The following is a 56586-nucleotide window of genomic DNA, read 5'->3' as shown; positions in this document are numbered from 1 at the left end:
TCGCTCTCCACGCCGTGCTGGGCCGCGAGCGCCCGCACGCGGTCCACGACGCCCGTGTCGCTGCCGCTGATCGCGGCGAGGGCGAGGCAGGCCGCGGCCTGCTCGGTCGTGGTGCCCGCCTCCGAGACGAGGAGCGCCGCCACCTTCTCGGTGCCGATCTTGTCGAGCTTGTCGATCTGGCGCAGCACCTCGTCCACGGCGTCGATCCCGAGGCCGCGGTAGAAGCCCTCGGCGACGCGGCGGTTGTTCACCAGGACGCGGACCTCGGGCACGCCGATGTCGCGCAGCGCGCCGAGCGCCTCCGCCATGACGAGCGGCAGCTCGACCTCGTAGTGGTAGGGCAGCTCGCCCGCGCCGACGACGTCGATGTCCGCCTGGGTGAACTCCCGGAAGCGCCCGTCCTGGGGGCGCTCGCCGCGCCACACCTTCTGGATCTGGTAGCGCTTGAAGGGGAAGGCGAGGTGGCCGGCGTTCTCGAGCACGTAGCGCGCGAAGGGGACGGTGAGGTCGAAGTGCAGGCCGAGCTGCTTGTCGCCTCCCGCAGCCTTCCCCGCGGACCCAGCCACGACGTCGCCCTGCTGTTCCTCCTGGAGCCGGCGCAGGACGTACACCTCCTTGGACGTCTCGCCCTTGCGCAGGAGCTGGTCCAGCGGCTCGACCGCGCGCGTCTCGATCCCGCCGAACCCGTGCAGCTCGAACACCCGGCGCAGGGTGTCGAGGACGTGCTGCTCGACGATCCGACCGTCAGGGAGCCATTCGGGGAAACCGGAGAGGGGTGTGGGCCTGGCCATGGGTGAGATCTTCCCAGACGCCGGCACGGAGATCCGCATCGTCCGCCCGACGGACGCGCGCGGCCGGGCCGTGTCAGCCTGCGAGGAACGGGTTGGTCGCGAGCTCGCGCGCGACGGTGGTCGCGGGGCCGTGGCCCGGCAGCACGTCCCACGCGGGGTCGAGGCGCCCGACGACGTCGCGCAGCGTGCGGGCCATCGTCGCGCCGTCCCCGCCCGGCAGGTCGGTGCGACCGACGGACCCCGCGAAGAGGACGTCGCCGCTGAGCACGATCCGCGCGCCCGGCTCGCCCACGAGGTAGAGGGTCGACCCCTCGGTGTGGCCCGGTGCGCCGACCGCGCGCAGGACGAGGTCGCCCCAGCGCAGCTCCCTCTGCTCGCCCGCGGCGAGGTCGAACGTCTCCACGCGCTCGGGCTCCCGGTAGTCCCCTGGACGGGCACCGGCCGCGGCGAGCGCCGCGCCGAGCGGACCGGAGACGAGCGAGCGCTCGCCCCGGCCGCCGGTGGGCGAGCCGTGCTCGAGGCTCCCGAACGGGTCGGCGAGCCGGTACGCGTCGGCGACGTGCAGGACGACGGGCACGTCGAACCGGTCCGCGAGCGCCGCCGCGTCCCACGTGTGGTCCACGTGCCCGTGGGTGGCGAGCACGGCCCGCGGCACGAGGCCCGCCGACGCGACGTGGGCGGCGACGTCGTCGGCGGTCCCCGCGCCCGCGTCGACCACCACGCAGTCGCCGCTCGGCGCGCTCACGACCGTGCAGTTGGTCCCGAAGACGGGCGCGACCACGACGTGCAGCGTCACCGCGGGGGCGCCCGACGCGTCGTCGGGCGGGGGCGGCGGCGTCGTGCCGGAGGGTCGGTCCACGCACCCGAGGCTAGCCCGCGGGGCGTCACCGGGTCGCCGCCCGCGGGCACGGGACCTGCGAGGGACCCGGCCGGTCGATACCGGACCGTGACCTGCGCACGGCAAATCCACCCGCCACCAGGACGCTCGGTGCCTAGACTGTCCCCTACCGACCGCGGCCGCACCGGGGTCGACCGTGCGCGCCACGACGGCGCCGGACGAAGGAGCTGGGGTGTCGACGAAGAGTCGCGAGCGCGAGCAGGCGCGCCGTCGTGAGGAGAAGTGGGACCGCCACGTGGCCCAGCTCCGCGCGAGACGCCAGCGGACCTGGTCGATCGTCGGCGTCGTCGCGGCGCTCGTGGTGATCGGCGTCGCCGTGTGGTGGGCGCTGTCCGCCACCCAGGCGCCGGGCACCGACGCGGGCGGCGACGGCGCAGAGCCCTCAGCCTCCGGCGAGCACACGCTGCCTCCCGCGTCCGCCGCCGAGGGGCGCGACTGGACCTCGACGCTCACCACGAGCGCCGGCGACCTCACGCTCACGCTCGACGGCGCCGCGGCCCCGCAGGCGGTCGCGAGCTTCGTGTCCCTCGCGGAGTCCGGGTACTTCGACGGCACGTCGTGCCACCGCCTCACCACGTCGGGCATCTACGTGCTCCAGTGCGGCGACCCGACCGGCACGGGAACCGGGGACCCGGGCTACTCGTTCGGCCCCATCGAGAACCCTCCGTCGGACGACGTGTACCCCGCGGGGACCGTCGCCATGGCGCGCCAGGGTGGGGACGCCGAGTCGATGGGCTCCCAGTTCTTCCTCGTCTACGAGGACTCGACCATCCCGTCCGACGCGGCGGGTGGTTACACGGTGTTCGGCACCATCACGTCCGGCCTGGACGTCGTCCAGGCAGTCGCTGACGCGGGGACGCAGGACGGATCCGGCGACGGGTCCCCCGCCACCCCGGTCACCATCGAAGGAGTTGAGACCCAGTGAGCGATCCCGCCCAGGACCAGGCGAGCACGCCGGCACCGGAGCCCGCGGAGGCGAGCGAGACCGGACGGGTCGACGCGACAGACGTGGAGCCGACGGACTCCCCCGCCGCCACCGACGCTGCCTCCCAGGCCGACGACGCGACCGAGGTCTCGACGTCCGAGACCCCGTCCCCCGCTGCCGAGGAGCCCGCTGCCGAGGAGCCCGCTGCCGAGGAGCCCGCTGCCGAGGAGCCCGCTGCCGAGCAGCAGCCCGACGCCGCCTCGGACGGAACGGCAGCAGACGAGGCGGCAGCGGACACGCCGGACCCCGCGCAGAGCGCCGAGGAGACGGCTCCGGCTGTCGCCGAACCCGTGAGCGAGCCCGCCGTCGAGCCCGAGCCCACCGACGCGCCCGTCGTGGAGGCCGAGCCCATCGACGCGCAGGACGCCGAGACCTCCGCGGCCGAGGACCCGGCACCCGCCGTCGACGCCGGTGCCGAGGCCGAGACCGCGTCTGGGGCCGCGGCGCCGGCTGCGGCCAAGCCCGCCGCCCCGCGACCGGGCCCCCGCCCCAAGCCGTCTGCCGTGCCCCACCCGCCGCGCAAGCCCGCCCCGGCGGGAGCAGGCGCCCCGACCGCTCCGGCGGCCGTGCCCGAGGTGCCTGCGGTCCCGGCGCTCGCCGACGACTCGGCGGCCGCGAAGGCCGCGGCCGAGTTCGGCCGCGTCGACGAGGACGGCACCGTCTACGTCCGTGAGAGCGCGGGCGAGCGCTCCGTGGGTCAGTTCCCCGGTGTCGACGCCGAGGAGGCGCTCGCGCTGTACGTACGGCGCTACCTCGACCTCCAAGCGAAGGTCGCGCTCTTCGAGGCCCGCCTGACGAGCACCGACCTGTCGGTCAAGGAGATCGACCAGACGATCGCCCGTCTCACCGAGGAGACCGCCGAGCCGTCCGCGGTCGGCGACCTCGACGGCCTGCGCGCGCAGGTCGAGTCGCTGCGCGGTGCCGCGGCCGAGCGCCGCGGCCAGCTCGAGGCGGAGCGCGCCGCCGCCAAGGCGGCCGCCCTCGAGGCCCGGACCGAGATCATCGAGGCGGCCGAGAAGATCGCCGCGACCGACCCGAGCCGCATGCAGTGGCGGCCCGCCGGCGAGGAGCTGCGGGGCCTGCTCGACCGCTGGAAGGAGGCGCAGCGCTCCGGACCGCGCATCGACCGGGCAAGCGAGGAGGCGCTCTGGAAGCGCTTCAGCCACGCGCGGACCGCGTTCGACCGCGAGCGCCGGCACTACTTCGCCGAGCTCGAGCAGCGCAACGCCTCCGCCAAGTCGGCCAAGGAGAAGCTCGTCGCCGAGGCCGAGGCGCTGTCGTCCAGCACCGACTGGGGCCCGACGGCGGGCGCGTACCGCGACCTGATGGCGCGGTGGAAGGCCGCCGGTCGCGCGAGCCGCAAGGACGACGACGCGCTGTGGGCCCGGTTCCGCGCCGCGCAGGACACGTTCTTCCAGGCCCGTGACGCGGTGAACTCGGCGACCGACGCCGAGTACGCCGCGAACCTCGAGGTCAAGGAGGCTCTGCTGGCCGAGGCGGAGAAGCTCGTCCCGGTCAAGGACCTCGGTGCGGCGAAGGCCGCGCTGCGCGACCTCCAGGAGCGCTGGGAGCAGGCCGGCCGCGTGCCGCGCGGCGACCTGCAGCGCGTCGAGGGCCGCCTGCGCGCCGTCGAGAACGCCGTCCGCGACGCCGAGCAGGCGCAGTGGACGCGGACCAACCCCGAGACGCGGGCGCGCGCCGAGGGCGCCGCGGCGCAGCTCGAGTCCGCGATCGAAGGGCTCGAGGCGGACCTCGCGGCCGCACAGGGCCGCGGCGACACGCGCGCGGTCAAGGACCTCGAGACCGCGCTGACCGCGCGTCGTGCCTGGCTCGAGCAGGTCGTGCGGGCGGCGGAGGACTCGCGCGGCTGACGCCGCCGTCCCTCAGCATCTGCTGAGGGCCGGGAGGGCCGGCACTCGTCCACAGGCGAGCGCCGGCCCTTCCGCGCGCCCGGGCCCATGGGGCACGGTGTGCGCATGCTGCCCGCCCCTCGCACCGCGTCGCCCGCACCCGGGCCCGCCGCGGACCTGACACCGCTCCTCGCGCCCCTCGCCACGGACGTGGGACTTCTCGTCGTGCCGGCGGACGTCGGTGGGCACGCCGCCTTCCAGGACCTCGTGCGGTCGGGGGCGCTCCGCCGCCTCTGGGGCGACGTCGCCGCGCCCGCGCTCGTCCCGGACACGCCGACCCTCCGTGCGCTCGCCGTCCGCGACCTCGTCCCGGAGGGAACGGTCCTCGCCGGGAGCGCTGCGGCCTGGGTGCTGTGCGGCTCACCGGCGCCGCGCGCGCTCGACGTCGTGTACCCGCCGGGCCGGCACCGTCCCGCACCGCTCGCGGGCCGGGCGCCGCGCCAGTCGCACGTGCTGCGCGACGACCGCACCCTGGTCGCGGGGGTGCTGGTGACATCGGTCGTGCGGACCTCCCTCGACGTCGCGACGCGGTGCGAGCCCGACGAGGCGCTGAGCATCCTCCGCCGGCTGCGCGACGTGTGCGGGCTCGATCCCCGGCTCGCGGCCCGGTCGCTCGAGCTACGCCACCGGTGGGCCGAGCGGCCGCGGGCGCGGCGCGCCCTCGCCCTCCTGCTCGCCGGGGATGACGACCCGGTCTAGGTTGGTCGGCATGGCCGCAGCCACGACACCTCCCGTGGAGCTCGACGTCCGTGGCCGGACCGTGCGCGTCACGAGCCCGGACCGCGTCGTCTTCCCGGCACGCGGGGTGACCAAGCTCGACGTCGTGCAGTACTTCCTCAGCGTCGGGGACGGGATCCTCGGCGCCCTGCTCGACCGACCGACCACGCTCGAACGCTGGCCCAAGGGCGTGTTCGAGGGGGCGCGGATGAGCACCCGCACCGACAACACCGGCGACGCGTTCTACCAGAAGCGCATCCCCAAGGGCGCGCCCGAGTGGGTGCGCACCGCGCGCATCGCGTTCCCGAGCGGACGCACGGCGGACGAGGTGTGCCCGACCGAGCTCGCCGTCGTCGCATGGGCCGCGAACCTGGGGACCCTGACGTTCCACCCGTGGCCCGTGCGGGGCGAGGACGTCGAGGCCGTGGACCAGCTCCGCATCGACCTCGACCCCCAGCCCGGGACCGACTTCGACGACGCCGTGCGCGTCGCGCCGCACCTGCGCCGGGTGCTCGACGAGCTGGGCCTCCCCGGGTACCCGAAGACGTCGGGCGGGCGCGGCATCCACGTCTTCGTGCCGATCGCGCCCGAGTGGGACTTCGTCGCCGCGCGCCGCGCGACGATCGCGATCGGTCGCGAGCTCGAGCGCCGCCTCCCCGAGCAGGTCACCACCAAGTGGTGGAAGGAGGAGCGCGGCGCCAAGATCTTCGTCGACTACAACCAGATGGCGCGCGACCGCACCATCGCGTCGGCGTACTCGATCCGCTCCAACCAGCGCGCGACGGTGTCCGCTCCCCTGCGCTGGGAGGAGCTCGCCGACGTCCACCCGGACGACTTCGACGTGCTGTCGATGCCCGCGCGCTTCGCCGAGGTCGGCGACCTCTTCGCGCCGCTGCGCGCCGACCGTGACGACCCGGGGGCGTCGCTCGAGCCCGCCCTGGAGCTGTCCCGGCGCGACGAGGCCGAGCACGGGCTCGGCGACCTGCCCTATCCCCCGGAGTACCCGAAGATGCCGGGCGAGCCCAAGCGCGTGCAGCCGAGCAAGGACCGCGACCGGCCCCGCGCCTAGCGGCAGGGCGCGTCCCCCGGCCGACGCCCGGCGGCGGCACGGCCCGCACGTCAGACGACGCCGGGGGCGCCCGGCAGGATGTCGGTGAGGTCGTAGCGCACGGGTTCCTCGAGCTGGTCGTAGGTGCACGACGACGGGTCGCGGTCGTCGCGCCAGCGCCGGAACTGCGCCGTGTGCCGGAACCGCGCGCCCTCCATGTGGTCGTACGCCACCTCGAGCACGCGCTCGACGCGCAGCGGCGTGAACGACAGGTCCTTGCCGGAGCTCCACCGCGACACCGCGCCCGGCATCCGCTCGCCCGCAGGGTTCTCCCAGCCCGACCACGGGTGCGCGTCGGCCTCCGGCGTGCCGGGCTCGACGACCAGCGGGGCGAGCTCGGTCACGAGCGCCGCGCGTCTCGCCGCCGGGAACGACGCGGCGACGCCCACGAACTGGAGCTGTCCGCCGTCGTCGTACAGCCCGAGCAGGAGCGACCCGAGCAGGGGCTTCGCGGGCGTCGACGTCTTGTGCAGGCGGTAGCCCGCGAGCACGACGTCCGCCTCGCGTCCGTGCTTGATCTTGAGCATCGCGCGCTTGTTCGGCTGGTACGTCCCGTCGAGCGGCTTCGCGACGACGCCGTCCAGCCCCGCACCCTCGAAGGTGTCGAACCACTCGCGCGCGACCGCGACGTCGCGGGTGCGGGGGGTGGCGTGCACGGCGGGGCCGTCGAGCCCGAACGAGTCCAGCACCTCGTGGCGGCGCGCCAGCGGCTCGCCCGTGAGGTCGTCGTCGCCGAGCGCGAGCACGTCGAACACGACGAGCGCGGCGGGCGTCTGCTCGGCGAGCAGGCGGACCCGCGAGGCCGCGGGGTGGATGCGCTGCTGCAGCACCTCGAACTCGAGGCGCCCGTCCCGGGCGACGACGATCTCGCCGTCGACCACGCAGCGGGGCGGCAGGGCCGCGCGCACCGCCTCGACGACCTCCGGGAAGTAGCGCTCCATCGGGCGCGCATTGCGGCTGTCGAGGCGCACCTCGTCGCCGTCGCGGTACACGATCGCGCGGAACCCGTCCCACTTGGGCTCGTACACGTACCCGCCGTCCACGGCGTCGGGCTCGGGCACGTCGGGCACGGACTTCGCGAGCATGGGCAGCACGGGAGGCATGACGGGCAGGTCCATGTGCCGATGCTGCCACCGGCCGCAGCGTGCGGCACGACGACACGTCCGGGGGCGGCGGACGCCGGCGCCCACCCGCCCGCACGGCGCGAGCGGTCAGGCCGGGAGCTGCGTCGCCTCGGCGGCCTTCGTCCCCGTGATGCGGTAGACGTCGAACACGCCGTCGACCTTGCGGACCGCGCTGAGCACCTGCGCGAGGTGCGCCGGCTCCGCCATCTCGAAGACGAAGCGGGACATCGCGACGCGGTCGTTGGACGTCGACACGGTGGCCGAGAGGATGTTCACGTGGTTGTCCGACAGGACCCGCGTGACGTCGGAGAGCAGGCGCGCCCGGTCGAGCGCCTCGACCTGGATCTGGACCAGGAACATCGCGTTGCTGCCCGTGGTCCATGAGACGTCGACGATGCGCTCGGGCTGGTTGCGCAGCCCGACGACGTTCGCGCAGTCCGCGCGGTGCACGCTCACGCCCTGGCCGCGCGTGATGAAGCCGATGATCTCGTCGCCGGGGACGGGGGTGCAGCACTTGGCGAGCTTGACCCAGATGTCGTCGACGCCCTTGACCATGACGCCGGGGTCGCCCGTGCGCACGCGGCGCGCGGTGTGCCCGGGGCGCGCGGTCTCCGCGACGTCCTCGACCGTGCCCTCCTCGCCGCCCATCGCCTGGACGAGCTTGGAGACGACGTTCGCCGCCGACACCTGGCCCTCGCCGATCGCCGCGTACAGCGCCGTGACGTCGGCGAAGCGGAGCTCGTTGGCGAGCGCGACGAGCGACTCGTGCGACAGGAGGCGCTGGATCGGCAGGTTCTGCTTGCGCATCGCCTTCGCGATCGCGTCCTTGCCGTGCTCGACGGCCTCCTCGCGGCGCTCCTTGGAGAACCACTGCCGGATCTTGTTGCGCGCACGAGGGCTCTTGACGAACGCCAGCCAGTCCCGGCTCGGTCCCGCGTTCTCGGACTTCGAGGTCAGGACGTCCACCGAGTCGCCGTTCTCCAACGTCGAGTCGAGCGGCACGAGGCGCCCGTTGACGCGCGCGCCCATGGTCCGGTGGCCGACCTCGGTGTGCACGGCGTAGGCGAAGTCGACCGGGGTCGAGCCCGCGGGCAGGGCCATGACGTCGCCCTTGGGCGTGAAGACGTAGACCTCCGCGCCGCCGATCTCGAAACGCAGCGAGTCGAGGAACTCCGCGGGGTCCGCCGTCTCGCGCTGCCAGTCGACGAGCTGGCGCAGCCAGCGCATGTCGTTCGCCGCGGTGTCGTCCTTCGCGGTCTTCCCGCCCGACTTCGCGGTCTCCTTGTACTTCCAGTGCGCCGCGACGCCGTACTCCGCGCGCCGGTGCATCTCGTGCGTGCGGATCTGGATCTCGACGGGCTTGCCGCCGGGCCCGATGACCGTCGTGTGCAGCGACTGGTACATGTTGAACTTCGGCATCGCGATGTAGTCCTTGAACCGCCCGGGCACGGGGTTCCACCGCGCGTGCAGCGCGCCGAGCGCCGCGTAGCAGTCCCGGACGCTGTCCACCAGGACGCGTGCACCGACGAGGTCGTAGATCTCCGCGAAGTCGTGACCGCGCACGATCATCTTCTGGTAGATCGAGTAGTAGTGCTTGGGCCGCCCGGTGACGGTCGCCTTGATCTTCGCGCTGCGCAGGTCGGCCGTGACCTGCTCGCGCACGACCGCCAGGTACTCCTCGCGCGCGGGTGCCCGCTCGGCCACGAGGTGCACGATCTCGTCGTAGACCTTGGGGTACAGAGCCTGGAACGAGAGGTCCTCGAGCTCCCACTTGATCGTGTTCATGCCGAGGCGGTGCGCGAGCGGCGCGTAGATCTCGAGCGTCTCGCGCGCCTTGCGGCCCGCCGACGACGACGACACGTACTTCCAGGTGCGCGCGTTGTGCAGCCGGTCGGCGAGCTTGATGACGAGCACGCGGATGTCGCGCGCCATCGCGACGACCATCTTGCGCACCGTCTCGGCCTGCGCAGCGTCCCCGTACGTCACCTTGTCGAGCTTGGTCACGCCGTCGACGAGCATGGCGATCTCCTCGCCGTACTCCTCGGTGAGCTGCGCGAGGGAGTAGTCGGTGTCCTCCACCGTGTCGTGCAGCAGCGCGGCGGCGAGGGTCGACCCGTCGAAGCCGAGCTCGGCGAGGATCGTCGCGACGGCGACGGGGTGCGTGATGTACGGGTCGCCGCTCTTGCGCAGCTGCCCCCGGTGCGCACGCTCCGCGGTCTCGTAGGCGCGCTCGATGACGGTGAGGTCGGTACGGGGGTGGTTGGTGCGCACGGCCTGGAGCACGGGCTCGAGCGCCGGGCTGCCGGCGTTCGGCCGGGCCCCGAAGCGTACGAGGCGCGACCGCACCCCGCGGCCGCCGGAACCGCCCTGCCCCGGGGTCGGCTGCGCGCCCGCCTTCTCCGGGGCGCGCGACGTCCTGGTGTTCTCGCTCATGCGCGCCTCCTTCCGCAGGCCGGCGATCGCCGACACCGTGTCGACGACCAGCCGAGACGACCGGAGTGGCAATCCTACGACTCGACGTGGACCAGTGTGGTCACGTCGCGGCCCGCGAGCCGCTCGCGGCCGCCCAGGCCCTCGAGCTCCATGAGGAACGCGAGGCCGACGACGACGCCTCCCCCACGCTCGACGAGCTCGGCGCCTGCGGCCGCCGTGCCCCCGGTCGCGAGCACGTCGTCCACCACGAGAACACGCGCACCGGTCGGCAGTGTTCCCGCGCGCAGCTCGATCGTCGCGGTGCCGTACTCGAGGTCGTACGTCACGGCGTCGGTGGGCGGCGGCAGCTTGCCCGCCTTGCGCAGCGGTACGAAGCCGACGCCCAGCTGCGTCGCCAGCGGGGCGCCGATCACGAAGCCCCGCGCCTCCATGCCCGCGACGAGGTCGACGCCGCCCGCCGCGCGCGCCACGTCCCCGAGCGCATCGACGACGTGACCGAAGGCCTCGCCGTCGGCGAGGAGCCCGGTGATGTCGCGGAAGGTGATGCCGGGCCCGGGGTAGTCGTGCACGGCGCGGACGAGCTCGAGCACGCGGGACGCTCGCTGCGCGCCGAGACCGGCGAGGCCGACGGCCCGCAGGCCGTCCACCTCGCCGGTCGTGTGGTGCTGGTCCGTCATCGGGGACGACGGCGGCGCGGCTGCGCCTTGTTGCCGAGGTGCTCGCCCGGCTGGAGCTGGCGGTGACCCGACCCCACACCCGCTGCCGCGAGCGCGGCGTCCTCGTCGTCGCCCGCCGACTCGACACGCTCGGCACGCAGCGCGAGCACCTTCGCCGTGTGGTCCCGGATCGGCTTCTCGCGCTCGCGCAGGGCGACCTCGAGGGGGGTCGCGAGGTAGACCGACGAGTACGCGCCCACGGCCATGCCGACGAACAGCGCGAGCGCGATGTCGCGCAGCGTGCCGGCACCGAGGAGGAACGCACCGATGAAGAGGATGCCCGCGACCGGGAGCAGCGCGACGATCGAGGTGTTGATCGAGCGCACGAGCGTCTGGTTGATCGCGAGGTTCGCCCGCTCGGCGTACGTGCTGCGCGTCTGGTCGAGGACGCCCGCGGTGTTCTCGCGCACCTTGTCGAACACCACGACCGTGTCGTAGATCGAGTACGCGAGGATCGTGAGGAGCCCGATCACCGTCGCCGGGGTGATCTCCCACCCGATGAGTGCGTAGATGCCGACCGTGACGACCAGGTCGTGGAACAGCGCGATGACCGCGGCGAGCGCCATGCGCCAGTTCCGGAAGTAGATCGTCATGACCAGGCTGACGAGGAGCAGGAAGACGACGAGACCGACGACGGCCTTCTGCGAGACGTCCTTGCCCCAGGTCGGGCCGATGTAGGAGCTCGTCACCTCGCCCGTCGCCACGCCGTAGGCGTCAGCGAGCTCGGTGGCGACCTGCTCGACCTGCTCGTTGCTGAGCTGGGCGGTCTGGACCCGGACCGTGCTCGAGCCCACCGATGTGACGCGCGGCACCTCCTCGGGCGCGACCGCTGCGACGGCGTCGAGCGCCGGCTGCTGCGACGTGTCCGACACGCCGGAGACCGTGAACTCGGACCCACCACGGAACTCGATCCCGAGGTTGAGCCCGTCACCCGCCATGCGGATGCCGATGACCCCGAGGGACAGGACGACGAGGACGATCGCCACCAGGAAGTAGCCACGTCGCTTCGCGACGATGGCGTAGGACCGGCGACCCGTGTACAGGTCGTTGCCCCACTGGGCGAAACCGCTGGCCATCAGTGCTTCTCCTCGTTCTCGTCGCCCGCCGCGTCAGCGGTCGGGGACCCGTCGTCGCCGTCCATCGACGCGGCGGCCCGCCGCTCGGCGGCGCGGCGCTCCGCGATGGTCATGCGCGGCCCGTCGCTCCGGCCCACGCCGGCGCCGACCGTCTCCCGGACGGGCGCCGCACGCTCGGGCGCCGGGGCGTCCTGGACCGGGGCATCTGCCACGGCGTCGCCGCCGTCCGTAGCGCCTGCCGAGGTTGCGCCGACGACGCGACCGCGGCCCGCGTAGCGCGCCGTCCGCACGCCGAGGCGCCGGGGGTCGAGGCCCGAGGCCGGGTGCCCGCTCCCGAAGAACTTCGTCCTGGCGAGCAGCTGCATCAACGGGTGCGTGAAGAGGAACACCACGACGAGGTCGACGAGCGTGGTCAGACCGAGCGTGAAGGCGAAGCCTCGCACGCCACCGACCGCCAGGTAGTACAGGACGATCGCGGCGACGAAGTTCACGGCGTCCGAGGCGAGGATCGTGCGGCGCGCACGCTCCCAGCCCTTCTCGACCGCCGAGTTCAGCGTCCGGCCGTCGCGCAGCTCGTCGCGGATGCGTTCGAAGTACACGATGAACGAGTCCGCGGTGATACCGATCGCGACGATGAGCCCCGCGACGCCGGCGAGCGACAGCCGGTACCCGATCGTCCACGACAGGACCGAGATGACGCCGAACGTGATGACGGCGGCGATGCCGAGCGACGCGACGGTCACGAGCCCCAGCGTCCGGTACTGGAAGAGCGAGTAGATGACGACGAGCAGCATGCCGATCGCGCCGGCAAGGAGCCCCTTCTCGAGCTGCTCGGAGCCGAGCGTCGCGGAGATCTGCTCCTGGCTCTGGACCTCGAACGTCAGGGGCAGCGAACCGAAGTTGAGCTGGTTCGCGAGCGTCGCCGCGCTGTCGCGCGTGAAGCTGCCGGAGATCTCGGCCTTGCCGTCCGGGATGGCGACCTGGGACACCGGCGCCGAGATGACGAGGCCGTCGAGCACCATCGCGAACTGGTTCTGCGGAGAGGGGAGCGACGTGAGGCGGGTCGTGACCTCGCGGAACGCCTGCGTGCCCTCGCCGTCGAACTCGATGTTGACGACCCACTCGTTCGTGACGACGCCGTTCTGGCCGACGCGGAGGCCGGAGTTGGCGTTCGAGATGTCCGTACCCTCGATCTCGACCGGGCCGAGGATGTACTTGGCCGAGCCGTCGTCGGCGCACGCGACGAACGCGGAGTCCGTCGGGCCGCTGTCGCCGCCGACCAGGTTCTCCGGGAGCGTGCAGTCGAGCGCGTCGAACTGCTCCTGCAGCTCCGGCGTGATCTGCGCGAGGTCGCTCGGGTTCTCCGGACGGGTCGCCTCCTCGGCCGGGTCGGTCGTGGCGTCGTCCGCCGGAGCGTCCGTCGCCTCGTCGGCGGCAGGGTCACCCGACTCCTCGGAGGTCGCGTCCGCGCTCTCGGTGGCGTCGGCGGACTCGGTCGCGTCGGGCGCGTCCTCGGCCGCTGCGTCGTCGCCCGCGGCCGCGTCGGTCGCCTCGTCGGCCGGGGTCGCGGTCGGCATTCCCACCGCGAGCACCGGCCGGAACCGCATCTGTGCGGAGGTGCTGACGAGGTCGATCGTCTCCTGGGACGGCTGCCCTGGGATCCCGACGACGATGTTGTTCTGTCCCTGGCTCGTGATCTCCGCCTCGGACACGCCCTGCGCGTCGATGCGCTGGCGGATGACGTTGATCGCCTGGTTGATGTCCTCGGCCGTCGGCTGCGAGCCGTCGGTGGTGACGGGCTGCAGGATGATCTGCGTGCCACCCTCGAGATCGAGCGCGAGGCCCGGGGTGAGGCTCGCCCCGCCCGGGTTGTCCTCGGTCTTCGGGTCGAGCTTCGTGCCCGCGAAGAGGGACCCGAAGAGGACGACGATGAGGATTCCCAGGGTGACGAGGGTCCGTACGGGCCTCGCTCGTGTGCTGCTGGTGGCCAACTGTCCGTCTCTTCTCGTGCGTGTGCGGTGGGCCTCGCGGCCCACCGCGTCAGACCGGTCGCGGCAGCGACCGGCATAGGGTCACTTGGTGTCGGTGCCGTCGTCCCGGCGCCCGCGGTCCTTCTCCGACCCGTCGTCGGTCAGACCGGACAGGTCGTCGGGGACGACGAGGTCGTCGACGTCCCCCTTCGACGTGCTGGGGTCGGCGTCCGCGCTGCCGTAGACGGCCGCGGGCTCCGACGACTCGTCGCCCTCCGGCTCCTCGACCGGCGGGTCGACGAGCTTCGCGATGGCCGCCCGCAGCCACCGGGACTGGTTGCCCGGCGTGGACTCGATCGTGATGACGTCGGCCTCCTCGTCGACGTCGACGATCGTGCCGAACATGCCCGAGCCCGTCATCACCTCCTGCCCGGGGGCGAGGGTCGCCCGGAAGTTCTGGGCCTCGCGCTGCTGCTTGCGGGTGCGGCTGGTCATGAGGAACATCGCACCCGCCGCGAGGGCGAGGATGAGGATGAAGCTGATATCCATGACGGAGTCTCGTGTCCTGTTCTGTGCGGGATCTGCGCGCAGTCTAGGCGTGCGCGCACGGTTCACCAACGAGCCGTCTCGCCGCGGAGTTCCGCCCGCTCGGGTCCTGACCATTCTAGGACCACGTTCGCCGCGCCTGTGACCGCCGTCACGGGGCCCGCCACGAGGCCCTCGACGAGGCCCGCGACGGACCGGCCGTCAGGCGTCGAACAGGGTGCCGCCCTCGCGCGGCGGGGTGAGCCCGAGGTGCGCCCACGCGGCCGGCGTCGCGACGCGCCCCCGGGGTGTCCGCCCGATCAGCCCCTCGCGCACCAGGTACGGCTCGGCGACCGTCTCGACCGTCTCGGCCTCCTCGCCGACCGTCACGGCGAGCGTCGTCAGCCCGACCGGCCCGCCGTTGAACCGCGTGCACAGCGCCGTGAGGACCGCCCGGTCGAGGCGGTCGAGGCCGATGGGGTCCACCTCGTAGACCTCGAGCGCCGCCCGCGCGGCCGCGAGGTCCATGCTCCCGTCGCCGCGGACCTGCGCCCAGTCGCGCACGCGCCGCAGCAGGCGGTTGGCGATGCGGGGCGTGCCGCGCGAGCGGCCGGCGATCTCGCGCGCGGCGTCCGGGTCGAGCGCCACGCCGAGCAGCCCCGCGGACCGGGAGAGCACGCGCTCGAGCTCGTCGCTCGAGTAGAAGTCGAGGTGCCCGGTGAAGCCGAAGCGGTCGCGCAGCGGCGCGGGCAGCAGCCCCGCGCGCGTCGTGGCGCCGACCGCCGTGAACGGGGGCAACGAGAGCGGGATCGCGCTCGCGCCCGCACCCTTGCCCACGACGACGTCGACCCGGAAGTCCTCCATCGCCATGTAGAGGAGCTCCTCCGCCGGCCGCGCGAGGCGGTGGATCTCGTCGATGAAGAGGACCTCGCCCTCCTCGAGCGAGGAGAGCACGGCCGCCAGGTCGCCCGCGTGCTGGATCGCCGGGCCGGACGTCACGCGCAGCGACGTCCCGAGCTCGGCGGCGATGATCATGGCGAGCGTCGTCTTGCCGAGCCCGGGCGGCCCGGACAGGAGCACGTGGTCCGGCGAGCTCCCGCGGGCGAGCGCGGCCTGGAGCACGAGCGAGAGCTGGTCGCGCACAACCGCCTGCCCGACGAACTCCTCGAGCCGGCGCGGACGCAGTGCTGCCTCGGCGGCGCGCTCGAGGTCGTCGGCCCCCGCCGCGACGATCCGCTCGGACGAGAACGTCCCGTCCCCGCCGAACCCGTCCACGCCCACCTGGTCGAAGTTCGCCATGGTCAGCCCCTCGGTCCGCCGAGGACGCGCAGCGCGGCGCGCAGCGCGCCGGCCACGTCGGGCGCCTCGACGACGTCGACCCCCGCCTCGGCGAGCACGGTGGAGACGGCGTCGTCCGCGGCCTTGAGGTTCCAGCCGAGGCCCACGAGCGCCTCGACCACCTGGTCGCGTCGGTCGTCGACCTGACGCGGCCCGGTCCCGACGGCGGTCGCGCCGCCCTCGGGGGCGTCGGCACCGGTGGGCGGCCCGAGCTTGTCGCCCAGCTCGAGCGCGATCCGCTGCGCGCCCTTGTTCCCGATGCCGGGGACGCGCACGAGGGCCGCGATGTCGGCGCCGGCCACGGCACGGCGCAGGGCGTCGGGCGTGTGCACGGCGAGCATCGCGAGCGCGAGCCGCGGCCCGACGCCGCTGACGGTCTGGACGGTCTCGAAGACGCTCCGCTCGTCGTCGTCGGCGAACCCGTAGAGGGTGAAGGAGTCCTCGCGGACGACGAGGCTCGTCGCGAGCCGGGCGTCCTCGCCGACCCGCAGGCCGGCGAGCGTGGCCGGCGTGGCGTGCACGAGGTAGCCCACGCCCCCGACCTCGAGCACGGTGCGGTCGAGCTGGACGCTCGCCACGACTCCGCTCAGCGACGCGATCACGCAGGCTCCTCTCCCGGTCGGCAGCGCCGACCTGGTCCGATGGTCCGCCGGCCCGACGAGCTCGACGCGGCGCCGAGGAGTGCGTCGAACACCCGTACGACCGCGGTCACTCTAGCAAGGTGCGCCCACGCCCCGGCCGACCGACACGGGAGCCGTCAGCGCGGTGCCCGCCGGCCCTTCGCCGCGTGCTCCGCCGCGGCCCAGGCGCGCTGCGCCGGGGTCAGCTCGTGCCGCTCGCCGCCCTGGAGCGCACCCGAGGGCCGCCACAGGTGGCAGATGGCGAGCGCGAGCGCGTCGGCGGCGTCGGCAGGCTTCGGCGGCTCCGCGAGCCCCAGGATGCCGGCGACCATGCGCTGGACCTGCTCCTTGCCCGCGCGCCCGCTCCCGGTGACCGCGGCCTTGACCTCGGACGGCGTGTGCAGCGCCACGGGGACACCCCGCTTCGCCGCGCCGACCATCGCGAGACCCGCGGCCTGGGCCGTGCCCATCACGGTCCCGACGTTGTGCTGCGCGAAGACGCGCTCGACCGCGACGACGTCCGGCACGTGCTCGTCGAACCACGCGTCGAGCCGCTCCGCGATCCGCAGGAGCCGCAGGTCCACGCTGAGGTCCGGGTCCGTCCGGATCACGCCGACGGCCACGAGCTCGGCCCGCCGCCCCCGCGCGGAGTCCACCACCCCGACACCGCACCGGGTCAGCCCAGGATCCACACCGAGAACGCGCACGCCTGTACCCTCCCACGACCCGACGACGGAAACCGTCCGCCTCGCGGGCCGCCGACCGAGGCGAGGCGACACCGGCGGGGCGGGTGAGGTGCGCGCGGTCGTGGCGGGCCTGGCGGGAGCGGCGCGAGGAACGAGCGCCGCGGATGGTAGACCGCGCGCACCTCACCCGCCCCGCCACCCAAGGCGACCACGCCGTCGGCCTCGGCGACCGAACCGACGGGATCAGTCGTCGTTCTCGAGCTCCGCCATGACCTCGTCCGACGCGTCGAAGTTCGCGTAGACGTTCTGCACGTCGTCGCTGTCCTCGAGCGCGTCGATGAGGCGCAGGATCTTGCGCGCCCCGTCGGCGTCGACCTCGACCTCCATCGAGGGGTGCCAGATCGAGTCGGCGGAGTCGTACTCGAGGCCCGCCTCCTGGATCGCGGTGCGCACGGCGACGAGGTCGCTCGCCTCGCAGAGCACCTCGATGACCTCGCCGGAGTCGGTGACCTCCTCGGCGCCCGCCTCGAGCGCGGCGAGCATGACGTCGTCCTCGGTCACGCCGTCCGCCTTCGGCACGACGACGAGGCCCTTGCGCGAGAAGAGGTACGACACCGAGCCGGGGTCGGCGAGGTTGCCGCCGTTGCGGCTGAACGCGAGGCGGACCTCGGAGGCCGCCCGGTTCTTGTTGTCGGTGAGGCACTCGACCAGGACGGCGATGCCGTTGGGGCCGTAGCCCTCGTACATGATCGTCTGGTAGTCGACGGCGTCGGCACCCGTGCCGGAGCCGCGCTTGACGGCCCGGTCGATGTTGTCGTTGGGGACCGACGACTTCTTCGCCTTCTGGATGGCGTCGAACAGCGTCGGGTTGCCCGCGGGGTCGCCGCCGCCCGTGCGCGCCGCGACCTCGATGTTCTTGATGAGCTTCGCGAAGAGCTTGCCGCGCTTGGCGTCGATGGCCGCCTTCTTGTGCTTGGTCGTGGCCCACTTGGAATGCCCTGACATGCGTTCCTACCCCTTCGCGATTCTGACGAACAGCTCGTGCACGCGCGCGTCCCCGGAGATCTCCGGGTGGAACGAGGTGGCGAGCAGCGATCCCTGCTGGACTGCGACGATCCTACCGGCGGCGGCCGCGGGGATGCCGGGCGCCTCGTGGTCGGGGATGCGCGCGAGCACCTCGACCCCCGGTCCGACCTCCTCGACCCACGGCGCGCGGATGAACACCGCGTGCACGTCGCCCGCCCCCTCGGCCCCCGTGCGACTGCCGTCCTGCGGGGCCAGGCCGGTGAACGCGAGGTCCGTCTCGAACGAGTCGACCTGCCGGCCGAACGCATTGCGCCGGACCGTCACGTCGAGCCCGCCGAGGGTCCGCTGGTCCGCGGTGCCGCCGAGGATGCGATCGGCGAGCAGGATCATGCCCGCGCACGAGCCGTAGACCGGCAGGCCCTCGGCGATGCGGGCGCGCAGCGGCTCGTCGAGCTCGAAGATGCGCAGGAGCTTGTCGATGGTCGTCGACTCGCCCCCGGGGAGCACCAACCCGTCGACCGCGGCGAGCTCCTCGGGACGCCGTACGCCGACCGTGCGGGCACCCGCAGCCTCGAGCGCGGCGCGGTGCTCTCGCACGTCGCCCTGAAGGGCCAGGACTCCGATCGTGATCGTCACGAACGGGAATGATACGTCGCCGGCACCCTGCCCTGTCGCGGTGCGGTTGCTAGCCTCGCCGTCGTGACCACTCCGCCCGGCCCCGGACCCACACCGCCGTACCCCACGCCGCCACCGTCCGGGTACCCCGACCCCTCGAACCCGTACCCCGGCCTCCCGCCCCGTCCGCCGCGGAGCACGCGCGGCGCGACGGTCCTGATCGTGATCGGCGCGGTCCTGCTCGTGGTCGCGCTCGTCGCGGGCGTCCTCGGTGTCACGACCTTCGTGCGGGCGCTGCCCACGGGCGTGGTCGACGGCACCGGCGCCCCGGGCTCGGCCGCCCTCGCCTCCGGCGACGTCCCCGGCGAGGCGGAGGTCGCGCTGTCGGGCGACCAGCCGTACAGCGTGTGGGCGGTCGTGCCGATCGGCGCCGAGGGCTTCGACACCGACGACGTCACCGTCTCGTGCCCGGAGGGCGACCTCGAGGTGCGCCACCCCTCCGTCTCGGGGAGCTCCGGCTTCGGCTCGCACGAGGCGACGACCGTCGCCGAGGTGACGTCGCCGTCGACCCAGACCTGCACGGTGTCCGTCGCGCAGGGGGGCGCCTCGCCCGGGTCGACGTTCGTCGTCACCGAGGGGTGGAGGTTCGGCGAGTTCTTCGCGACCGTCGGCGGCACGGTCCTGCTGTGGTTCGTCGCGGTCGGCGGGGTGCTGCTGGGGCTCGGGCTCCTCGTCGGCGGCATCGTGTGGCGCGTCGTCGCCCGCCGGCCGTGACGACCGCGCGTCCTTCCACGGAGGGCACGCTGCGCAGGGCTCAGTCCTCGCGCGCGATCCCCAGGTGGTGCGTCACGCCGTCCCACCCGCCCAGCAGCGGCGCGACGAGGTCGGCCAGCCCCTCGGGGAAGACCTCGATCTCGACGCCGCGCAGGTCGTCGAGCGACCACCACCGCATCTCGTCGACGACGTCGAGCTCGACGTCGGTCCACCCCTCCCGGCTCAGCGTCCCCGCGTCCCCACCACCGCCCGAGGCGTCGTCGACGCGCGCGAGGAAGAGCACCTCGTCCTGGCGGCAGTGCTGACGGTAGAAGTCGAAGATCGCGCTCCGCGTGTAGACCGGCCCGACGAGCGCGCCCGGGTCGAGCAGGATCCCCGTCTCCTCGCGCACCTCGCGCCGCGCCGCGTCACGGTCGGACTCGCCCGCGTCGACGCCTCCGCCGATGGTGAACCACCACGAGCGCTCCGGCTGGTCCACGTCGTGCCCGCGGGCCAGGAGGATGCGGTCCGCGTCGTCCAGCAGGAGGACGCGCGCGCCCCGGCGGAAGTAGAGCCCGTCGTCCCCGAGCACCCAGTCGGGCCCCAGGGACGACGGCGCTCCGGCAGCCTCGGCCATGCTCGCGCGTCAGCCGTCCGTCGCCGGCACGACGACGGACGGACGGCCCGTGGAGCGCTCCGTCACCAGCCGCGCTCGGCGAACTGGATCGACCGCGCCGGCTCGTCGACGTTCAGGCCGACCATCGCCTCGCCCAGGCCGCGCGAGACCTTCGCGATCACGTCCGGGTCGTCGTAGAACGTCGTCGCCTTGACGATCGCGGCGGCGCGCTGCTCCGGGTTGCCTGACTTGAAGATGCCCGAGCCGACGAACACGCCCTCGGCGCCGAGCTGCATCATCATCGCGGCGTCGGCCGGCGTCGCGATGCCGCCCGCGGTGAACATGACGACGGGCAGCTTGCCCGTCGCCGCGACCTCCTTGACGAGCTCGTACGGCGCCTGGAGCTCCTTGGCCGCGACGTACAGCTCGTCCTCCGGGAGCGAGGTGAGGCGGCGGATCTCGGCGCGGATGGTGCGCATGTGCGTCGTCGCGTTGGAGACGTCGCCCGTACCGGCCTCGCCCTTCGAACGGATCATCGCCGCGCCCTCGGTGATGCGGCGCAGCGCCTCGCCGAGGTTCGTCGCCCCGCACACGAACGGGACGGTGAACTGCCACTTGTCGATGTGGTGGGCGTAGTCGGCCGGCGTGAGCACCTCGGACTCGTCGACGTAGTCCACGCCGAGCGACTGGAGCACCTGCGCCTCGACGAAGTGGCCGATGCGGGCCTTCGCCATCACGGGGATCGAGACGGCCTCGATGATCCCGTCGATCATGTCGGGGTCGGACATGCGCGAGACGCCGCCCTGGGCGCGGATGTCCGCGGGCACGCGCTCGAGGGCCATGACCGCGACGGCGCCGGCGTCCTCGGCGATCTTCGCCTGCTCGGGCGTGACGACGTCCATGATGACGCCGCCCTTGAGCATCTCCGCCATCCCGCGCTTGACCCTGGCGGTGCCGACGGCGCCGGCACCCTCCGCGGTCGCGGCGCCCGGGGCGCTCTCGGCAGGGACGTTCTGGTCGGCCACGTTGGTCACCGGTACCTCACACCTTCAGGTCAGGGGAACGTCGCGCGCACGCGCACGGGACGCCGTCGAACAGGCTCGACGGCACATGCTCCCACGCGCTCCCATCCTATCGCCGAGGCGTCCACCCGACCCCGGCCCCGAGCCTGCCCCGAGCCCGCGCGCAGAGCGCCGCCGGCGGCCCGCGGAGCGTCAGCCCGCCGTGCCCGCCGACGCCGCGGGGCGGACGAGGACGTCGGGCGCGGCGTCGTCGAGCTCGACCGTCGCGGGCATCGGGGCGTGCCCGGCGAGGTGGAACAGCCGCACCCACCACTTGCGTCGCACGCGCTGCGCCTGGGCGACGGCCTCGTTGTGGAACCGGCGCGCGAGCTGCGCGCGGTACCAGGCGGCGGAGAGCGAGCCGAGGAGCTCGTCTCCGGCAGACCCGGACCGCAGCTCGGCCACGTCGTCGGCGTCCTCGAGGGCCGAGCGGAGCGTGGCCGTGAGGTCGCTCTCGGCGAGGGCGCGCGACTCGGCCATGCCGCCCAGGAGCCGCCGGGGACGCGGCCCCTCGGGCGCCAGGCCCGGCACCTGGTCGGCGAGACGGCTCGTGTCGTCGTCGTCGTCGAGGACGGCGTGCGCCGCCTCGGCGACGAGGATCGAGCTGGCCGGGTCGAGCTCGCCGGACGCAGCCAGGTCGACGGCGGCCGACGCGCGGCGCACGAGCTGCGCGTCGAGCGCCAGGCGCGAGGCCATCACCTTGCGGTGCAGCCGGTCGAGCCGCGACGCGGCGACCCACAGGAGCCACGCCACCAGCGCCGCGACCACGAGGACGAGGACGGTGATCTCGGACCAGGTCACGGGCGGCCTCCCTCGTCGTCACGCGCCCGGCCCAGGAGGCGACCGCCCCGGCGCGAGCGCGGGTCCTCGTGGACCGGGATGACCGCCTCGGACGCCGCGAGCACGGTCTCGTAGACGGCGAGCACCTGGGCGGTCACGGCGGACCAGTCGAAGCGCCGGACGAACTCGCTGGCCCGGGCACGGTAGGCGTCGCGTCGCGGCGGGTCGGCGAGCACGTCCAGCACGGCGGCGGCGAGCGCGTCCGGGTCGCCCACCGGGAACAGCGCCCCGGCCGCGCCGTCGTCGAGCACGCGCCGGAACGCGCCGAGGTCGCTCGCGACCACGCACGCGCCGGCGCTCATCGCCTCGACGAGCACGATGCCGAAGCTCTCGCCCCCGGTCTGGGGCGCGATGTAGAGGTCGACGGACGCGAGCATGCTCGCCTTGTCCTCGTCGCTCACGCCGCCGAGGAACTCGACCGACGCGGCGTGCTCCCCCAGCGCCTCGATCGCGGCCTCGCGGCCGTCGTCGCCGCGGCCCGCGACGAGGAACCGTGCGCCGGGGACCTGCGCGAGGATGGCCGGGATCGCCGCGGCGAGCACGGGGAGGCCCTTGCGCGGCTCGTCCAGGCGGCCGAGGAAGCCGATGGTCGGCGCGTCGGGCGTGCCCTGCCACACGGGGTTCGCGGGCGCGGACTCGAACGTGTCGACGTACACCCCGTTGGGGATGACGACGGCGTCCCCGCCGAGGTGGTCGACGAGCGTGCGTCGCGCGTCCTCCGACACGGCGATGCGGGCGTCGATCTTCTCCAGGCTCTGCCGGACGAGCGGGTACGCGACCTGGAGCGCGCGCGAGCGCACGATCGACGTGTGGAACGTCCCGACGATCGGGCCCTGGGCGATCCACAGCGCGACCATGCTCAGCGACGGGTTCACGGGCTCGTGGATGTGGAGCACGTCGAACCGGCCCGCCTCGAGCCAGCGCCGGACCCGGCCTGCGGTGCGCGGACCGAACGTCACGCGCGCGACCGAGCCGTTGTACCGGACGGGGACCGCGCCACCGGCGGGTGTCAGGTAGTCCGGCACGGGCGTGTCGTCGTCGGCGGGGGCGAGCACGGAGACCTCGTGCCCCTGGGCCATGAGCGCCTCGGCGAGGTCGCGCACGTGGAACTGGACCCCGCCCGGGGCGTCGAAGGAGTAGGGGCACACGATGCCCACGCGCAGGCTCATGCGGCACGCTCCGCGTCCGGCTCGCCCGCGGCGGCCCGGGTCCGGGCGTAGCGCGCGGGGTCGAGGTCGTCGACGAACACCTTCTGGAGCATGTGCCAGTCCTCGGGGTGCTCGCGGATCGCGACGCTCAGCGCGTCCACCCAGCCCTGGGTCGCCCGCGCGACCTGCTCGGAGCGCGGGACGTCCTGCGCGATCTCCACACAGGGGAAGAAGCGGATGACGAGGCCCCACGGCGAGCCCGCCGCCCGGCGTCGCGCGCCCCGGAGCCGCTCGTAGTGGATCCCGGCCGGGACAAGCGGCGTCCCGGTGCTCACGGCGAGCGCGGCCGGCCCCGCCGCGACGCGCGCGCGGTGGCCGAACAGGTCGACCTCCACGCCCCGATGGGTGAGGTCCCGGTCGGCGAGCAGCGGGATGATCCTGCCCGGCCGGCTCGCACCACGGACGAGTTCGCGGAAGACGTCGCCGTCGCCGAGCGCGAGGATCTCCAGCCCGATCGAGTTCCGGAACGCGAGGAACTCCTCGAACAGCTCGTCGGGCTTCAGCCGCTCCGCGACGGTGAGCACGGGCGCGATGTTCGGGGTCGCGTACGCGCCCGCCAGGTCCCAGTTGCCCTGGTGCGACAGCGCGAGCACCGGGCTCCGGTCGCCGGAGAGGTGCGTCGCGAGGTTGTCGAGCCCCTCGACCCGCACCCGGGCCCGGACCCGCTCCGGCGTCCAGGCGGGCAGGGTGAACGCCTCGCGGTAGTACCGCATGTACGAGCGCATGCCCGCGCGCGAGAGCCGGCGCAGCGCGCGCGGCGAGAGCTCCGGGCGCACCCGGGCGAGGTTGCGCTCGAGCTGGCGCACTCCCCCGCCGTGCAGGAGCCAGGTCATGTCCGCGATCGCGCTGAACAGCCCGCGCAGGACCGGTTCGGGGACCTTGCGCGCGTTGCGCCAGGCGAACGTGAACGCCTTGCCGGCGTCGAGGGCCATCAGCGACCGTCCTCCTTCTCCTCGGTGCGCGTGGTCACGAGGGCGAGCGCCTGGCGGCGCACGGTGGCCACGCGCTGCACGACCGTGACCGCGCTCGCGAGGGCGAGCAGCCCCAGGACGACGACGAGCACGACGGGCGGCACCCCCAGCCCCACGATCCCGGCGGCGACGAGCGCGGCGACGAGCCGGTCCGCGCGCTCGGCGATCCCGACCTGCGCGGTCATGCCGACGCTCTCCGCACGGGCGCGCGCGTACGGCACGACCGCGCCGAGCGCGAGGCACGCGAGCGCGACGCCGGTCCCCCAGGCGGCGAGGTCGGGCGTCAGTCGCGGGTCGTCGGCCCGCACGAACCACAGCGTGAGCCCCACGAACACGGCGGCGTCGGCGAGCCGGTCGAGCGTCGAGTCGAGGAACGCGCCCCAGGGCCCCGACCGGCCCGCGCGGCGCGCCATGACGCCGTCGAGCACGTCGGCGAAGGCGCAGACCATGACGACCATGACCCCGGCGAACAGGTGGCCCGTCGGGAAGAGCCACAGGGCGCCGACGACGACGCCGAGGGTACCGGCGACCGTCACCGCGTCCGGGCTCACGCCGAGGCGGAGCAGCAGCGCGGCGAGCGGGGTGAACAGGCGCGTGGTGAGCGCGCGCAGACGGCCGAACATCAGGCGGTTCCCTCCGCGGGGACGTCGGGTCGGGCGGACGGCCACGCCGCGGCGAGCCGCGCCCGCGTGTCCGCGAGCAGCTCGGGCACGGCCTTGGTCTGCGCGACGATCGGCAGGAAGTTCGCGTCGCCCGACCAGCGCGGCACGACGTGCTGGTGCAGGTGGGCGGCGATGCCGGCCCCGGCGACCGCGCCCTGGTTCATGCCGAGGTTGAACCCGTCGGGCGCCGACACGGCGCGCACGACGCGCATCGCGGTCTGCGTGAGGTGCGCGACCTCGACCGTCTCCGCCTCCGTGAGGTCCGTGTAGTCGGACACGTGGCGGAAGGGCACGACCATGAGATGGCCCGGGTTGTACGGGTAGAGGTTGAGCACGACGTACGCGGTCTCGCCGCGCGCGACGATCAGCCCGTCCTCGTCCGACCGGTCCGGGATGCGGCAGAACGGGCACTGACCGCGCGAGTCGTCGGCGGGCTTGTCCTGGCCGCCGATGTACACCATCCGGTGCGGCGTCCAGAGCCGGTCGAGGCCGTCGTCGAACCGCGGATGGGCGTCCGGGAGCTCGACGGCCGGCCTGTGGTCGGGGTCGCCGCCCGGCGCGGCCGCGTCGGCCGCGCCGGGCGACCCCGTGCGCTCGTCGCTCACGCGTCGTCAGACCTGGACGCGGTCGCGGACGGCGGTGACGATGCGCTCGACCGCCTCGGCGACCGGCACGCCGTTGTCCTGGCGGCCGTCGCGGTACCGGAACGACACGGCGCCGGCCTCCGCGTCCTCGCCGCCCGCGATGAGGACGAACGGCACCTTGCGCGTGCTCGCGTTGCGGATCTTCTTGCCGAACCGGTCGTCGGAGTAGTCGACCTCGGCGCGGATCCCCTGGGCCTTGAGCTGCTCGACGACGTCGGCCACGTAGTCGTTGAACGGCTCCGCGACCGGGACCGCGACGACCTGGACGGGCGCGAGCCACGCCGGGAACGCGCCCGCGTAGTGCTCGACGAGGATCCCGAAGAACCGCTCGATCGAGCCGAACAGCGCGCGGTGGATCATCACCGGGCGCTGACGCGTGCCGTCGGACGCCGTGTACTCGAGCTCGAACAGCTCCGGCTCGAAGAAGTCGAGCTGGATCGTCGAGAGCTGCCACGTGCGGCCGATCGCGTCCTTCGCCTGGACCGAGATCTTCGGGCCGTAGAACGCCGCACCGCCCGGGTCGGCGACGAGCTCGAGGCCCGACTCCGTCGCGACCTGGCGCAGGATCTCGGTCGCCTCCTCCCACGTGGCGTCGTCCCCGACCGACTTCTCCGGGTCGCGTGTCGACAGCTCGAGGTAGAAGTCCTCGAGGCCGTAGTCGCGCAGGAGGTCGAGGACGAACGTGAGCGTCGTGGACAGCTCGTCCTTCATCTGCTCGCGCGTGCAGTAGATGTGCGCGTCGTCCTGCGTGAAACCGCGCGCGCGGGTCAGGCCGTGCACGACGCCCGACTTCTCGTACCGGTACACCGTGCCGAACTCGAACAGCCGCAGTGGCAGCTCCCGGTACGAGCGGCCCCGGGAGTTGAACACCAGGTTGTGCATCGGGCAGTTCATCGGCTTGAGGTAGTAGTCCTGGCCGGCGCGCTTGACGTTGCCCTCGTCGTCGAGCTCCTCGTCCAGGTGCATGGGCGGGTACATGCCGTCCGCGTACCAGTCGAGGTGGCGCGACGTCTGGAAGAGGTTCGCCTTGGTGATGTGCGGCGTGCTGACGAACGAGTAGCCCGCCTCCACGTGCCGCTTGCGCGAGTACTCCTCCATCTCCATGCGGATCGTCGCGCCGTTGGGGTGGAAGACCGGCAGGCCCGAGCCGATCTCCTCCGGGAAGGAGAAGAGGTCGAGCTCGTTGCCGAGGCGGCGGTGGTCGCGGCGCTCGGCCTCCGCGAGACGGTCGAGGTACGCCTTGAGCTCGTCCTTCGTCGGCCACGCCGTGCCGTAGATGCGCTGGAGCTGGGGGTTCTTCTCGCTGCCGCGCCAGTAGGCGGCCGCCGAGCGCATGAGCTGGTAGCCGTTGCCGATCAGGCGCGTGCTCGGCAGGTGCGGGCCACGGCACAGGTCCTTCCAGACCACCGTCTCGCTCTCCCGCCCGGCGCCGCGCACGTTGTCGTAGATCGTCAGCTCGCCGCCGCCGACCTCGACGCTCGCACCCTCGGTGTCGTCGGCCGCGCCGCCCTTGAGCCCGATGAGCTCGAGCTTGTACGGCTCGTGGGCGAGCTCGGCGCGCGCCTCGTCCTCCGTCACGACCCGGCGACGGAAGGTCTGGCCCTCCCGGATGATCCGGGACATCGCCTTGTCGAGGGCCTTGAGGTCCTCGGGGGTGAACGGCGTCTCGACGTCGAAGTCGTAGTAGAAGCCGTCCGTGATGGGCGGGCCGATGCCGAGCTTCGCGTCGGGGTTGACCTGCTGGACGGCCTGGGCGAGCACGTGCGCGGCCGAGTGCCGCAGCACCGCGAGGCCGTCGGGCGAGTCGATGGTCACGCCCTCGACCACGTCGCCGTCGGCGACCGGGGTGTCGAGGTCCCTGAGGACGCCGTTGACCCGGATCACGACGACGTCGCGACGGGCGGCGAACAGGTCCGTGCCCGTCGTGCCCGTCGTCACCGTGGTCTCCTCGGCGTCGAGGGTGATGGTGAGGGGTGACGAGACGACGTCAGACACGTCCGTGCTCCGATCTGCTGGCGGGAGGCGCGCGGCGCGCGCCCGGTCGAGGTCCTGCGGCCGGCGGGCCCTGCCCGACAGCACGAAGGGCGCCGTCGTGGACGGCGCCCCTCGATCGTACCGACCCGCAGCTCAGTCGTTGGCCTCCTTGGCCTTCTCGGCCAGGGTGTCGACGTGCTGGTCGACCGAGTCCGGTGCGACGGACTTGATCTTCTCCGCGACGTCGTCGATGCGGTCGTCGGTGAGGAACTCCTTGGCCTTGCCGAGAAGGTCGCCGAGGCCCCCCTCGTCCTTCGGTGTCTGCTCGCTCATGTCGGGCTCCCTCGAGGATGGTCTGCGCGCGTCCCGCGCCGGGCGCCGGGCCGTTCCCGCGCCCGTCCGGAACGCTACCCGCGCCCGCGGCGCCGCGCGACGCGACGTGGTGCTCCCGTGCCGGCCCGGGCCGCAGCCTGTCACAATCGTCGCCATGGACGACGACGTGGCACCCGGCGAGCGGACGGCGCGGGTCTTCCGCCGCCGGCTCAACGAGCTCTTCGCACGCGGGCGCGGCGGGCGGCCCGTGACGAACCGCGAGGCCGCCCAGTGGATGACGGAACGCGGGTACTCGATCAACGAGGCCTACCTCAGCGCGCTGCGCGGCGGGCACCGCTCCTCGCCCAGCCTGCGCGTCGTCGAGGGCATCGCCGCGTTCTTCCACGTCAGCACGGGCAGCCTCGTCGACCCCGAGGAGGACCCCGACGACCGGCTCCGGGCCGCGCTCGCCGACGAGGGCGTCGAGCAGTTCGCGCTGCGCGCCCAGGGCCTGTCGCCCGAGAACGTCCGGGCGATCATCGAGATCGTCGACCGCGTGCGCCGCCTGGAGCACCTCCCGCCCGTGACCCCGCACGTCCCGGACGGCGACCGTGGATGACCTGCTGCGCACCGCGGGCCTGGACCGCGCCCGCAGCATCGAGGAGGCGTGCCGCCTGGTCGCGGCGGTGCGCGGCCGGCCCCTCGAGGTCGTCGAGGGAGACCTCGGCCCGGGCGTGACCGGGCTCTGGCTCGCCTTCCCCGAGCGCGACCTCGTGCTCGTCGACGCCCGCCAGACCCTCGCCGGCCAGCACCGCGACCACGTCGTCGCGCACGAGCTCGTCCACGTGCTCGACGCGGCGGCGACGGCGGGTGCGCCGCGCGTCGGAGCGTGCCGGGACGGGTACGCGGACCCGGACGAGCTGCGCGTCGAGCGCCTCGCGAGCGAGCTCATGATCTCGATCGCCTCGCACGGGAGCTCGGCGCGCCGTCTCACGTCCCTGGAGCTGTACCGGTGAGCCACGCGCTCGAGCTCCTCGCCGTGGCGCTCTTCGCCACCGCCGCGGCCTGGACCGGCCTGCGTGCTCGCACGCGCGCCGACGCGGCCCTCCCGATCGGCCTGGGCTTCGTCGCGGTCGCCTGCGCGCTGCGGGTCCCCGCGGTCGCCGACCTGCTCAAGGAGCACGCACCCGCCGGCACGCACGAGGTCGCCAAGCACGTCGCGCTCGTCACCGGCTGCCTCTTCGTCGGGGTGTGGGCGTACAGCGCCACCACCGGCCGGGCACCGCGCACCCGGCACGTGGCGCTCGCGGCCACGGGCGTCGGGGCCGCCATGGTGGTGCTCGCCGCGACGAGCGGCCCCTGGACGACCCACGACCTCGACGCGCAGGTCCACGACCGCCCTCTCATGTGGGGCTACTGGGCGCTCTACTACGGGACGTTCGTGACGGCGACCGCGACCTTCGCCGTCTCGTGCCTGCGCACGCGCTCGCAGCGACCGCTGCGCCTGCGCTGGGGCATGGACGTGGCGGGGGCGGGCGCCGTCGTCGCCGTGGCCTGGGCCGTCGTGAGCTTCGTGGCGATGGTGCAGCACGAGCCGGGCAGCACGGAGCCGTACCTCGTCCTGGGCCTGCGCACGCGGTACCTCGTGCTCGCGGCGACCGTCCTGCTCACCGTCGGCATCGTGGGCCAGCTCGCGTCGTCCGCCGCCTTCGCGCGCGAGCGCCGCCGCGACCTCGGCCACCTCCACACGTTCCTCCGGGCGGTCGTGGGCGACGGCGGTCTGCGCGGGTCGAGCGCCGCCGTGGACGAGTACCACCGGACCATCGAGATCTTCGACGGCCTCACCACGCTCGCCCTCCACTCGCGCCGCGACGACGTGGACCACGTGCGGATCGCCGTCCCGGGGAGCCCGCGCGAGGTGATCCTCGCCTACCAGCTCCAGGTCGCAGCGATCCGCAAGACCCGGGGCGACGCGCCGAGCCTCGATCCTGACGACTGGTCCGCCCTCCTCGCGGACGACGACGCGCTGCGTCGGCTGGGGCGCGCGCTGCGCGACCGGACGAACCGGGAGGGGACGACCCGCGTCCTCGCGGGCGTCTGAGACGGGCCGCCGTGGCTCGACGCCAAGCTCCCCCTGCGCGCTTGGCCCCGCGCCGAGCCTCGGCCGGCGGGGCTCAACCTACAGACAGACGACCTATGGCGCAACATACCTCGCAGTTGAATTCTCAACGTTTCCGCCGGTGCGCGAGTCCTCGGTCACGGCTCCCGGGAGCGGACCGGTGAGGTAGCCCTGGATCGTCGGACCGACCGCCCCGACCACCGTCTCCGCCGGAGCCCCCGCGAGCGGCTCGACCCGGAGCACGTACCGCGCGACGACCAGCCCGGCGAGCTGGCTCGCCATGAGCGCGCTCCGCCACGCGGCCCGGTGCGGGTCCGGCTCGCTCCGCGCCACCGTGGGTCGCACGACCCACGCCAGCACGAGCTCGCGCAGCATGCGCGCCGCCCGCTCGGAGCTCGTCGCCGAGCGCAGGAGCGCGAGCGCGACCCGCCCGCGCGGCGAGTCCCAGGCACGCAGGAGCGTGCGGACGACGTGCTCGCCCAGGCGTGCCTCGCCGTCGGGCGCGCCGTCGAGGAGGAGCTCGCGCGGGTCGAAGGGCACGTCGACCGCGGCCTGGAAGAGCCTCTCCTTCGTGCCGAACCAGTGGTGGACCATCGCGGCGTCGACGCCCGCCCGCGTGGCGATGGCGCGGACGGTCGCGCGGTCGTAGCCGTGCTCCGCGAACGCGTCCCGCGCGGCCGACAGGATGTCGGCGCGCGTGTCCGAGCGACCCGGGCGTCGCCCTCGCCGCCCGCTCACGCCGCACCCGCCGGGGTCGCGGACGCGCGGTCCACGAGCACCATGGTCTCCTCGAGCGTCGCGGGCACGACGTCGCACGTCGCGGCGACGCCCGTCGCGGCGAGCGCGTCCCGGACCGCCGCGGGGGGCGTCCCCGCCACGCGCGTCGCGCGGCCGTCGAGCATCACGGGCAGGCCCGCGGCGTCGAGCGCCGCGAACGTCGCCTGCCAGTCCCGGGACCGCACGACGACCGCCTCGCGGCCGCCCACGACGTCGGCGACCGTGCCCTCGGCCACGACGCGCCCGCGCGACAGGACGTGCAGGCGGTCGCACTGCTCGGCCTCCTGGAGGTGGTGCGTCGTCACGAGGACGCCGACGCCCGCGTCGGCCTGCTCGTGGATCGCGTCCCAGGCGCGGGCCCGCGCGAGCGGGTCGACGCCGGACGTCGGCTCGTCGAGGACGAGAAGACGCGGCGCGTGCAGCAGGGCGCAGTGGAACGCGAGCTGGCGCCGACGCCCCAGCCCGATCTCCGCGACGGGCCGACGGCGGACGGCCGCGAGCGCCGGCGGGAGCGCGGGGACGTCCCGCACCCCGTACACCGCCGCCACGAACCGGACGTTCTCCTCGACGCTCAGGTCGCCGGAGAGCCCGAGGCTCTGCGGGACGTAGCCGACCGACCGGCGGCCCGCACGGTCCGGCGGTGCGCCGAGGACCTCGACCCGGCCTCCGTCGAGCCGGTCGAGGCCGAGGACCATGCGCAGGAGCGTCGTCTTGCCCGCGCCGTTCGCGCCGAGCAGGCCCACCACCTCGCCGGGGCGCACGACGAGGGAGACGTCGTCGACGGCCACGACGTCCCCGAACCGCCGCCGGGCACCCTCGACCCGCACGAGGGACGCGTCCGGCGCGGCCGCGGCTCCCGCCGGCTGGTCCGTGCGGGGTCTCGCCGGGCTCGCCCCGTCGTCGGCGTCGGCGGTGCCGGGCGTGCCGCGACCGAGCGTGAGGGCCACGACGGCGTCCTCCAGGTCGGCGTGCACGGTGCCCCCCGACGGGGCGGGCGCGCCGTCGGGCCACCAGGTGTGGAACATCGGGCCGCGGCGCCACGTCCGCCCGTCGCGGCCCGCCGGGGGGACGGACGCGACCGTGATCCGCCCGGGCGCGGCGACGCGCACCTCGTCGGGCGTCCCCGCGGCGAGCACCGTGCCCGCGTCGAGCACGACGACGTCGGCGGCCCGCTCGGCCTCGTCGAGGTACGTCGTCGTGACGAGGACCGCCGTGCCGGACGCCGCCGACTCCGCGACGAGCCGCCACAGCTCGACGCGGCTCACGGGGTCCACCCCGGTGCTCGGCTCGTCGAGGAGCAGGACGTCGGGCTCGTGCAGCATCGCGAGGCACACGCCGAGCTTCTGGCGCATCCCCCCGGAGAGCTGCGACCCGAGCCGGCCGCGCGCCTCGGCGAGCCCCGCCCGCTCGAGCAGCTCGTCCGCGCGCCGTTCCCGGCGCGCGGTCGGCACGCGGTACGCGTCGCCGACGAGCTCGACGTTCTCCGCGACGGTCAGCGCCGGCCAGACGCCGCTGGAGGACGGCTGGTAGCCGACGCGGTCGCGGGGCGGGACGTCCACGGCGCCGGCGGCGACCGGTGCCTGCCCGAGCAGCGCGCGCACGAGCGTGGTCTTGCCCGCCCCGTCGCCCCCCACGGCCGAGGTGACCTGCCCGCGCGGGAGGTCGAGGTCCACGCCGGCGAGGGCGTGCACCACGTGCCCGTGCCCGGTGCGGAAGATGACGTCGAGACCGCGCGCGCCCCAGGTCATCGGACCGCTCCGCGCGCCGCGGGCGTCGCGGTCGCAGGCGCGGCCGAGCGGCGTCGGCGGTGCTCCCGCGCGGGCGAGAGCTCGCGCGAGAGGCGCAGGACGGCCAGGCCGAACACGACCACGGCCATCACCGCGAGCACGACGAGCGGCAGCCACAGCGCGGACCACGACGCCCCACGGACCATGACGCCCTGGGAGACCTCGGTGAACCACGTGAGGGGCAGGAGGTACCCGATCCAGCGCACCCCGGCCGCCATGGCGTCGAGCGGGAAGATCATGCCCGAGAGGAGGACCTGCGGGAGCATCGTCATGAGCGCGACCTGCACCGCCTGCCCGGTGGTCTGCGACACGGTCGAGATGAGCGCGCCGATGCCGAGGACGACGAAGAGGAACAGGGCCGCGCCCACGACGAACGGTCCGACGGGGCCCGCGAACGGCACGTCGAAGATCCACATGCCGAGCAGCGTCACGGCGACCATGTCCAGGCACGCCAGCAGGAAGTAGGGCGTGATCTTCCCGAGGATCACGGCGGCGGGGCCGAGCGGCATCACCGCGAGCTGCTCGAACGTCCCTGCCTCGCGCTCCTTGACGAGCCCGATCGACGTGATGATCGTCCCGATGAACGTGAGGATGAGGCCGATCAGCGCCGGCACCATCACCCACGAGGTGTCGAGGTCGGGGTTGAAGAGGATCTCCGAGTCCACCGCGTCCCCGAGGGAGGCGACGAGCACCTTCGCCGACTGCGCGGCGAACAGGTTGGAACCGTCGATGTAGACCGTCGGCCGGCCGTCGCCCGGGGCCGGCGCGACGACCGCGACGTCGCTGCGGTCGTCGCGCAGCGCGGCGCGGGCGTCGGAGTCCGTGCCTGCGGGGTCCACGCTCACGACGTCGAGCGCGTCCGCAGCGGCAGGGTTCGCCTCGATCGCGTCCACCGCGCGCTCGGCGCCCGGCCCGACGGCCGTGACGGACAGCGTCTCGACCGTGAAGTTCGCCGCGAACCCGAACACCACGAGCAGCAGCAGCGGCATCCCGACGAGCATCGCGACGGTGCGCCGGTCGCGGCGCAGCTCGCGGAACTCCTTGACGACCATCGCGCGCACGATGCCTCCCGGTCCTGCCCGCGCCTCACCGTGCGGACAGATTCATCACCCGTTGAAAAGGACGCTAGGACGCGGCGGCCGAGGGGTCAAGGGCGTGCGGAGCGGGGGTCGGGTCGCGGTCAGCCGAGGAACACCTGTGCGCAGACGAGGCCGCCGGCGCCCTCGGTGGCGTCCTCGACGCACGCGACGCCGACGGATGTCAGCGTCGGGTCCAGGAGGTTCGCCCGGTGCCCGTGGGACCCCATCCACGCGTCGACGACCGCGGCCGGCTCGGCGGAGGACCGGCTGAGGTTCTCCGCCGCGGTGCCCCGCGGAGGAGCGCAGGCGGTCACGACCTCGTCGAGGGGTGCGTGCTCGAGCGGGACGCCGACGAGCGCCGTGGCACGGGACAGCGCCTCCTCGGCCGCGCAGCCGTTCTCCTGCAACCGGGGCACCCCCGCCTCGACGCGTTCCTCCTGCGTCTCCGCCAGCAGCCGGGAGGCGTACTCCGTCGGCTCCCAGGGCTGCGCCGCCGAGGGGTCGGCGGCTCTCGGAGCCCCGCGCCCACCGTCGTCGCCCGGCGCGCAGGCCCCGAGGGACAGGCTCACGAGCGTCGTCACCAGCACCGCGAACCTGCGCGCACCGGCGCGGGTCCCGGAGCCGACGCGCGCCGCCGGGACGCCGTTCACCGCCGGCCGAGCGCGCGGTACGTCCACCCCGCCTCGCGCCACAGGGTCGCGTCGAGCGCGTTGCGGCCGTCGACGACGCGGGGGGCCGCCACGAGGCCGTACAGCTTGCCCGGGTCCAGCTCCCGGTACTCCTGCCACTCCGTGAGGACCAGCACGGCGTCCACGCCGTCCACCGCCTCCTCGACGGTCTCGGCGAAGCCCAACGAGGGGGCCTTGGCGCGCGCGTTGGCCAGCGCGCGCGGGTCGGTCACCACGACGCGCGCGCTCCGACGGTGCAGCCGCTCCGCGACGTCGAGCGCCGGAGAGTCGCGGACGTCGTCGCTGTCCGGCTTGAACGCCGCGCCCAGGACGGCGACGCGCGCGCCGGCCAGCGGGCGTCCGTCGAGCACGCCGACCGTGAGGTCGACCATGCGCTCGCGTCGGCGCAGGTTGATCGAGTCGACCTCGCGCAGGAAGCTCACCGCGGGGTCGGCGTGCAGCTCCTCGGCCCGCGCCATGAACGCGCGGATGTCCTTCGGCAGGCAGCCGCCGCCGAACCCGAGGCCGGCGTTGAGAAAGCGCCGCCCGATCCGCTCGTCGAGGCCGATCGCGTCGGCGAGGAGCGTCACGTCTCCCCCGGCGACCTCGCACAGCTCCGCCATCGCGTTGATGAAGGAGATCTTCGTGGCGAGGAAGGAGTTCGCCGCGACCTTGACGAGCTCGGCCGTCGCCCGGTCGACCACGAGCCGCGGCGTGCCGTCTCCGAGCGCCGCGGCGTAGACGGCGTCGAGCGCCTCGACGGCACGAGCGCCCGCGGCGTCGTCGGGGACGCCGTAGACGAGCCGGTCGGGTCGCAGCGTGTCCTGGACGGCGAACCCCTCGCGCAGGAACTCGGGGTTCCAGACGAGCGTTGAGGTGGGACGGACGGCGGCGAGCTCGTCCGCGAGCCGCGCGGCCGTGCCCACGGGGACCGTCGACTTGCCCACCACGACCGCGTCCGCGGCGAGGTGCGGCACGAGCGACCGGAAGGCCGCGTCGACGGACGACAGGTCGGCGGCGTACGAGTCGGCGCGCTGGGGCGTCCCCACGCACAGGAAGTGGACCTCGGCGTCGGCCGCCGCGGCGATGTCGGTCGTGAACGCGAGCCGCCCGGAGGCGATCGCCTCCGCGAGCAGCCCGTCGAGCCCCGGCTCGTAGAACGGCGCCCGCCCGTCGTGCAGCGCGGCGACCTTCCTCGCGTCGACGTCCACCCCGACCACGTCGTGGCCCAGCGTCGCCATGCACGCCGCGTGCACCGCTCCCAGGTAGCCGCAACCGATCACCGAGATCCTCATGTGCTCCCCCTGCTCGCACGTCGGTCGTCACCTGTCGGCGCGGTCGTGGCCGACCGCTGCGGCCGCCGGTCGACCGCCGTCCTACTTCTTCCGCGGCACCACCACGTCGTCGAACGACCGGACGGGCCCGGACGGCACCGCGGCCGGGAACCCGCGGTCCGCGACCGGAGGCGGCGGAGGCGGCGGGCCCTCGCCGCCGGGCGGCTCGGCACCTCCCGGTGCGGCCGCGGCCGCACCACGCCGTGCGCGCTGGTGCGCTCGCCCCTTGCGGTCGGCGAGACGTCCCGACCGGGTGGGCGGACCGGTCTCCGCCACGTACTCGTAGTACCCGTACTCGTGCGCGCCCGGGCCCTTGACGGGCACACGGTTGACGACCACCCCGAGCAGCCGCACGCCCACCGTGCCGAGCGCCGAGAGGGCGGTCTCCAGCTGGTTGCGGTGCACCGTCCCCGCCCCGACGACGAGGATGGCGCCCCCGACCGCTCTCGCGAGGATCGCCGCGTCGGTCACCGGGAGCAGCGGAGGGGTGTCGATCACGATCGCGTCGTACTCCGCCCGGAGGCGGTCGAGCAGGTCGGCCATCGGGGCGGCGCCGAGCAGCTCGCTCGGGTTCGGGGGCACCTGTCCCGCGGCGATCACGTCGAGGTTGCCGTTGCCCCACGGCTGCACCGCGTCCTCGACCCCGACCTTGCCGATGAGGACCGTGGTGAGCCCGACCGAGCCCTCGATCGCCATGTACCGGGCGACGGAGGGCCGGCGGAGGTCGGCGTCGACGAGGACCACACGCTGGCCCGCGTCCGCGAGGGTGATCGCCAGGTTGATGCTCGTCGTCGTCTTGCCCTCGCCCGGCAGGGCCGACGTCATGACGTACGTGCGGGCGGCCGGCCCGAGCTCGAGGAACTGCAGGTTCGTGCGCAGCCGGCGGAACGACTCGGCCCGGATCGCCTTCGGCGACTCCTGCACGATGAGCGGGTGCTGCGGCGCGTCCTCCTCGTACCCGATGACGCCCAGCACGGGTGTGTCCGTCACGTCCTCGACGTCGGCGGTCGACCGGACGCGCGTGTCCAGGAGCTCGCGCACCACCGCGACCGCGACGCCGAGCGCGAGACCGATCACGAGACCGAGCGTCAGATTGAGCCGGACGTCGGGTGACGAGGGCGCGGCGGGCACGGCGGCCGTCCGGACGGTGCTGATCCGCACCGGTGAGTCCCCGCCGGCGGCCGGGGTCTCGAGCTCGGCGACGACGTCGGCGAGCGAACCCGCCACGGCGTTCGCGACGTCGGCCGCCAGCTGGGGCGACTCGTCGGTCGCGGTGACGTTGATGAGCGACGTGTCCATCGGGGACTCGGCACGGATCCGGCCGGCGAGCGTCCCCGTGTCGTCGGCGAGGCCGAGCTCCTCGATGACGGGCTCGAGCACGCGCGGCGTCGACACGAGCTCCGTGTAGGACTTCACCTGCCGCACCGTGAAGTTGGACCCCTGCAGCAGGTCCGTGGTGCTGTCGGAGCCCTGCACCGAGACGTACACCTGCGACCGCGCGGAGTAGGTGGGGGTCGCCGCGAGGGAGAGCACCGCCGCGACGCCGAGGCACGCCACCACGAGCACCGCCACGGTCACCCACCGCTTGCGCAGCAGCGTGATGTACTCCCTCAGCCCCATCGTCGCCCCCTCACGCGCGCCGCTCCCCCTGAGCGGCGACCACGATCGCCTCAATGTCGCACACCCCGTGAGGCCACGCGAGCCTCGGCCACGTCATCGACGGACGTCCGCGGCGTGCTCGCGGTACCACGCGACCACCTGTTCGAGGCCGTCGCGCAGACCGATCCTCGACCGCCACCCGGTGGCGGCGAGCCGTGACACGTCCAGCAGCTTCTGCGGCGTGCCGTCCGGCTTGCTCGTGTCCCAGACGGTCTCCCCCTGGTACCCGACGACGTCGGAGATCGTGCGGGCGATCTCCTCGATCGTCGCGTCCGTCCCGGTCCCCACGTTGACGTGCGTCGGTCCGTCGTAGTGCTCGAGCAGGTGCAGGCACGCGTCGGCCATGTCGTCGCTGTGCAGGAGCTCGCGGCGCGGTGAGCCGGTTCCCCAGTTGGTCACCCGGTCCGCGCCCGTGCGCACCGCCTCGTCGTAGCGCCGGACGAGCGCGGGCAGGACGTGGGAACCGCGGGGCGAGAAGTTGTCCCCCGGCCCGTAGAGGTTCGTCGGCATCACAGAGATCCACGGCAGCCCGTACTGACGACGGACGGCCTGGACGTGGAGGATCCCGGCGATCTTCGCGATGGCGTAGGCGTCGTTCGTCGGCTCGAGCGGACCGGTGAGGAGGGCGTCCTCGCGCAGGGGCTGCGCGGCGAGCCGCGGGTAGATGCACGACGACCCGAGGAACAGGAGCCGCTCGACGTCGTGGGCCCGCGCGGCGTCGAGGACGTTGACCTGGATGCGGACGTTCTCCGAGAGGAAGTCCACCGGGTACGTCGAGTTCGCGAGGATGCCGCCCACCTTCGCGGCGGCGAGCGCCACGTAGCGCGGCCGCTCCCGGCGGAAGTGCTCGAAGACGGCGTCGCGGTCCGTCAGGTCCAGCTCCTTGGACGTCCTGCCGACGAGCCGGGAGAAGCCCGCCGCCTCGAGCCGTCGCCAGATCGCCGACCCGACCAGGCCGCGATGACCCGCGACGTAGAAGACCGCGTCGCGGTCGAGCGGGCCCGGCTCGAAGGTGATCGTGTCCTGCGCGCTCACGCGGCGTCCCAGGCGGCGAGCGCGACGTGGTCGATCCACGGCGAACCCGCGTGCTCGAGGGCTTCGACGTCCGCGTCGACCATGATCCGCGCGAGGTCCCGCCCGTCGACCGTCGGCTTCCAGCCGAGGTCGGCGTGCGCCTTGCTGGGGTCGCCGACGAGCGCGTCCACCTCCGTCGGGCGCAGGTACCTCTCGTCGAACCGCACGTGCCGTTCCCAGTCCAGGCCGACGTGCGAGAACGCCTCCTCGAGGAAGTCGCGCACCGTCAGGCCGATGCCCGTGGCGAGGACGTAGTCGTCCGGCGTGTCGGCCTGGAGCATGCGCCACATGCCCTCGACGTACTCGGCCGCGTACCCCCAGTCGCGGACAGCGTCGAGGTTCCCGAGGTACAGGTGTTCCTGCCGTCCCGCACGGATCGCGGCGACCGCCCGGGTGATCTTGCGCGTGACGAAGGTCTCGCCGCGGCGCGGTGACTCGTGGTTGAAGAGGATGCCGTTGACCGCGAACATGCCGTAGGCCTCGCGGTAGTTCTTGGTGATCCAGTAGGCGTAGAGCTTGGCCGCCGCGTAGGGCGAGCGCGGGTAGAACGGGGTGGTCTCGCTCTGCGGGGGCGGCGTGGCCCCGTAGAGCTCGGACGACGACGCTTGGTAGTAGCGCGTGTCGACGCCCGCGAGCCGGACCGCCTCGAGCAGACGGATCGCACCGGTACCGGTCGTGTCCGCCGTGTGCTCCGGCTCGTCGAAGGAGACCCGGACGTGGGACTGCGCGGCGAGGTTGTACACCTCGTCCGGGCGGATCTGCGAGATCAGCGTGACCAGGCGCGCGCCGTCCGAGAGGTCCGCGTAGTGGAGGAACAGCCGCGCGTCCTCCTCGTGCGGGTCCTGGTAGAGGTGGTCGATGCGTGCCGTGTTGAACGTCGACGCTCGACGGATCAGCCCGTGCACCTCGTACCCCTTGCGGAGCAGGAGCTCCGCGAGGTACGAGCCGTCCTGCCCGGTGATCCCCGAGATCAGTGCCTTCTTCATGTGTGTGCCCCCTGTGGTCGGCAGCGGCGCTGCCCGATCGTGGTCAGAACTACGTGGTCGCGGCGGCCGCTGCCCCGCGCAGCCCCTCCGGCGCGCCCTCCCGGCCGCCGTGGCGGGCCAACCACTCCTCGAAGCGGTCGACGGCGGCCTCCTCGGAGAGGACGTCGACCCGGTACCGGCGGCCCGCGGCGCCCAGCTCGCGCCGACGACCAGGGTCGGCACCGAGCTCGAGCGCTGCCGCGAGGAGAGCCTCAGGGTCCTGCGCGTCGACGCGCGTCCCCGCTCCGGAGTCCCGGAGCTCGTGCGCCGTCGTGGAGCCCTCCGAGGTCGCGGCGAGGACCGGCCGCCCGGCGTCGAAGTAGGACGTGAGCTTGCTGGGCACGGACATCTCCGCGAGACCCGCGAGCTCGTTCACGAGCAGGACGTCGGCTGCCCTGAGCGCCTGGGTGAACCTGTCGTCCGGCAGCGGGTCGACGAACTGGATCGAGCGGACCCCGGCCGCGGCCGCCATCAGCTCGCGGCGGCGGCTGCCGTCGCCGAGCAGCACGAACCGGACCGGCGCCTCCCGCCCGTCCGCGAGCCGTGCCGCCTCGACGACGTTCTCCAGACCCTGCTTGGCGCCCTGGTTCCCGGCGTGCAGCACGACCAGCTCCTCGCCCCAGCCGAGCTGCTCGCGGACGGCCCGCACGTCGGTCTCGCCGGTGGGCGCCAGGTGGGTCCAGTTGCGCACGGTGCGCACCGAGCCCGCCGCGGCACCCAGGTCGTCGAGGAGGTGGCGCGCGAACCGTTCGTGGATCGCGACCACGCCGTCCGCGCGGCGCACGACCCAGCGCTCGACCTGCCGGACGACCCGCGCCAGGGCGCCGCTCAGGGTGCCGGTCTCCCTCACGCCGAGGGAGTAGAGGTCCTGCGTCCACAGGACGACGCCGGGCGAGGCGCGTCGGCCACGGCGCCCGACCGCGAGCCGTGCCGACGCGACGGCGGCGGAGAACAGGGACGGCGAGACGAGGAGCACGACGTCGGCGTCGGGCCAGCGCGCCGCGGCCGACCGCACGCCGAAGCTCAGCTCCGCGAGGAGGCGCCGCAGCGGGGTCGGGGTGCCGGGGACGTAGTGGCGCACGCGCAGGACGGCGACCCCGTCGATGGTCTCGCTCCTCGACCAGCCCGAGTATCCGTCCTGGACCTTCCACCCGGGATAGTGCGGAAAGGTCGTGATGACACGCACATCGGCGCCCCGTGCGACGAGCGCACGACTCAGCGCCGACGTGTAGGGCGCATTTCCGGTAGGTTCCGGAGAGTAGTTCGCGCCGAGCACGAGCACACGCAGACCTGGGGCTTTCACTCGATTACCATAACTGCGGCGCGACGAGGACGCTGGGGGGCAGATGAAATCCGCTGTTACGGGCAGGAAAATTCCTGTGGTCCCGCTAGCGGACGCGCCGGGAGAACGCGCGTCGTGGGACCGTCCGACGGCCGTCGTCTATCTCTGGGGAGTCGCCGAGCTCCTCCTCGTGTCGAATCCCTGGCAGATCAGCTCGAGGATCCGGGTGCGCGTGCTGCGCGCGTTCGGCGCGGAGATCGGGGACGGGGTCGTGTTCCGCCCCAGGACCCGGGTCCGATTCCCATGGAAGCTTCATGTGGGGGACAACTGCTGGATCGGCGAGGGGGTCTGGATCCACAACCAGGATCACGTCCGGATCGAGCACGACGCCGTGCTCTCCCAGGAGACCCTCGTCACGACCGGCAGCCACCGGCACCGCTCCGACATGGGGCTCGTCACGTCGCCCGTCCACGTCGGGCCGGGCGCCTGGGTCACCGCCCGCTGCATCGTGCTCGGCGGGACCCGGCTGGGGCGGTCGTCGCTCGTCACGCCCGGTTCGGTGGTGCGGGGCGAGGTGCCGGACGGGGCGATCTGGGACGGGCGCGAGCTGTCGTCCCGGTCGAGGTTCTGAGGGCGGCGGGATGCGCATCCTGCACGTCACGACGCTCATCACCCCCGACGGCGCGTTCGGCGGACCCGTCCGGGTGGCGACCAACCAGGTCCGCGCGCTGCGCGAGCGGGGCCACGACGCCGTGCTCGTCGCGGCGGCGTCGGGCTTCGACACGCTCCCGACGGTGTGGGACGGCGTCCCGGTCAGGACGTTCCGGGCCGTGCGGGCGGCCCCGGGTACCGGGTTCGCCGGGATCGCCGCCCCGGGGATGGTCCGGTGGTTGCGATCGAACGCCACCCGTCTCGACGTCGCCCACGTGCACCTGGCGCGCGATCTCGTGACGCTGCCCGCCGCCCGGGTGCTGGTCTCGGCGGGCAGACCTCTCGTCACGCAGACCCACGGCATGGTCATGCCGAGCCGGCACGTGCTCTCCCGACCCCTGGACCACCTGCTCACGCGCCGGGTCGTCACGGAGGCGTCGACGAACCTCGTCCTGACGGACACCGAGGAGGCTGGGCTGAAGGAGCTGTTCGCCGACGCAGCGACGATCGACCACCTCGCCAACGGCGTGCCCGCGGCGCCGCCCGCCGCGGCAGAACTGCCGCAGGCACCCCCGCGCGAGGTCCTGTTCCTGGCACGCCTGCACCGGCGCAAGCGGCCGCTCGCGTTCGTCCGGATGGCCGCAGACCTCGCACCCCGCTTCCCCGGGGTGCGGTTCTCGCTCGTCGGTCCGGACGAGGGCGAGGGTCCGCAGGTGACCGCCGCCATCGCCGGGCTGCCCCCCGCGATCCGCCACCAGGTCGTCTGGGAGGGCGCCCTGCCGCCGGGCGAGACTCTGGCACGGCTCGCGGCCGCCGACCTCTACGTCCTCCCCTCCGTCGACGAACCGTTCCCCATGAGCGTCCTCGAGGCGATGTCGGCGGGGACCCCCGTCGTCGTGACCTCCTCGTGCGGGCTGGCACCGGCGATCGCCCGGGCCCGCGCGGGTGTGGTTCTCAGCGAGGACGAGCAGGAGCTCCCGGTCGCGGTGGCACGCCTCCTCTCCGACGCCCCACTGCGGGCGACGCTCGGCCGCGAGGCCCGGACGCTCGTCGGGAGCAGCTACTCCGTCGACGCGGTCGCGGCACTCCTGGAGCAGCACTACACGCGCGCTGTCGCGTCCCGCTCCGCGCGACGCCCGGCACGGACGAGCCGTCCCGGAGGTCGCGACGTCCCGCTCTCGTCTCGCCCCTGAGCCGCCACCGCGGCCAGGAGCAGGACGGCGGGGAACCAGACGAAGCGGTCGTAAAGCGACGGCCCAGTCTGCGCAAAGAACAGTGCTGCAACGGTCGCCGCGAGCAGCGCCGTGCCGAGCAGGCCCCGCGCCCTCCATCCGACGACGAGCGCGGTCACGCACATCACGACGACCGCGAGCAGGAGCAGGACTCCGCCCTGGTACCAGGAGAGCACCAGCATGTTGTGCGCCTGCGTGACCCCGTTGTACGTCCCGCCACCCTGACCGAACCCGATTCCGGAGAACGGGTCGGAGCGGATACTCTCCCAGGCGAACCGAATGGTCTGCATTCGTTGTCCGACCGTGCTCGTCCCGCCGACGCCGATCGCCGACTCATAACGGTCGAAAGGCGTCACCACGGCCGGGAATGCGCGGCGAAGAATCACGAGCGCCAATGCCGCGGCACCGATCCCGAGAATTCCGCCGAAGGCGGCGCGCGGGCTGCGGGCACGCCACAGGAGGACGAGAAGCCCGACCGCCGCGGTGAGGAGACCGGTGATGCTCGCGGTGAGCAGCAGGCCGACCGCGACGAACGCCGTCGCGACGAGCGCGCCGATCCGCCGATGACGCGCGAGGACGGCGGCGAGGCAGAGCACGAGGGCCACCGCGAGGCACCCACCCTGGCCGTTGGCATGGCCTCCCAGGCCGACGAATCGCGCCGTCGTCCCCTCGTCCGGTGTCGCGAGGAACAGGGGGCGCAGGTCGACGCCGGCCAGCTGGCCGAGCGCGACCACAGAGGACAGGCACGCCCCGAGGACGAACGCCGTGGCCGCCCCGACCACGTGCGCAGGGGTCCGCAGCACCACGGTGGCCACCCAGGTCCAGACGAGCCAGACCATGCACAGCCGAGCGCCGACCGCCAGCTCGAGCGTGGGCGCGGGCGCCGTGACGGCGAGCGCCATGGTGGCGAGGACGGCGAGCCCCGAGGCCACGGCGACCCCGGCCGGAACCCTCCCGGGCGGGCGGGCGAGGCTGAGCAGGCACAGGGCCGTCGCGACGACCAGCGCCGCGTCACCTACCGTGAAGCCCGCGACGGACCGGACCGCGGTGAGCGGGACGAGGAACGCGCCGACGAGGAAGGTCGCGCGGGCGGCGCGGACCATCACGTCGCGCTCCGGGTCCACGCGCGTGCCCCCGCTCATGCCCACGACCTCGCGAGCAGGTCGAGCCATCCGTCGGGGACGTCCTCCGCGCGGCTCTCCCACACGTGCTCGTGCGGCCGGTAGGCGTTCCCCCCGGGAGCCACCAGGAGCGGCACCGACCCGAGGAACGCACCCCAGGAGGTGAACGTCGACCGGCTCCCCAGGATCCCCGCCGACCGCGACAGCAGGACGATCTCGTCGAGGGCGTTGCGAGCACCCGACCGCGCGACCCCGGGCATCCGCAGCAGGTCCGCCAGCTCCGAGTCCTCGCCGTCGGACGCGACGACCACCGGGAGGTCGACCCCGCCCGCCCGGAGCGCGCGCACGGCCCCGACGTACCAGCCCAGCGGCGTGCTCGTGTTGTTGGCGCTCACGGACGACGCGCCCTCGTCCGGACGCTTGAAGTCGCCCAGGCGCACGTGGACGCCGAGGTACGGGTCGCGGCGAGCGGGGCCGACGACGCCGTCGCGCGCCCACCCGAGGAGCGTCTCGCGGTGCCACTGCCCGGGCCGGACGAAGGGCTCGTAGTAGTCGCGCATGCCTGCGACGAGCACGACCTCGGACGCGTCGTCCCCGCGCCCCGCCCGGACGACCGACTCGGCCCGGCGACGCAGGATCCGCTGCTCGAGGGTCGGAGGTCGGAAGAGCCGCCAGTACTGCCTCCTGTCCCGTTCGCCACGCAGCGTCGGCCCGACGCGGAGCTGGAACCACCGCGGCGCGATCAGCGTGCCCGAGGTCTCGGCGGCGACCTCGGCCGCGCGCAGGGCGGGGAACAGCTCGTTCCCCAGGCCGGCGCGGCCCAGTCGGGGCAGGACGAGCGTCATGGTGCCTCCTTGACGCGGCGGCGAGGAGACAGGAGCACGGACCACGAGAGCAGGCAGAACACCAGGTCCCGCGCCAGCGCGCCCCACGCAGCCCCGACGGCACCAGCCGTGGCCGCACCGAGCGCGAGTCCGGCGACGCCGACGACGAGCGTCGACAGCCAGACCGCGACGAGGGCGTTCTGCCGGCCGAGCCCCGTGATCTGCTGCGTCGCCACCCCGCCGAGGCACGAGAAGATGCCGGCGACCACGCAGATCCGCAGGGCGTCCGCGTCCTCGAGGGTGACCGAGAACACGAGCTCCACGAGCGCCTCCGGTGCCACGAGCACGGGCACCGCGAGGACGAGGTAGGCACCCGCCACGACGGTGGCCACGACGCGCCGCTGCGTCCTCACGTCGGCGTGCGACCGCGACCGCGCCGCGTACGCCACCGCCGCTCCGGCCGGGATGAGCGCGACGGTGGTGAGCGCGCCCTCCACCTGGCTCGCCAGACCGTAGACCCCGACTGCCGCCGTCGCGGCGAAGAACGAGACGAGCACAGCGTCGCTCCGGTTCATCACGGTGTTGATCAGCGGCGCGACCCCGAACCGCCACGTGCGGCGCACCCCGAGCACGCCCGCGTCCTCCTCGCCCGGCGGGGACGCCGGCACGAGCCGGTACTGGACCACGGCGATGACGAGCTCGCCGACCGCGAGGACGACGAGCGTCGTCCACAGCGGCGCGCCCGTCGGGCCCACGAGCAGCAGGACGGGGACGGTGCTCGCACGGACGACGCCGTTGAGCGCCGCCCCACCCCGGAACCGCCCGACCCCGTACGCGAGCCTCGTGACCACGCTCGACGCCAGGTACCCGAGCGCGTAGACGCCGACCGCCAGGGTCCAGGCCGTGCCGTCGCCACCGGGCGGCGCGACCACCACGGTCGCGGCGAGGAGCGCGACCGGTACGACGACGCCGACGCGCGCGAGGAGGGGCGCGAGGACGGTCCGGCGCGAGGCGAGCTCGCCGGCCGCGAAGGCACGCATGATCTGGGTCGAGAACCCGAGGTCCACGACGGCGGTCACGAGGACGGCCGTCGAGGTCGCGAGGACCACCCGCCCGACGCCCTCGACCCCTCCGGCGGCACCGGCCACGGCCAGGACGACGAGCGTCTGCGCCTTCGACCCGGCGGAGGCCGTGAGCGTCCAGGCCCCGTCGACGACGCCGGTGCGCCGCAGGGTCGCGACGGCGCGGCGGTAGACCGTCCCCTCAGCCGTCACGTGACCTCCTCACGCGTGCGCCGGCGAGGAGCGCGCCCAGGAACGGCGCGAACGGTGCGCCGGGCTCGCTGTGCACCAGCCCGATCCCCGTGTTGAGGATCGTGCGTCGCCACCGCCACGGCATGACGAGCCGGCCCAGGCGTGCCGCGACGTCGGACCGCGCGTCGGTGACGCTGAACCGCACGTGCGTCGTCACGGGGTCCAGACCGGCTCGGGCGGCGACGCGCCAGTCGCTCTCGCTCGCGACGAGGACGTAGTCCGTCGCCGGGAGCCGGGCCAGCCGGTCGGTCGTGACGCGCGCCGGGAGCACGGCGGTGGCCTCGCCGCGCGCGGCCCTCATCGTGCGATCCCCCATCGCGCTCGCCATCCGTCGACGGCCTCCCGCGGGACGGCGACGCTGACCGTCTCCCCGGACCTCAGGTCGGCACGGTACGTCCGCGCCGCGTGCCGCGACGGCGCGCGGAGACCGACCGATCTGGCGATCTCGCGTGCCCGGTTGTCGATCGAGAGGACGAGCGACGGGACGCCTCGCTGCATCGCGCGGATCCCCCCGTGCAGCCGCAGACCGACGTACGCCGTCCCGGGCTCGGCGAGCACGGCGTCGAGCTCCTCGAGGCCGCTGCCCAGGACCGCGCCGGCGCCGCGACGGACGTGGTCGACGTACTCCGGGTCCCCCGGGCCCTGGGGCCAGAAGAGGACCTCGTCGAAGTGCTCGACGAGCTCCCGGACGAGGCGCTCGTCGGCGAGCGGGTCCTGGTTGTAGTCGGTGAACGTCGCCACGACGCGCCGCTCGACCGACGGGAGCACCTGCTTCTCCACCCCCCACAGGGTCGGGCAGCTGGTGTGCACGGCCGGGACCCGAGCTCGACGCAGCTTCGCGAGCGAGTACTCGTCCCGCACGGCCCAGGGGGTCGTGCCCGCGAGCGCCCGGAGCCAGGCCGCGGAGACGGGGTCGATGCCCGCGCGCTGGTACTGCCACCAGCCCACGCCGAGGAACGTCAGCCGACCGCGGCAGAGCTCGATGTCCTCGACCGGCCAGTGCCACGCCCGCCGCAGGCGCATGTGGTCCGAGAGCAGGTTGGTGCCGCACACGACGACCTCGTCCGCACCGCGGAGCGCGGCGCGGTCGGCGGTCGAGAGCGCGCCGTGCATCGGGACGAGCTCCACGGTGCGCCCGGCCGCGCGCAGAGGCTCCACGAACTCCGACGCGATCGACTCGGAGATGATGCGGTCACCGACGTTGGTCGATGCTGCCCCGGGGTCTGCGACGACGATCATCGTGCGCCTCCTTGGTCGAGTCGTGCGAGCCACTCGCCGTAGGCGGCCCCGACGCGGTCCCACGTCGCGGTCTCGGCGACCCACTTGCGCGCGCTCCGGCCCAGCTCGTGGTTCTCGTCGACCGCGGCGAGCGAGGCGTCGAGGCCGTCGGGCGAGCCGAAGTCGTGCGCGAGGGCGACGCCCTGCGTGGCGAGCGGTTCGGCGGCGTGGATCGTGGCGGAGAGGAGCGTCGGGACCCCCGCGGCGAGCATCTCGAGCAGCATGATGCTGCACGACTCCCAGCGCGAGGGGTGCAGGTACGCGCGGCACTCGCGGATCAGCCGCTCCTTGTCGTCGCCCCGGGCGCTCCCCCGGACCTCGACGTCCCTGCCGAGGCCGAGGTCGGCAGCGAGGTCGGCGGTCCGGCCTCGCCCGCCGCGGAAGTCGGGCCCCGCGAGGACCAGGCGCGGCCGGGGCGACGGCAGCTCGCTCCACCGGTGCAGGAGGTGGTCGATCCCCTTGTGGTCCGGGTCGTAGCGGCCCATCCACAGGAAGTACCCGCCCCCGCCGGCCCACCGGACGGTGTCCTCCGGAGCGGGTGCGCCGTTCGGCAGGGCGAGGACGCTCGGGGCGTGAGCGGTCAGTCGGCGCACGACGACGTCCACGAGCTCGACCTCCGAGGGGTAGAAGACGTGGATCCAGTCGACCCGCCGGAGCACGCCGGCCTCGACGGTGCGGCGGATCCCGGCGACGTCCTTGAGGCGGGACGTGATGCCCGTCTCGTAGACGCCGTGCGGCATGAGGGCGACGACCGCGCCCCGGCGCCGGCCCTGGCGCGCGGCGACGACGTTGCTCGCGACCCAGCCCTCGTGCAGGTAGAGGACGTCGCCCGGCGCGACGTGGCGCCCGAGCCCTCTCGGGACCCAGGTCGTGCGGCTCCGTCCGACGTGCGGGGTCGTGCGCACCGCGCCCCTGACGTCCGCCGCCAGCTCCCGCGGGGCCGGGACGGGGGCGCAGAGCACGACCGCGTCGTGACCGGCGCGTCGCGCCTGCCGCACCCAGTTCTCGATCGAGTCCGTCACGCCCGACGGGTGCGACAGGAAGCGCGCGTAGTAGTGGGCCACCCTCATGCGGCGTCCTTCACGACGCCGTGCAGCGTCCGGACGATCCGCTCGGCCGCGGCCTCGACCGTCGGCAGCGTCCGGGCGCCGGACCGGGCTTCGGGTCGCGCCGCGGCCAGGTCGAGCCAAGCGTCGGCGAGCAGCTCCGCCGTCGCCGGGACGGTGCGCAGGTCGGCGCCCTCCTGCAGGTACTCGATCTCCGGGGCGTGGCGGGCGGCGTCGGTGGTCAGGACCGGCAGCCCGAGCGCGAGCGCGTCGACCGCGACGAGGCCCACGCGCCCCGGGTTGAGCAGGAGCCGGGACACCGCTCCCGCACGCGCGACGTCGACCGTGCCCAGCTGTCCCAGGAGGACCACACGGCCGGTGCGGTCCGCGAGGTCCCGGAACACTGGGGCCGCCGGGCCGTCCCCGGCGACGAGGAGCCATGCCCTCGGGTCGCGTCGGAACACCTCGAGCGCGGCGTCCCGGACGAGGCCGGGCAGCTTGTGCTCGTTGAGCGCGCCGAGCACGAGCACCGGCACCGCGTCCTCCGGGAGCCCGATCGACGCGCGGTACCGACGCAGCCCCGCCGCGTCGAGCGAGGCGCGCTCGCGCCGCAGCTCGGTCGTGTCGGTCGCGTTGTCGAACGACGTCACGCGATCCGCCGGAAGACCCGAGGCGTCCAGCACCGACCGACGCCCGGACTCGGTGTAGGTCAGGACGTGCGCCGCACGCCGGTTCACCCACGACTCCAGACGGGCCGCCGCCGAGACCTCGGCGGCCGTGTACGACGCGCCGTGCCCCCACGTGACGAACGGGCGCCGGCGCGCCGCCGCGAGGACCGCGTCGAGGTTGCCCGCCTGCATCTCCGTGAGGAGCACGCCGCCCCGCCACGCGACGGGGAGCCGGCGGTGGACGACGTGCCGACCGCCCCGGCCCAGGCGCACGACCCGTGTCGCGACCTCGCTCGCCCAGGGGACCTCGACCATGTCGCCGCGCGCGCGCCGACGCCGCATCTGGTCCGCGTCGCCGCCGAAGAAGACGTGCGCCTCGACACCCAGGTCCGCGAGCTGCTCGACCACGCGGCCGAAGAGCCCGACGCGGTACGCCGGGACGTAGGGCTGCGTGATGGCGACGCGGGGCGTCGCGGCAGGTCTAGTAGGCACCGTCACGCCCCACCACCGCCCGGAGCGTACGGAGCAGGATGAGCAGGTCGCCCGCCATGGTCCAGTTCTCGACGTAGTACAGGTCGAGGCGCACGCTCTCCTCGAGCGTGAGGTTGTTGCGTCCCGACACCTGCCACAGCCCGGTCAGCCCGGGCTTGACCAGCAGACGTCGCCCGATCTCGGCGTCGTACTGGTCGACCTCGAGCGGCACCTGCGGTCGCGGTCCGACCAGGCTCATGGACCCGGCGACCACGTTGAACAGCTGGGGGAGCTCGTCGATCGAGTACCGGCGGATGAAGGCCCCCACCCTCGTGGTGCGCGGATCGGCCCTGGGCTTGTAGTAGACCCCGACCTTCCCGACCCCGAGGACCTCCTCCAGCCGGGACTCGGCGTCGACGACCATCGAACGGAACTTGAGCACGGTGAACGGTTCACCGCGCAGGCCCACACGTTCCTGCCGGAAGAGCACCGGGCCACGGCTCGTCACCCTGACGGCTGCGGCGGTGACCAGGAGCGGGACCGCGAGGAGGAGGATCAGGACGATCGCCCCCACGACGTCGAAGGTCCGCTTGAGCACGTGCTGCGGCCCCGAGTACCCGGGGGCCTCCACGTGCAGGAGCGGCAGTCCGGCGACGGGCCTCGTCCTGATCCGTGGGCCCGCGACGTCGGTGAGGGCCGGCGCGAGCACCAGGTCCGCGCCCCACGGCTCCAGGTCCCACGCGAGACGCTTGACGGTCCGGGGCGTCACGAGGTCCGAGCCCGTGACCATGACGGTGTCGGCGTGCAGCGGCTCGACGAGCCTGGCCGCGTCGACGACGTCTCCGACGACCGGGACCCCGGCGACACGCTCGCCGGGCTGGACCGGACCGCCCGGCACGCACGCGCCGACCACCTCGTAGCCGGTGTGGCTCGCGCGGCTCAGCTCCTCGACGAGGTGCGCCGCACCCTCGCGGCCGCCGACGACGACGGTCCGCGACCGGCAGCGACCTCGGGCACGCAGCGCCACGAGCCGGCGGCGCGTCGCGTAGCGGCCGAGGAGCAGCAGCACGAGACCGACGGGCAGCGCGATGGCCACGTACCCCCGCGCGAGGTCGTACCGGACGAGATAGGCGATGATCGCGACCGCACCGAAGAGCGCGATCGTCGCGTTGACGACGCGCGCGTACTCCGGTGCGCCCGTCCCGATGAGTCGTCCCTCCCGGGAGAACGCGATCCGCAGCGCGCCCAGCCACGCCACGAGCAGACCGATCGAGATGACGAGGTAGTCGAGGTCGGGCGCGGTCCCGCCGATCCCGTCGAACCTCACGAGGAAGGCGGTGCCCACCGCGACCGCGACCGCGACCGCGTCGACGAACCCCGTCCGGCGGACGAGCCGCGTCTTCCAGCTCGGCCGACGGTAGGCGCCGAGCGCGATCCGGACGAGCTGCCCGGTGTCGAACGACGACGTCCGTCGGCCATGCCGGGTCGTCGAGCCGTCGAGGTCGACCCGACCGATCTCGCTCTCCTTCTCCAACGTCATGTGTGCCCCCTGCGGCGTCCGTGCGGACGGCACGCCCCGCACAGCACACGTCGCCTCGAGGGACGGGTGCGCCGGTACGCGGTCGGTGTGCCGATGGGTCGACGGCTGCGGACGTGGACGCCGGTGTCCCGCAGCCACGGGCGGTCGAGACCGCCGGTGGACGACGTGGGTCCGCGAGAGGTCGCGGGCCCACGCGGTCTCACGGCCCGGTCTTCACCTTGCGCCGGTTGCGCGCGACGAGGACCACGGCCGTGCCCCCGGCGACGAGGAGCGCGGCTCCTCCCACGAGGAGGACCTGGTCCCCACCGGTCTCCGCGAGCCCCTGACCCTGACCCTGGGCGTCGCTGTCACCGGCGCCGCCGGTGGTCCCGCCGTCTCCGGTCCCGTCGGCGACCGCCACGATCTGCTGGCTCGAGAGCACCGTCCCGTCCGCATCGGTGGCGACCAGGGTGTACGTGCCCGGCTCGGAGAGCGTCACGGTGAACGACGCGAAGCCGTCCGTCGTGGCCTTGGTCAGCGCCTTGGTCCCGGCGATGGAGATGGCACCGTCAGGGACGTCCGGGGAGGAGATCGTGAGCGTGATGCTCGGGTTGCCGGCCGGACCGCTCACCGTGACCGTGAAGGAGTCACCCACCGTCGGGGTGGTGGTCGAGACACCGACCTCGAACTCGTCGGCCTCGTAGGCGGTCGCTACCGCCGGTGCCGCGGCGAGCGCCGCGGCCAGGAGCAGCGTGGTCGCTGCGTGTCGGAGCTTCATGTCAAAGGCCCCCTGCCTTCGTCGGCGACGCGGGAGCCGTTGCACGGAGGCCGTCGTCGACGGACCCCCCAAGGCACGTGCCCCCGCCGTGCAGATCTAGGAGAACACACCTTCCGTGCACTGGGAAGCGGGAACGGTGTCCGTCACCGGCCGGGCACCAGGAGTTTTCCTGACGGAAACACTCCCGCGCTGGTCCTTGCCGCTCACGACCTCGTAGCCGAAGGTGGCCGTCTGGCCCGGGCCGACAGCCACCGACCGCGCGCCGACGACGAGCCCCTCGTGCACCTGGGAGAACAGGCCGAGGTCGCCGTCCGGTCCCGTGGCGCCCTCGATGCCACCGTGCGCAGGCGCGTAGACCAGCAGGTTCGTCCGGATCGTCCCGTCGCCGTCCGCACCGGACACGTAGGTCGGGAGCGACGCGGCGTCGTCCGGAGAGAGGATGGACGTGAGGGTGACCGTCAGGGTGAAGGACTGGGAACCGTCCGGACGGCACCGGAAGTCGTCGATCGCGACCGTCGTGTCGAGGTAGTACCCCACCTTCGCCGCGGTCGTCGCGTTGAGGAAGACGCCCACGACCGGGGAGGTCTCCTCACCGGAGGCGTCGGTGATCCGGCCCCGGAGCTCGCCCGAGAGGACCGTGCCCGAGAGACGCTCCTGCTCGTCCGCGTCCGAGGACCAGACGAGGAGTCGCCCCTCGCGGGCCGACTCGGCGAGGGCGCCCACGAGCCGCCCTGGGTCGGCGCCCCCGCCGGCCAGACCCGCGAACACCTGTTCCGCGACGGCCGACAGGACGACGTCCTGGACCGTGGGGTCGGGGTAGCTCCGGTACACGCCGTTGAGCAGGAACGCGGACGCGTCGTCGCCGCTCAGTCGGATCTCGCCGCCCGCCGGGTCGGCGACCGTGACGGGCCCGGTCGCCGCGAGCACGCGACCGAGCGCGACCGGGTCGACCGCGAGGACGCCGTCGACGTCGAGGCCGGTCCGGTCCCGCCAGGTCGCGCGCGCCACCTCCGCCGTACGTGGGAAGTCGGGCGTCGACGTCACGTTGAGCATGAACCGCCCCAGGTCGTCCCCGAAGAGGGCGTCCTCCGCCCCGCTGAGACCGACCACGCTCGTCGCGGACGCGCCCAGGGCGCTCCCGGCACGCACCTCCACGAGCCGGACGGCGCCGTCCTCGGCACGGACGTGCAGGACCGAGCCCGCGATACCTCCCGCGGCGCGAGGCTCCGCGTTGTTCTGCACGAGCACCAGGTAGTCGCGCGGGGCATCGGCACCGAGCATCGGCGGAACGAGCTCGACGGCGCGGGCCGCCGTCGCGGTCTGCGCGTGCACCTCCACGAGCTGCTCGCGCAGCCCGGTCACGGCTGTCGCGAGCGGCGAGACCAACGACGAGGGGTCGATCGCGGACACGGCGTCGATCGCCCGCGCGACCGATCGGTCCGCGGAGACCACGTCGTCCCGGGCCTCCTCGAGCGGACGGAGGTCCACGGCTCCGTTCCGAGGGGCCAGGAGCGTCGGCGACGCGACCGCGGCGGCGTCCGCGAGCCGCGGGAGCGCATCGTCGGCGATCGCCTCCACCGCGGTCGCGACCTCTCCGAGCGCCCGCGCGTCGTCGCCCAGCACCGGAAGTGCTCGCGCGAGCGCCCAGTGCGGCCCTCGCGTCGACGACGCCGCCACGTGGGCCGAACGTCGCACCTCCGCGAGCGCCACGGACGTGTCCTGGCCGGCGCGGACCTGCTCCTGGAGCGTCGGCAGCTCCGCGGCCGCCCTCTCCAGGGCGTCCCGGGCGCGCAGCGCGTCCGCCACGAGCCACGCGACCCACGCGACCGCGAGGACGAGGAGGAGCGAGACGGCGGCCGCGGCCCGTCTCCCGAGGCGGCGCCTCCTGGTCCGGCGCGGAACGGGCCCTACCGGGTCCGGGCGCTCCCGTGGACCGGGTGACGCGGCGACCGTCGTCGCCGTGCCCGCCCACCGAGGTCCCCAACCGTCGTGCACCATGCCGCCCCCCGCGACTCTGCCCCCCGGCGACGCGCCCGCGAGCGCCCACCGCTCGCGCTAGATTACCCAGACCACCCGCCGCCACGAAGGATGACCGTGCTCTCCGTACTCGTCGTCTGCACCGGCAACGTCTGCCGTTCACCCGCAGCGCAGCTCGTCCTCTCCTCGGTCCTCGACGGGACCGTCGAGGTGACGAGCGCCGGCACGGGAGCGCTCGTCGGCGCTCCTGTCGCGGGGCCCATGGCGCGGCAGCTCGCACGACGTGGGCTCGACGTCTCGGGCTTCGTCGCACGTCCGGTAGCGGCCGACCTGCTGGAGTCCGCGGAGCTCGTCCTGACCATGACCCGTGCGCACCGCGCGGCCGTGCTCGAGCTGGCTCCCGCAACGCTGCGACGGTGCTTGCTGTTCACCGAGGTGGCGGCGCTCGCGCAGCGCGTGCCGTCCGTCCCCGAGGCCTCCGACGACGCGGCACGCCTGCGAGCCGTGGTCGTCGGTGCCGGACGCGCTCGCGCGACGTTGGGCGGGCTCGGTCCCGACCAGGACATCGAGGACCCGTACGGGCACGACGACGACGTCCACGCCCGCGTGCTCGACCGGATCGTCGACGAGACGGACCTTCTGGTCACCGCCCTGCGTCGATGAGTCGGCCTTCCTCCCGGCCCCCTGCTCGGGGAGCAAGGCCGACTCATCGTCACGGTCGCCGGAGGTCCGCCACCACGATCACCACGAGCCCTCCCGCACGGCCGGTCCTCCGCTGCGCTCGATCGCCACGCGTCGTTCCCGAGGACTGACGTCGACGGGCTCGGCGCGTGACCACCGCGCAGCCAGCCCTGGGGACGACCGTCGACCGCCCGGTCGCCACCGGCGCATGCAGGCAGCGTGCACGGAACCACGCGGCCCTGCAGGCTGGACGACTCTCCAGTCGGGACACATTGCGTCCGTTTGTCCCTTAGCGGCCGTTCTGCCGGCCGCACCGAGCCCGGTGTTCACCCGGTGGGGCCGTCATCGCTTCTCACATCGTGAGACGCGTGCCCCAGCCCCACCGTCGGCCGGCGACGAGCACGGGCTCGTCCGATGCGACCTTGGTCACGATCAGGTGGACGAGGTGGAGCGCTGCTCGAAGCAGTTGGTTGAATGATCAACCGTGCGCGGGCGTCGGCCCGCCCCCGCCCTCCTCCGGGGCGGCTTCTCCCCAGCCTCGAATGCGTGCCGTGCCCCTCCCTGCCCTCACCCCGTTCCGTCCTGCCCGCACGACCCCCGACCGGTCCCCCTGGCGCGCGCTGCGCCACCGCTCGATGCGCTGGTGGTCCGGCGCCAACCTCGTCTCGAACGCCGGCGCCTGGATGCAGCTCACCGTGCAGAACCTGCTCGTGCTGCAGATCACCGGCTCCCCCGCGGCCACCGGGCTCTCCCTCGCGGTCCAGGCCGCGCCCGGCCTGCTGCTCGGCGTGGTCGGCGGCGCGGTCGTCGACCGGTGGCCGCGCAAGCTCACGGCGGCGGTGAGCCAGGCCGTCCTCGCCGCCGTCGCCCTCACGACCGCAGCGCTCGTCGCCCTCGACCTCCTGAGCCTGCCCGCGCTGCTCGCCCTCTCCGCGCTCACGGGGCTCGTCGCGACCGTCGACGGCCCGGCCACCGCCCTCCTCGGCAACGACCTCGTCCCCGTCGACGACGTCCCGTCGGCCATCGGCATCGGGTCGGTCGTGCACAGCGCGGGACGGCTCGTCGGCGTCGCGCTCGCGGGCGGCGCCGTGGCGCTCGCGGGTCCCGCCGTGGCCTACGTCGCCAACGGGGTGTCGCTCCTCGGTGTCGCCGCCGTGGTCCCGTTCCTCCGCCTCCACCCCGACGCCGCACACTCGGCTCGCCCGCCCGCGTCACCCCCGCCTGACGCCGCGGACGACGAGGCGCTCCCCGTGGAGGCCCCGACGGCGCGGCGCGACGCCGGGGCCCTCCGCTTCTTCCTCGGACGCCCCCGGCTCGTCGCGCTCCTCGTCGTCACGGCGGTCAGCTCGCTGCTCGGCCGCAACTACACCCTCACGCTCGCCGTGCTCGTCACCGGGGCGCTCGCGGGTGGCGCCCAGGAGTTCGGCACGGTGTCCACCGTGCTCGCCGCGGGCGGGATCCTCGGAGCCGTCCTCGCGGGCAGGCTCCGGCGCCCGACCGTCCGGCTCGTCGCCCTGCTCGCCGCCGCGGGTGCGACGCTCCAGGTGGTCGCGGGACTGGCGCCGACGCTGACCGTGCTGCTCCTCGTCGTCGGCCCGATGGCCCTCGTCGAGGCGGTCTCCGACACCGCCGGGACGACCGTGCTCCAGACCGACCCGCCGCCCGCCATGCGGGGCCGTGTCCTCGGGGTGTGGCGCAGCGCGAGCACCGCCTGGGGCCTCGCCGGCCCGCCGCTCCTCGGCCTGCTCCTGGAGCTCTGGGGCCCCCGCGGGGCGCTCGCGGTCGGAGGGCTCGTCGTGGCCGGCGTCGTGGGCGCCGGACTCGCGCTCCGTCGCGTGCGCCTGCCGGAGCGAGGTGGCGCGGCGCGCCGAGCGCCGCTCGCGCCCGTTCCGGCGACCCCGAACCAGACCCAGGTCGAGACCGACGCGCCGCCGGCAGCGGCGCGTACCGAGGAGCCGGTGCTCGTAGCCGCCTGAGGCGCGCCCGTCGAAGGCCCGCCGACTCACGCCAGGCCCGCCAGTCGGTACAGCACGAGGCTGCCCGCGACCGCGACGTTGAGGCTCGCGCCCCAACCCGCCATCGGGATCTCGACGCACTCGTCGACGTTTGCCAGGACGTCGTCGGGCACACCGTGGCGCTCGTGCCCGAGCAGCAGCACCGTCGGCACGCGTGCGGGCGCGAGCCGTGGCAACGGCGTCGCGCCCTCAGCGAGCTCGACGGCGACAAGGCGCCTCCCGGCGGCGCGCTCGGCGTCGAGCCACGCCTCCTTCGACGGCGCGACCCAGTGGATGCACGGACGGCGACCCTTGAGCGTGTCGCCCACGGTGAGGGCCGTGCGGTAGTGCGGGGTGCTGGGCACGGCGAGGCACGCCCCGACCGCGTCGCACGTGCGCAGGAGGGTGCCGAGGTTGGCGTCGTACGCGACCCACAACGGCGCGACGACCAGGTGTCCCCAGCAACCGTGCCGGGACGACCGACGGGCGCGACGCAGCTCGCGCGGCGTCGACTTGGCGCCGCTCATCGGCGCGCGGGGGATGCTCCTCGAGTGTGGTTCATCGTGAGGCGCCTTCAGCGGCGGCGCCGGGCCATCGTCGGACGACGGCGGTGCGTCGTCGTGCGGAGCGCCAGGCTATCGCGTCGACCT

General features: G+C 74.0%; 54 protein-coding genes (1 of these 54 only partly in view). 12 read left to right on the top strand and 42 right to left on the bottom strand.

The annotated features are described in order from the left end of the window. A protein-coding gene (gene hisS, locus CCE02nite_RS03110) for a histidine--tRNA ligase (RefSeq protein WP_141388107.1) crosses the window boundary here: on the bottom strand, nt 1-791 show its 5' portion. The gene continues 616 nt to the left of window position 1, outside the view; the window shows 791 of its 1407 coding nt (coding positions 1-791); its start codon is at nt 789-791; its stop codon lies beyond the left edge, outside the window. Between the two features lie 73 nt (nt 792-864). Further along, nucleotides 865-1650 (bottom strand): MBL fold metallo-hydrolase, encoded by a 786-nt coding sequence (locus tag CCE02nite_RS03105; RefSeq protein WP_308463676.1) that lies wholly within the window; start codon nt 1648-1650, stop codon nt 865-867. A 211-nt stretch (nt 1651-1861) separates the two neighbouring features. Here CCE02nite_RS03105 and CCE02nite_RS03100 point away from each other — a divergent pair, with 211 nt between their 5' ends. From CCE02nite_RS03100 to ligD, 4 genes are all read left to right on the top strand, one after another. After that, the gene (locus tag CCE02nite_RS03100) at nt 1862-2614 is read left to right on the top strand and encodes a peptidylprolyl isomerase (protein ID WP_141388105.1); all 753 of its coding nucleotides are present in this window, start codon (nt 1862-1864) and stop codon (nt 2612-2614) included. After that, complete coding sequence (locus CCE02nite_RS03095) at nt 2611-4545, top strand: DUF349 domain-containing protein (protein ID WP_255318603.1); 1935 nt, start codon at nt 2611-2613, stop codon at nt 4543-4545. Before CCE02nite_RS03100 ends, CCE02nite_RS03095 begins: the two co-directional genes overlap by 4 nt. A 105-nt stretch (nt 4546-4650) precedes the next feature. After that, complete coding sequence (locus CCE02nite_RS03090; RefSeq protein ID WP_141388103.1) at nt 4651-5283, top strand: hypothetical protein; 633 nt, start codon at nt 4651-4653, stop codon at nt 5281-5283. A gap of 10 nt (nt 5284-5293) precedes the next feature. Then, entirely contained in the window at nt 5294-6370 is a 1077-nt protein-coding gene (gene ligD, locus CCE02nite_RS03085) for a non-homologous end-joining DNA ligase (protein ID WP_141388101.1), read from the top strand. A gap of 50 nt (nt 6371-6420) precedes the next feature. Here ligD and CCE02nite_RS03080 read toward each other — a convergent pair whose 3' ends face one another. The 11 genes from CCE02nite_RS03080 to pdxT form a co-directional block, all read right to left on the bottom strand. Next, a complete protein-coding gene (locus CCE02nite_RS03080; RefSeq protein WP_141388099.1) occupies nt 6421-7527 on the bottom strand; it encodes an ATP-dependent DNA ligase in 1107 nt (368 codons plus the stop codon). 93 nt (nt 7528-7620) lie between these two features. Beyond that, nucleotides 7621-9966 (bottom strand): RelA/SpoT family protein, encoded by a 2346-nt coding sequence (locus CCE02nite_RS03075; RefSeq protein WP_141388097.1) that lies wholly within the window; start codon nt 9964-9966, stop codon nt 7621-7623. A gap of 74 nt (nt 9967-10040) precedes the next feature. After that, nucleotides 10041-10643 (bottom strand): adenine phosphoribosyltransferase, encoded by a 603-nt coding sequence (locus CCE02nite_RS03070; RefSeq protein ID WP_141388095.1) that lies wholly within the window; start codon nt 10641-10643, stop codon nt 10041-10043. After that, the gene (gene secF / locus CCE02nite_RS03065; protein WP_141388093.1) at nt 10640-11758 is read right to left on the bottom strand and encodes a protein translocase subunit SecF; all 1119 of its coding nucleotides are present in this window, start codon (nt 11756-11758) and stop codon (nt 10640-10642) included. Before secF ends, CCE02nite_RS03070 begins: the two co-directional genes overlap by 4 nt. Next, nucleotides 11758-13749 (bottom strand): protein translocase subunit SecD, encoded by a 1992-nt coding sequence (gene secD / locus CCE02nite_RS03060; RefSeq protein WP_141388091.1) that lies wholly within the window; start codon nt 13747-13749, stop codon nt 11758-11760. The genes secF and secD overlap by 1 nt, the downstream gene beginning before the upstream one ends. Nucleotides 13750-13830: 81 nt before the next feature. Then, entirely contained in the window at nt 13831-14277 is a 447-nt protein-coding gene (gene yajC / locus CCE02nite_RS03055; RefSeq protein ID WP_141388089.1) for a preprotein translocase subunit YajC, read from the bottom strand. A 198-nt stretch (nt 14278-14475) separates the two neighbouring features. Beyond that, on the bottom strand, nt 14476-15552 hold the full coding sequence (gene ruvB, locus CCE02nite_RS03050) for a Holliday junction branch migration DNA helicase RuvB (protein WP_064316064.1): 1077 nt from the start codon (nt 15550-15552) through the stop codon (nt 14476-14478). Between the two features lie 2 nt (nt 15553-15554). Beyond that, a complete protein-coding gene (gene ruvA, locus CCE02nite_RS03045) occupies nt 15555-16193 on the bottom strand; it encodes a Holliday junction branch migration protein RuvA (RefSeq protein ID WP_141388087.1) in 639 nt (212 codons plus the stop codon). Between the two features lie 155 nt (nt 16194-16348). Continuing rightward, complete coding sequence (gene ruvC / locus CCE02nite_RS03040) at nt 16349-16918, bottom strand: crossover junction endodeoxyribonuclease RuvC (RefSeq protein ID WP_141388085.1); 570 nt, start codon at nt 16916-16918, stop codon at nt 16349-16351. A 222-nt stretch (nt 16919-17140) separates the two neighbouring features. After that, a complete protein-coding gene (locus CCE02nite_RS03035) occupies nt 17141-17902 on the bottom strand; it encodes a YebC/PmpR family DNA-binding transcriptional regulator (RefSeq protein ID WP_141388083.1) in 762 nt (253 codons plus the stop codon). Between the two features lie 6 nt (nt 17903-17908). Continuing rightward, nucleotides 17909-18559: a pyridoxal 5'-phosphate synthase glutaminase subunit PdxT gene (gene pdxT, locus CCE02nite_RS03030; protein ID WP_141388081.1), complete on the bottom strand. Its 651-nt coding sequence runs from the start codon at nt 18557-18559 to the stop codon at nt 17909-17911. Nucleotides 18560-18622: 63 nt separating this feature from the next. Between pdxT and CCE02nite_RS03025 the strand changes: the two genes are divergently transcribed. Then, nucleotides 18623-19312, top strand: a complete 690-nt coding sequence (locus tag CCE02nite_RS03025) for a hypothetical protein (RefSeq protein WP_141388078.1) — start codon at nt 18623-18625, stop codon at nt 19310-19312. A 40-nt stretch (nt 19313-19352) separates the two neighbouring features. On the opposite strand, the gene CCE02nite_RS03020 is transcribed toward CCE02nite_RS03025, so the two are convergent. The 9 genes from CCE02nite_RS03020 to CCE02nite_RS02980 form a co-directional block, all read right to left on the bottom strand. Beyond that, nucleotides 19353-19928, bottom strand: coding sequence for an NUDIX hydrolase (locus CCE02nite_RS03020; RefSeq protein WP_141388076.1), 576 nt, complete (start codon nt 19926-19928; stop codon nt 19353-19355). Between the two features lie 62 nt (nt 19929-19990). Further along, on the bottom strand, nt 19991-20932 hold the full coding sequence (pdxS, locus tag CCE02nite_RS03015; RefSeq protein ID WP_141388389.1) for a pyridoxal 5'-phosphate synthase lyase subunit PdxS: 942 nt from the start codon (nt 20930-20932) through the stop codon (nt 19991-19993). A gap of 189 nt (nt 20933-21121) precedes the next feature. Continuing rightward, nucleotides 21122-21769, bottom strand: coding sequence for a hypothetical protein (locus tag CCE02nite_RS03010; RefSeq protein ID WP_141388074.1), 648 nt, complete (start codon nt 21767-21769; stop codon nt 21122-21124). Continuing rightward, nucleotides 21766-22971, bottom strand: a complete 1206-nt coding sequence (locus CCE02nite_RS03005; protein ID WP_170227209.1) for a glycosyltransferase family 4 protein — start codon at nt 22969-22971, stop codon at nt 21766-21768. Before CCE02nite_RS03005 ends, CCE02nite_RS03010 begins: the two co-directional genes overlap by 4 nt. A gap of 2 nt (nt 22972-22973) precedes the next feature. Further along, a complete protein-coding gene (locus CCE02nite_RS03000) occupies nt 22974-23948 on the bottom strand; it encodes a phosphatidylinositol mannoside acyltransferase (RefSeq protein ID WP_141388069.1) in 975 nt (324 codons plus the stop codon). Next, a complete protein-coding gene (pgsA, locus tag CCE02nite_RS02995; protein WP_141388067.1) occupies nt 23948-24610 on the bottom strand; it encodes a phosphatidylinositol phosphate synthase in 663 nt (220 codons plus the stop codon). Before pgsA ends, CCE02nite_RS03000 begins: the two co-directional genes overlap by 1 nt. Then, nucleotides 24610-25254: an HIT family protein gene (locus tag CCE02nite_RS02990; protein WP_170227198.1), complete on the bottom strand. Its 645-nt coding sequence runs from the start codon at nt 25252-25254 to the stop codon at nt 24610-24612. The genes pgsA and CCE02nite_RS02990 overlap by 1 nt, the downstream gene beginning before the upstream one ends. Before the next feature lie 6 nt (nt 25255-25260). Continuing rightward, entirely contained in the window at nt 25261-27288 is a 2028-nt protein-coding gene (gene thrS / locus CCE02nite_RS02985) for a threonine--tRNA ligase (protein WP_174774878.1), read from the bottom strand. A 132-nt stretch (nt 27289-27420) separates the two neighbouring features. Further along, complete coding sequence (locus CCE02nite_RS02980) at nt 27421-27600, bottom strand: hypothetical protein (RefSeq protein ID WP_141388065.1); 180 nt, start codon at nt 27598-27600, stop codon at nt 27421-27423. Nucleotides 27601-27754: 154 nt separating this feature from the next. Between CCE02nite_RS02980 and CCE02nite_RS02975 the strand changes: the two genes are divergently transcribed. From CCE02nite_RS02975 to CCE02nite_RS02965, 3 genes are read left to right on the top strand one after another with little or no spacing between them, the layout of a single operon-like run. Beyond that, a complete protein-coding gene (locus CCE02nite_RS02975) occupies nt 27755-28198 on the top strand; it encodes an XRE family transcriptional regulator (protein ID WP_141388063.1) in 444 nt (147 codons plus the stop codon). After that, nucleotides 28191-28595: a hypothetical protein gene (locus tag CCE02nite_RS02970; RefSeq protein WP_141388061.1), complete on the top strand. Its 405-nt coding sequence runs from the start codon at nt 28191-28193 to the stop codon at nt 28593-28595. Before CCE02nite_RS02975 ends, CCE02nite_RS02970 begins: the two co-directional genes overlap by 8 nt. After that, nucleotides 28592-29680: a hypothetical protein gene (locus tag CCE02nite_RS02965; RefSeq protein ID WP_141388059.1), complete on the top strand. Its 1089-nt coding sequence runs from the start codon at nt 28592-28594 to the stop codon at nt 29678-29680. The genes CCE02nite_RS02970 and CCE02nite_RS02965 overlap by 4 nt, the downstream gene beginning before the upstream one ends. Before the next feature lie 93 nt (nt 29681-29773). Here the strand turns inward: CCE02nite_RS02965 and CCE02nite_RS02960 are convergent, their stop codons facing one another. The 9 genes from CCE02nite_RS02960 to CCE02nite_RS02920 form a co-directional block, all read right to left on the bottom strand. Further along, nucleotides 29774-30436, bottom strand: coding sequence for a TetR/AcrR family transcriptional regulator (locus CCE02nite_RS02960; RefSeq protein WP_141388057.1), 663 nt, complete (start codon nt 30434-30436; stop codon nt 29774-29776). Next, nucleotides 30433-32223, bottom strand: a complete 1791-nt coding sequence (locus CCE02nite_RS20875) for an ATP-binding cassette domain-containing protein (protein ID WP_141388055.1) — start codon at nt 32221-32223, stop codon at nt 30433-30435. The genes CCE02nite_RS02960 and CCE02nite_RS20875 overlap by 4 nt, the downstream gene beginning before the upstream one ends. Continuing rightward, a complete protein-coding gene (locus tag CCE02nite_RS02950; RefSeq protein WP_141388053.1) occupies nt 32220-33314 on the bottom strand; it encodes an ABC transporter permease in 1095 nt (364 codons plus the stop codon). The genes CCE02nite_RS20875 and CCE02nite_RS02950 overlap by 4 nt, the downstream gene beginning before the upstream one ends. Before the next feature lie 128 nt (nt 33315-33442). Beyond that, complete coding sequence (locus CCE02nite_RS02945) at nt 33443-33991, bottom strand: CAP domain-containing protein (RefSeq protein ID WP_170227197.1); 549 nt, start codon at nt 33989-33991, stop codon at nt 33443-33445. Then, a complete protein-coding gene (locus CCE02nite_RS02940) occupies nt 33988-35304 on the bottom strand; it encodes a UDP-glucose dehydrogenase family protein (RefSeq protein WP_141388049.1) in 1317 nt (438 codons plus the stop codon). The genes CCE02nite_RS02945 and CCE02nite_RS02940 overlap by 4 nt, the downstream gene beginning before the upstream one ends. A gap of 81 nt (nt 35305-35385) precedes the next feature. Then, nucleotides 35386-36963 carry a tyrosine-protein kinase domain-containing protein gene (locus tag CCE02nite_RS02935; RefSeq protein WP_141388047.1) on the bottom strand — a complete coding sequence of 526 codons (1578 nt, stop codon included), beginning with the start codon at nt 36961-36963 and terminating at the stop codon, nt 35386-35388. A 93-nt stretch (nt 36964-37056) separates the two neighbouring features. Next, complete coding sequence (locus tag CCE02nite_RS02930; RefSeq protein WP_255318602.1) at nt 37057-38037, bottom strand: GDP-L-fucose synthase family protein; 981 nt, start codon at nt 38035-38037, stop codon at nt 37057-37059. Further along, complete coding sequence (gmd, locus tag CCE02nite_RS02925) at nt 38034-39062, bottom strand: GDP-mannose 4,6-dehydratase (protein WP_141388045.1); 1029 nt, start codon at nt 39060-39062, stop codon at nt 38034-38036. Before gmd ends, CCE02nite_RS02930 begins: the two co-directional genes overlap by 4 nt. Nucleotides 39063-39111: 49 nt before the next feature. Continuing rightward, entirely contained in the window at nt 39112-40377 is a 1266-nt protein-coding gene (locus CCE02nite_RS02920) for a glycosyltransferase (protein ID WP_255318621.1), read from the bottom strand. A 70-nt stretch (nt 40378-40447) separates the two neighbouring features. Here CCE02nite_RS02920 and CCE02nite_RS02915 point away from each other — a divergent pair, with 70 nt between their 5' ends. Together CCE02nite_RS02915 and CCE02nite_RS02910 are read left to right on the top strand one after the other, a co-directional pair. Continuing rightward, nucleotides 40448-41014 carry an LbetaH domain-containing protein gene (locus CCE02nite_RS02915; RefSeq protein WP_141388043.1) on the top strand — a complete coding sequence of 189 codons (567 nt, stop codon included), beginning with the start codon at nt 40448-40450 and terminating at the stop codon, nt 41012-41014. Nucleotides 41015-41024: 10 nt separating this feature from the next. Continuing rightward, a complete protein-coding gene (locus CCE02nite_RS02910) occupies nt 41025-42227 on the top strand; it encodes a glycosyltransferase (RefSeq protein WP_141388041.1) in 1203 nt (400 codons plus the stop codon). Here the strand turns inward: CCE02nite_RS02910 and CCE02nite_RS02905 are convergent. From CCE02nite_RS02905 to CCE02nite_RS02860, 10 genes are all read right to left on the bottom strand, one after another. Continuing rightward, nucleotides 42134-43408, bottom strand: coding sequence for an O-antigen ligase family protein (locus CCE02nite_RS02905; protein WP_170227196.1), 1275 nt, complete (start codon nt 43406-43408; stop codon nt 42134-42136). The genes CCE02nite_RS02910 and CCE02nite_RS02905 overlap by 94 nt on opposite strands. After that, nucleotides 43405-44232, bottom strand: coding sequence for an O-fucosyltransferase family protein (locus CCE02nite_RS02900; protein ID WP_141388037.1), 828 nt, complete (start codon nt 44230-44232; stop codon nt 43405-43407). The genes CCE02nite_RS02905 and CCE02nite_RS02900 overlap by 4 nt, the downstream gene beginning before the upstream one ends. Continuing rightward, nucleotides 44229-45485: an MATE family efflux transporter gene (locus CCE02nite_RS02895; RefSeq protein WP_141388035.1), complete on the bottom strand. Its 1257-nt coding sequence runs from the start codon at nt 45483-45485 to the stop codon at nt 44229-44231. Before CCE02nite_RS02895 ends, CCE02nite_RS02900 begins: the two co-directional genes overlap by 4 nt. Then, nucleotides 45475-45825 (bottom strand): hypothetical protein, encoded by a 351-nt coding sequence (locus CCE02nite_RS02890; RefSeq protein ID WP_141388033.1) that lies wholly within the window; start codon nt 45823-45825, stop codon nt 45475-45477. The genes CCE02nite_RS02895 and CCE02nite_RS02890 overlap by 11 nt, the downstream gene beginning before the upstream one ends. Then, on the bottom strand, nt 45822-46763 hold the full coding sequence (locus tag CCE02nite_RS02885; protein WP_141388031.1) for a polysaccharide pyruvyl transferase family protein: 942 nt from the start codon (nt 46761-46763) through the stop codon (nt 45822-45824). Before CCE02nite_RS02885 ends, CCE02nite_RS02890 begins: the two co-directional genes overlap by 4 nt. Beyond that, nucleotides 46760-47872 (bottom strand): glycosyltransferase family 4 protein, encoded by a 1113-nt coding sequence (locus tag CCE02nite_RS02880; RefSeq protein ID WP_141388029.1) that lies wholly within the window; start codon nt 47870-47872, stop codon nt 46760-46762. Before CCE02nite_RS02880 ends, CCE02nite_RS02885 begins: the two co-directional genes overlap by 4 nt. After that, nucleotides 47869-49014 carry a glycosyltransferase gene (locus CCE02nite_RS02875; protein ID WP_141388027.1) on the bottom strand — a complete coding sequence of 382 codons (1146 nt, stop codon included), beginning with the start codon at nt 49012-49014 and terminating at the stop codon, nt 47869-47871. The genes CCE02nite_RS02880 and CCE02nite_RS02875 overlap by 4 nt, the downstream gene beginning before the upstream one ends. Then, nucleotides 48998-50527, bottom strand: coding sequence for a sugar transferase (locus CCE02nite_RS02870; RefSeq protein ID WP_141388025.1), 1530 nt, complete (start codon nt 50525-50527; stop codon nt 48998-49000). Before CCE02nite_RS02870 ends, CCE02nite_RS02875 begins: the two co-directional genes overlap by 17 nt. Nucleotides 50528-50726: 199 nt before the next feature. Then, nucleotides 50727-51284, bottom strand: coding sequence for a peptidase (locus CCE02nite_RS02865; RefSeq protein ID WP_141388023.1), 558 nt, complete (start codon nt 51282-51284; stop codon nt 50727-50729). Nucleotides 51285-51380: 96 nt separating this feature from the next. Beyond that, the gene (locus tag CCE02nite_RS02860; RefSeq protein WP_170227195.1) at nt 51381-53090 is read right to left on the bottom strand and encodes a DUF4012 domain-containing protein; all 1710 of its coding nucleotides are present in this window, start codon (nt 53088-53090) and stop codon (nt 51381-51383) included. 288 nt (nt 53091-53378) lie between these two features. On the opposite strand from CCE02nite_RS02860, the gene CCE02nite_RS02855 reads away from it, so the two are divergent. Both CCE02nite_RS02855 and CCE02nite_RS02850 read left to right on the top strand, forming a co-directional pair. Beyond that, on the top strand, nt 53379-53924 hold the full coding sequence (locus tag CCE02nite_RS02855; RefSeq protein ID WP_170227194.1) for an arsenate reductase/protein-tyrosine-phosphatase family protein: 546 nt from the start codon (nt 53379-53381) through the stop codon (nt 53922-53924). A gap of 569 nt (nt 53925-54493) precedes the next feature. Next, complete coding sequence (locus tag CCE02nite_RS02850) at nt 54494-55918, top strand: MFS transporter (RefSeq protein WP_218027012.1); 1425 nt, start codon at nt 54494-54496, stop codon at nt 55916-55918. Between the two features lie 26 nt (nt 55919-55944). On the opposite strand, the gene CCE02nite_RS02845 is transcribed toward CCE02nite_RS02850, so the two are convergent. Beyond that, nucleotides 55945-56463: a TrmH family RNA methyltransferase gene (locus CCE02nite_RS02845; protein WP_141388015.1), complete on the bottom strand. Its 519-nt coding sequence runs from the start codon at nt 56461-56463 to the stop codon at nt 55945-55947. Nucleotides 56464-56586 lie beyond the last annotated feature (123 nt).

This window comes from Cellulosimicrobium cellulans (assembly GCF_006539945.1).
Classification (GTDB): Bacteria; Actinomycetota; Actinomycetes; order Actinomycetales; family Cellulomonadaceae; genus Cellulosimicrobium; species Cellulosimicrobium cellulans.
Note: the sequence above shows the minus strand (reverse complement) of the source record. Positions and strands in the feature narration are given on the sequence as shown.

Excerpts from the sequence above, each read along its gene's own strand:
- CCE02nite_RS03070 (WP_141388095.1), bottom strand. The coding sequence starts at position 10,643 with ATGACGGACCAGCACCACACGACCGGCGAGGTGGACGGCCTGCGGGCC.
- CCE02nite_RS02865 (WP_141388023.1), bottom strand. The coding sequence starts at position 51,284 with ATGAAGCTCCGACACGCAGCGACCACGCTGCTCCTGGCCGCGGCGCTC.
- yajC (WP_141388089.1), bottom strand. The coding sequence starts at position 14,277 with ATGGATATCAGCTTCATCCTCATCCTCGCCCTCGCGGCGGGTGCGATG.
- CCE02nite_RS03075 (WP_141388097.1), bottom strand. The coding sequence starts at position 9,966 with ATGAGCGAGAACACCAGGACGTCGCGCGCCCCGGAGAAGGCGGGCGCG.
- CCE02nite_RS02915 (WP_141388043.1), top strand. The coding sequence starts at position 40,448 with ATGAAATCCGCTGTTACGGGCAGGAAAATTCCTGTGGTCCCGCTAGCG.
- CCE02nite_RS03080 (WP_141388099.1), bottom strand. The coding sequence starts at position 7,527 with ATGGACCTGCCCGTCATGCCTCCCGTGCTGCCCATGCTCGCGAAGTCC.
- CCE02nite_RS02935 (WP_141388047.1), bottom strand. The coding sequence starts at position 36,963 with ATGGGGCTGAGGGAGTACATCACGCTGCTGCGCAAGCGGTGGGTGACC.
- CCE02nite_RS02880 (WP_141388029.1), bottom strand. The coding sequence starts at position 47,872 with ATGAGGGTGGCCCACTACTACGCGCGCTTCCTGTCGCACCCGTCGGGC.
- pgsA (WP_141388067.1), bottom strand. The coding sequence starts at position 24,610 with ATGTTCGGCCGTCTGCGCGCGCTCACCACGCGCCTGTTCACCCCGCTC.
- CCE02nite_RS20875 (WP_141388055.1), bottom strand. The coding sequence starts at position 32,223 with ATGACCTGGGGCGCGCGCGGTCTCGACGTCATCTTCCGCACCGGGCAC.
- CCE02nite_RS03020 (WP_141388076.1), bottom strand. The coding sequence starts at position 19,928 with ATGGCCGAGGCTGCCGGAGCGCCGTCGTCCCTGGGGCCCGACTGGGTG.
- CCE02nite_RS02885 (WP_141388031.1), bottom strand. The coding sequence starts at position 46,763 with ATGATCGTCGTCGCAGACCCCGGGGCAGCATCGACCAACGTCGGTGAC.
- ligD (WP_141388101.1), top strand. The coding sequence starts at position 5,294 with ATGGCCGCAGCCACGACACCTCCCGTGGAGCTCGACGTCCGTGGCCGG.
- gmd (WP_141388045.1), bottom strand. The coding sequence starts at position 39,062 with ATGAAGAAGGCACTGATCTCGGGGATCACCGGGCAGGACGGCTCGTAC.
- CCE02nite_RS02870 (WP_141388025.1), bottom strand. The coding sequence starts at position 50,527 with ATGACGTTGGAGAAGGAGAGCGAGATCGGTCGGGTCGACCTCGACGGC.
- CCE02nite_RS02975 (WP_141388063.1), top strand. The coding sequence starts at position 27,755 with ATGGACGACGACGTGGCACCCGGCGAGCGGACGGCGCGGGTCTTCCGC.
- CCE02nite_RS02905 (WP_170227196.1), bottom strand. The coding sequence starts at position 43,408 with ATGAGCGGGGGCACGCGCGTGGACCCGGAGCGCGACGTGATGGTCCGC.
- ruvB (WP_064316064.1), bottom strand. The coding sequence starts at position 15,552 with ATGGCGAACTTCGACCAGGTGGGCGTGGACGGGTTCGGCGGGGACGGG.
- CCE02nite_RS02940 (WP_141388049.1), bottom strand. The coding sequence starts at position 35,304 with ATGAGGATCTCGGTGATCGGTTGCGGCTACCTGGGAGCGGTGCACGCG.
- CCE02nite_RS03035 (WP_141388083.1), bottom strand. The coding sequence starts at position 17,902 with ATGTCAGGGCATTCCAAGTGGGCCACGACCAAGCACAAGAAGGCGGCC.
- CCE02nite_RS02980 (WP_141388065.1), bottom strand. The coding sequence starts at position 27,600 with ATGAGCGAGCAGACACCGAAGGACGAGGGGGGCCTCGGCGACCTTCTC.
- CCE02nite_RS02890 (WP_141388033.1), bottom strand. The coding sequence starts at position 45,825 with ATGAGGGCCGCGCGCGGCGAGGCCACCGCCGTGCTCCCGGCGCGCGTC.
- CCE02nite_RS03090 (WP_141388103.1), top strand. The coding sequence starts at position 4,651 with ATGCTGCCCGCCCCTCGCACCGCGTCGCCCGCACCCGGGCCCGCCGCG.
- secF (WP_141388093.1), bottom strand. The coding sequence starts at position 11,758 with ATGGCCAGCGGTTTCGCCCAGTGGGGCAACGACCTGTACACGGGTCGC.
- CCE02nite_RS03000 (WP_141388069.1), bottom strand. The coding sequence starts at position 23,948 with ATGGCCCTCGACGCCGGCAAGGCGTTCACGTTCGCCTGGCGCAACGCG.
- CCE02nite_RS02910 (WP_141388041.1), top strand. The coding sequence starts at position 41,025 with ATGCGCATCCTGCACGTCACGACGCTCATCACCCCCGACGGCGCGTTC.
- CCE02nite_RS02845 (WP_141388015.1), bottom strand. The coding sequence starts at position 56,463 with ATGAGCGGCGCCAAGTCGACGCCGCGCGAGCTGCGTCGCGCCCGTCGG.
- CCE02nite_RS02900 (WP_141388037.1), bottom strand. The coding sequence starts at position 44,232 with ATGACGCTCGTCCTGCCCCGACTGGGCCGCGCCGGCCTGGGGAACGAG.
- CCE02nite_RS02950 (WP_141388053.1), bottom strand. The coding sequence starts at position 33,314 with ATGGTCGTCAAGGAGTTCCGCGAGCTGCGCCGCGACCGGCGCACCGTC.